We start from the raw sequence: 57,671 nt of genomic DNA, 5'->3' as shown, positions 1-57,671 counted from the left end.
ACGGTAGTTAATGTAGAAAGGGCGCGAACGGGCCGCGAAATCGGCCGGTTCGCGCAGGGTTGGCCGTTGTGCGGCCAACCGGCTTTGTGTAGACTCGAACGATGGCGCTGATTTCCCTGATCTCCCCGGTCCTGAAACTCCACGGCAACATTGCCCGTGCGGGTACGCGCGCCATCGTCATCACGAAAACCATTACCACGAAAACGATCATTAAACGCTGATCGTCCGTCGTGCCCGCCTGTTTCCCCGCGCGGTCACGCCGGGGGCGGAAATGGCGGGGAAGCTCCATTCAAAGGGTTAGTCATGAACGTAGGTCTCGTAGGTTGGCGCGGCATGGTCGGCAGCGTGCTGATGCAACGCATGCAGGAAGAAGGTGATTTCGACCTGATCGAACCGGTGTTTTTCAGCACCAGCAACACGGGCGGCAAGGCGCCGTCGTTCGCGAAAAACGAGACTACGCTCAAGGACGCGACCAACGTCGACGAGCTGAAGAAGTGCGACGTGATCATCACGTGCCAGGGCGGCGACTACACGAACGACGTGTTCCCGAAGCTGCGCGCGGCCGGCTGGAACGGCTACTGGATCGACGCGGCTTCGTCGCTGCGGATGAAGGACGACGCGGTCATCATTCTCGATCCGGTCAACCTCGACGTGATCAAGGACGCGCTCGTCAAGGGCACGAAGAACTTCGTCGGCGGCAACTGCACGGTCAGCCTGATGCTGATGGCGCTCGGCGGCCTGTTCCGCGAGAACCTGGTCGACTGGATGACGGCGATGACCTACCAGGCCGCATCGGGCGCGGGCGCGCAGAACATGCGCGAACTGCTGTCGCAGATGGGCGCGCTGCACGGCGCGGTGCAGGAACAGCTCGCCGATCCGGCTTCCGCGATTCTCGACATCGATCGCCGCGTGCTCGCGACGATGAACAGCGATGCGATGCCGACGAGCCACTTCGGCGTGCCGCTCGCCGGTTCGCTGATTCCGTGGATCGACAAGGATCTCGGCAACGGGATGTCGAAGGAAGAGTGGAAGGGCGGCGCGGAAACCAACAAGATCCTCGGCAAGCCGGCCATGGGCGAGCCGGGCTCGATTCCGGTCGACGGGCTGTGCGTGCGGATCGGCGCGATGCGCTGCCACTCGCAGGCGCTGACGATCAAGCTGAAGAAGGATGTCCCGCTCGACGAAATCAACGGCATCCTCGCGTCGGCGAACGACTGGGTGAAGGTCGTGCCGAACGAGCGTGAAGCGTCGATGCGCGACCTGTCGCCGGCGAAGATCACCGGCACGCTGACGGTGCCGGTCGGCCGCCTGCGCAAGCTGGCGATGGGCGGCGAGTATCTGTCGGCGTTCACGGTCGGCGATCAATTGCTGTGGGGCGCGGCCGAGCCGCTGCGCCGCATGCTGCGTATCCTGCTCGACAAGTAAGGATCGGCGCGTGAAGCGAGACGCCTGCCAGCCCCTTGCGGGGCGGCAGGCGTTTTTCATTGGTCGGCGCCGGGCATGGGCGGCCGCATCCGTCGGCGACGAATTCGGCCGGAACCCGATCGTGTGAAGTAAACTATGCGGTTACGACGCGCAGAGCCGCCGAAAGCGTCGCGTTCTGCGCGACGCTTTTGCATTTCTGCGGCGACTTTATTGACGCTTCCCTACGCGAATCCGAGCCGCGCCCGTGCGCGGCGATTGAGCCTACGATGTCCCGAATTTCCTTGTTTCCGCGTCAGTCCCGTCTGTCGCGCGCCGTGCGTGGCGCGCTGGCGATCCTGGCGCTCGGCACGGCCGTGTCGGCCTGGGCGGCCGACACCGGCGAGCTGGCGGCGTCCGCCGCCGGCGGCCCTGCGCCGCTCAATGTGACGGTCCAGCCGGGCCAGTCGTTGAACGACCTCGCGAAAGCGGCCACGCAGTCGCACGACCCGGCCGTGCTCGCGCGCGCCGGCCGTGCGCTGTTCGACGCCAATCCGCAGGCATTCATGAAGCGCGATCCGAGCCGCCTGAAAGTCGGCGCGACGCTGACGGTGCCGGCGCTCGACGCGACGGGCGCGGCGCTCGCGCCGGCCGGTGCGTCGAGTGCGTCCGGTGCTTCGGCGGCGTCAGCGGCAGCGTCGGCGGCGGTAGCTGCGTCCGGCACGGCCGCAGTCGCGCAGCATGGCGCGTCCGCGCCGCACCCGGGGGCGGCCGTGCAAGGCGCACCGGCCGCATCGGCCGCGCATGCGGCGCCGGTCAGCGGAGCAAGCGTCGCGGCGGCGGCAGGGGCGTCGGCGCCGATCGGCGCATCCGGCGCGCATGGTGCGTCGACGGTCGAGCCCGTTCAACCGGCAGCGCCTGCGGCGGGCGCAAGCGGGCCGCACGTGTGGAGCGGCGCGATCCAGTCCGCACCGTCGTCCGCGAGCGACGCCGCTGCGCAGGTCGCACCGGGCGGCGCGGCCCAAGGCATGCACGAACCGTCCGCGGCGGCACCCGTCGCGGGCGCGTCGCAGCCACGGCCATCGAGCCTTCAGCAACTGCTCGCGCTGAAGAACCGCGTGCTCATGGAGCTGCAGAAGCACGGGATCGGCAAGCCGGCCGACACGAACAACGTTGCACCGGCGCGCGCGCCGGCTCCGGCGCCCGCTGCGCCGCACCCCGCCGCGAATGACGCAGGTGCATCGGCCGCGAGCGAAGCCGCGTCCGATGTGGTCGCCAGCGCGGTGCAGCCGGCATCGGCGCCCGTCCAGCCGGCCGTGCCGGTCATGCCCGCCGCGCCCGCGCGCGATGCGGCACAGATCGACTGGCGTCCCGCAGCAATGGCCGGCGCGGCCGTGCTCGTTCTCGCGGCCTGGTTCGCGTGGCGCAAGCGCCGGAAAGCGCGGCCGGCCGACACGATCACCCCGGAATCCGGCGGAGCAGCTGCCGGCGATACAGGCGCATCGTCGTCGCCCGTCGAACCCTTGTCGCCGATCCTTCCCGAGACGCCGCTTGCACGCGACGCGGCGGCCGATGTGAATCTGATCGCGGCTACCGCGGCAGCGGCGGGGGGCGCCGACACGCATGAAGCCGAGGTCGCGTCTCCGCCGGAAACCGCGCAGCCGCACGACGATCAACCGGAAGCCCCGTCCGCGCATGCCGAGCTCGAGCTCGAGCTCGAGCGCGACGCCGCGCCAGCCTCGCACGACGTGAAGCCCGTCGCGGAAACGGCCGCGGACGAGCCGCTGCAAACGCCTGCGGCGCCGTCGACGAACGACGCCCAGCACGCTGCGCTGATGCAGAACGCGATCAGCGCACTCAACAGCCTCGACATGCCGTTGCCGCCGCGTCAGGCGGACGAGCCGGCCGCACGGGAAGGGCAAGCCGAAAGCGAGCAAATCGCAACTAACGGTCAATCCACGTCGCACCCACCCGTTGGTGCGACCCATCTGTCACCGGAACACCCGGCCGGCCAGGACGACGAGTTCGATTGGGATCCGGATGCGGCGCCGCCCGCGCCTCACGCGAGCGGCGCATCCGCGCCGTCGTCGCTGCCGCCGCTCGCCGGCGCGCAGTTCGGCGCGTTGAAACTGGATTTCGATCTCGACCTGCCGTCTGCGCCGGGCGCCGCGTTGCCCGCGTTGACGCCGGAAGAGCTCGCGCGCATCGCGCGCAACAAGCTGGATCTCGCGTCGGAGTACGTCGAACTGGGCGACCTGTCGGGCGCGCGCACGCTGCTGCAGGAGGTGATCGACGCAAACGATGCCGCCACCCGCGACGATGCGCGTGCGCTGCTCGCGAAACTGGCGGACGAGGCGTGATGCGGATCGCGCTTGGGATTCAGTACGACGGCGCGGCGTTCTGCGGCTGGCAGGCGCAGCCGCACGGCAAGACCGTGCAGGACGCGCTCGAGCGCGCGCTCGGCGAATTCGCGTGCGTGCCGTTGCACACGACGGTCGCGGGGCGGACCGATACGGGCGTGCACGGGCTCGGGCAAGTCGTGCACTTCGACACGGACCTCGACCGCACGGATTTCTCGTGGGTGCGCGGCACCAACGCGTTCCTGCCGTCCACCGTTTCCGTGCAGTGGGCGAAGCCGATGCCGGACACGTTCCATGCGCGTTTCGCGGCGTTCGAACGCACCTATTACTACGTGCTGTACGTGCATCCCGTGCGCTCGCCGATGCTGGCCGGCCGTGCGGGATGGATCCACACGCCGCTCGACGACGACGCGATGCGCGCCGCCGCCGCGCACCTGATCGGCGAGCATGACTTCTCGTCGTTCCGATCGTCGGAATGCCAGTCGAAGACGCCGGTCAAACACCTGTATCAGATCGACGTGCGGCGCGCCGGCCACTTCATTCATTTCCGGTTCCGCGCGAACGCGTTCCTGCACCACATGGTGCGCAACCTGATGGGCTGCCTCGTCGCGGTCGGGCGGGGCCGCTATCCGGCGGACTGGCTCGCCGACGTGCTGGCCGGGCGCGACCGCACGCTCGCCGCGCCCACGTTCATGGCCGACGGGCTGTATCTTGCCCATGTCGGCTACCCGGCGGAATTCGCCGTCCCGCCCGCGCAACTCGGCAGCGTGCCGTGGAGCAGCGTCTGGGCCGATCTGGACCTATCATCATGACGGATCACGCCGTGCCTTCTTCGATCTCCGCCGCGACCGGCCTCACGCCGCGCACGCGCATCAAGCTGTGCGGCCTGTCGCGCCCCGAGGACGTGCTGCACGCCGCGGCACTCGGCGCCGACGCGATCGGCCTCGTGTTCTACCCGAAGAGCCCGCGCGCGGTGTCGATCGCGCAGGCGGCCGAACTGGCGCGCCTCGCGCCGCCGTTCGTGTCGGTGGTCGGGCTGTTCGTGAACGCGACCGAAGCCGAGATCGACGCAGTCGTGCGCGAGGTGCCGCTCACGGTGCTGCAGTTCCACGGCGACGAGACGCCCGAGCAGTGCGACGCGCTCGGCCGCGCGGCCCGCCTGCCGTGGTTGCGGGCGGTGCGCGTCGGCCCCTCGACTCAGCCGTCCGATTTGGTAGAATCGGCACTTCATTATTCGAAAGCGCGCGGCCTCCTGTTCGACACCCTGGTGCCGGACTACGGCGGTAGCGGCAAGGTCTTCGATTGGTCTCTTATTCCCGCAGAGCTCGCGCATCGGGCCGTTTTGAGTGGTGGCTTGAGCGCGCAAAACGTCGGTGATGCGATCCGCCAGTTGCGCCCGTTTGCTGTCGATGTCTCGAGTGGCATCGAAGTGGAGGGCGCGAAGGGCGTGAAGGATCACGCCCGGATGGCGGCGTTCGTACGCGCGGTGCGCGAAGCGGACGCCCGGTGATGCAAGAAGGTGCGCCCCCCGAACGCGGGGCGCGCCGACCAATCGAGAGTGACACCATGTACAACCTTCCTGATGATCACGGCCATTTCGGCCCGTATGGCGGCGTGTTCGTCGCCGAGACGCTGATTCACGCGCTGGACGAACTGCGCACCGCGTATGAAAAATTCCGGAACGACCCCGATTTCGTCGCCGAATACGAGCGCGAACTGAAGCACTTCGTCGGCCGTCCGTCGCCGATCTATCACGCGCAGCGCTGGAGCGAGACGCTCGGCGGCGCGCAGATCTACCTGAAGCGCGAAGATCTGAACCACACCGGCGCGCACAAGATCAACAACGTGATCGGGCAGGCGCTGCTTGCCAAGCGCATGGGCAAGAAGCGCGTGATCGCCGAGACGGGCGCCGGCCAGCACGGCGTCGCGACGGCGACCATCTGCGCGCGCTTCGGGATGGAGTGCATCGTCTACATGGGCGCCGAGGACGTGCGCCGCCAGGCCGCGAACGTCTACCGGATGAAGCTGCTTGGAGCTACGGTCGTGCCGGTCGAATCGGGTTCGCGCACGCTGAAGGACGCGCTGAACGAAGCGATGCGCGACTGGGTCACGAACATCGAAAGCACGTTCTACATCATCGGCACGGTCGCGGGCCCGCACCCGTATCCGGCGATGGTGCGCGACTTCCAGCGCGTGATCGGCGACGAGTGCAAGGTGCAGATGCCGGAACTCGCCGGCCGGCAGCCGGACGCGGTGATTGCATGCGTCGGCGGCGGCTCGAACGCGATGGGCATCTTCTATCCGTATATCGACGACACGTCGGTGCAGCTGATCGGCGTCGAAGCGGCCGGCGACGGCCTCGACACTGGGCGTCACGCGGCGTCGCTGATCGCCGGCAGCCCCGGCGTGCTGCACGGCAACCGCACGTACCTGCTGCAGGACGACAACGGCCAGATCATCGAGACGCATTCGGTGTCGGCCGGCCTCGACTATCCGGGTGTCGGCCCCGAGCACGCATGGCTGAAGGACAGCGGTCGCGCGCAATACGTGCCGATCACCGACGAAGAGGCGCTGAAGGCGTTCCACGACTGCTGCCGGATCGAGGGGATCATCCCCGCGCTCGAGTCGAGCCACGCGATCGCGTATGGCGTGAAGCTCGCGCCGACATTGCCGAAGGACAAGATCCTGCTCGTCAACCTGTCGGGCCGCGGCGACAAGGACATGCACACGGTCGCCGAGCGATCGGGCATCGCGCTCTGACCCGACCGATGCGTGACCTGATCGAAGAACCGGGCGGCGGCGCCGCGAGCGAAGCGGAGGCGGGGCAGCCCGCCGTCGCCGTGCCGTGCGCACTGCCGTCCGGGATCGAACTGCACAACCGCGATTTCATGACCGAAGCCGCGCGCCTGCCGGATGCGTCGATCGACCTGATCGTCGCCGATCCGCCGTACGGGCTCGGCAAGGACTACGGCAACGACTCGGACAAGCGTTCGGGAGACGACTTTCTCGCGTGGACGCGCGAGTGGCTCGAGCTCGCGATTCCGAAGCTCAAGCCGAGCGGCTCGATGTACATCTTCTGCACGTGGCAGTACGCGCCGGAAATCTTCAGCTTCCTGAAGACGCAACTCACGATGGTCAACGAGATCATCTGGGATCGGCGCGTGCCGAGCATGGGCGGCACGACGCGCCGTTTCACGTCGGTGCACGACAACATCGGCTTTTTCGCGGTTTCCAAAGCGTATTACTTCGATCTCGATCCGGTCCGCATCCCGTACGACGCCGATACGAAGAAGGCCCGCTCGCGCAAGCTGTTCGAAGGCAGCAAGTGGCTGGAGATGGGCTACAACCCGAAGGACGTCTGGTCGGTCTCGCGCCTGCATCGGCAGCACGCGGAGCGCGTCGATCATCCGACCCAGAAGCCGCTGGAAATCATCGAGCGGATGGTGCTCGCAAGCTGCCCGCCGGGCGGCCGCGTGCTCGATCCGTTCATGGGCAGCGGCACGACCGCGGTGGCCTGCGCACGGCAGGGGCGCGACTTCGTCGGCTACGAGATCAACGAAAGTTATTGCGCGATCGCGCACGAGCGCGTGAATGCGCTCGCCGTGCAGGCGTGCGCGTGAGTCGCGCCGCCGCAATGCCGATCGCTGCTTGCATGGGACCTGAGTAAGCGCCAAAGCGCTAACTCCGGTCGACAAAGGAAAATTGCCATGAATCGTATCCAGCAGACCTTCGCCGCACTCGCCGAACAAGGCCGCAAGGGCCTGATCCCGTTCATCACGGCCGGTGACCCCGATCCCGCAAAGACGGTCGAGTTCATGCACGCGCTCGCCGAAGGCGGCGCCGACGTGATCGAGCTCGGCGTGCCGTTCTCGGACCCGATGGCCGACGGCCCGGTGATCCAGCGCTCGTCGGAGCGCGCGCTCGCGCGCGGCGTCACGCTCAAGAGCGTGCTCGCCGACGTGAAGCGCTTCCGCGACACCAACCAGACGACCCCCGTCGTGCTGATGGGCTATGCGAACCCGATCGAGCGGATGGGCGTCGACGCGTTCGCGGCCCAGGCGCAGGCCGCCGGCGTCGACGGCGTGCTCGTCGTCGACTATCCGCCCGAGGAAGCCGGCGTGTTCGCCGAGAAAATGCGTGCCGCGCAGATCGATCCGATCTTCCTGCTCGCCCCGACGTCGACCGACGAGCGCATCGCCGACGTGGGCAAGATCGCGAGCGGCTACGTGTACTACGTGTCGCTCAAGGGCGTGACCGGCGCCGGAAATCTGGATGTTTCGAGCATTGCGGGTAAAATCCCGGCCATCAAGTCGCGCGTGCCGGTTCCGGTGGGCGTCGGCTTCGGCATCCGCGACGCCGAAACGGCGCGCGCGGTGGCCGAAGTGTCGGACGCCGTCGTGATCGGCAGCCGCCTGGTGCAACTGCTCGAGAGCGCCGCGCCGGAAGGCGCCGCCGCCGCGCTGAAGACATTCATCGCCGAGCTGCGCGCCGCCCTGGACGGCGCCGGCAAGACGGCGCGATAAACACAACACAGGAGGCGGGAACGGGCCGGTCGGCCCGCCCCGCCACGGAACAGGAAACCATACACGATGAGCTGGCTCGACAAACTGTTGCCGCCGAAGATCAAGCAGACCGACCCGAAAAGCCGCAAGGGCATTCCGGAAGGCCTGTGGGTCAAATGTCCGTCCTGCGAGGCCGTGCTGTACCGCAACGACGTGGACGCGAACCTGCATGTGTGCCCGAAGTGCGATCACCACATGCGCATCGGCGCGCGCGAGCGCCTCGACGGGCTGCTCGATCCGGAAGGCCGCTATGAAATCGGCCAGGAAATCGTGCCGGTCGACTCGCTGAAGTTCAAGGACAGCCGCAAGTACCCCGATCGTCTGAAGGAAGCGATGGACGAGACGGGCGAGACCGACGCGATGGTCGTGATGGGCGGTGCGATCCACACGCTGCCCGTGGTCGCGGCCTGTTTCGAGTTCTCGTTCATGGGCGGCTCGATGGGTTCGGTCGTCGGCGAGCGTTTCGCGCGCGGCGCGCAGAACGCGCTGGAACAGCACGTGCCGTTCATCTGCTTCACGGCGTCGGGCGGCGCACGGATGCAGGAAAGCCTGCTGTCGCTGATGCAGATGGCGAAGACCACCGCGATGCTGACCAAGCTGGCCGAAGCCAAGCTGCCGTTCATCTCGGTGCTGACCGATCCGACGATGGGCGGCGTGTCGGCGAGCTTCGCGTTCCTCGGCGACGTCGTGATTGCGGAACCGAAGGCGCTGATCGGCTTCGCCGGCCCGCGCGTGATCGAGCAGACGGTTCGCGAGAAGCTGCCGGAAGGCTTCCAGCGCGCGGAATTCCTGCTGACGACGGGCGCGATCGACATGATCGTCGACCGCCGCAAGATGCGCGACGAGATCGCGCAGCTGCTCGCGCTGCTGCAGCGACAGCCGGCCGACGCGCTGGCCTGATCGGCGCGGCGTTGTGACCTGCGCGCGTCGCCCGGCTGAACCGCCGGGCGGCGCGTTTCGTTTTCTGGCGTAGTGGTGGTACCGATTCAGATTTGATCCGATGAGCACTTTTCCCACTCTCGACGCGTGGCTTTCGCATCTCGAACGCGCGCACCCGGTCGGCATCGACATGGGCCTCACCCGCATCGGGCAGGTCAAGGCGGCGCTGCAGCTCGAATTCGCGTGCCCCGTGATCACGGTCGGCGGCACGAACGGCAAGGGCTCGACCTGCGCGTTCCTCGAGGCGATCCTCGTTCACGCGGGATACAAGGTCGGTTGCCACACGTCGCCGCACCTGCTCGAATTCGCCGAGCGCGCGCGCGTGAACGGGCAGCAGGTCAGCGATGCCGACCTGCTGCCGCACTTCGAAGCCGTCGAAGCGGCGCGCACGTCGCTGCTCGAGCCGGTGTCGCTGACGTACTTCGAATTCACGACGCTCGCGATCCTGCACCTGTTCGCGTCGCGCGGGCTCGACGTCGTGATCCTCGAAGTCGGCCTCGGCGGCCGGCTCGACGCGGTCAACATCATCGATACCGACTGCGCGATCGTCACGAGCATCGACATCGACCACACCGAATACCTCGGCGACACGCGCGAGAAGATCGCGTTCGAGAAGGCGGGCATCTTCCGCGCGGGCAAGCCGGCGATCTGCGGCGATCCCGCCGTGCCGAACACGCTGATCGACCATGCCGCCGCAATCGGCGCGGACCTGTGGCTGGTCGGTCGCGATTTTCGCTATGAGGCGCAGCCGGGCGCGGAGCGCCAGCAATGGAGCTACCTCGGCCGTGACAAGCGCTATCCGGCGCTCGCGTACCCGGCGCTGCGCGGCGCGAACCAGCTGATCAATGCGTCGGCCGCGCTGGCGGCGCTCGAGGCGCTGCGCCCGGTGCTGCCGGTGTCCGCGCAGGACATCCGGCTCGGGCTCGCGAACGTCGAGCTGCCGGGGCGCTTCCAGGTGCTGCCGGGCAAGCCGGCGATCGTGCTCGACGTCGCGCACAACCCGCATGCGGCGGCCGTGCTCGAACAGAATCTCGGCAACATGGGCTTCTTCCCGTACACGTACGCGGTGTTCGGCGCGATGCACGACAAGGACATCGACGGCGTGCTGCGGCACCTGGCGGGGGAGGTCGATCACTGGTGCGTGACCGACCTGCCGCTGCCGCGCGCGGCGAGCGCGGAGCAACTCGAAGCCGCGCTGCGCAAGGCCGGCGTGGAAGACGGGCCCGATTCGAGCGTCACGCGGTTCGCGTCGCCGGCGGAAGCATTTCGAGATGCACTAAAAAGAGCATCCGAGAATGATAGAATCGTGGTTTTCGGCAGTTTCCATACGGTGGCCGGTGTGATGGCCTACCGGAAATCGCAGCAACACTGACTGTCGGGCAGTTTCGGACTCAGCCATTCATGGGAATTTTCTCGTTCGGCAAGAAAGACGACGACGCGCCCACCCGGCGCGGCGGTCGTACCGGGGCCTCCCGGAACGTGCGCACGGAGCGCACTGAACGCGTCGAGCGACGCACGCGCCGCACCGAGCGTCCGGAATCGGACGCACTGCTTCTCGATCCGACCCTTCCTGAAAAGCAACGCGCCCGCCGGCGTCTCGTCGGCGCGATCGCGCTCGTCGTCGGCGCGGTGATCGTGCTGCCGATGGTGCTCGATTCGCACCCGAAGCCGGTGACGGACGACATCGCGATCGATATTCCGAACCGGCCGGCGCATCAGGCGGTCGCGCCGCGTGACGACGATGCGGCCGACGTGCAGGCGGGCGTCGCGCACGACGAGCCGCCGGCCTCCGATGTCGCGGTGGCGGCCGCGCCCGCCCCGGCGCCGAAGGAAGCGGCCAAGCCGGCCGCGAAACCCGATGCCACGACCTCGACGACCACCGCAAGCGTGACGCCGCCGAAGCCCGCTGCGAAGCCGGCCGCCCCCGCGGCGAAGCCGGTCGCGCCGAAGCCGGCGCCGGCGCCCGCGACGGTCGCGAACGCCGACGCCGCGGCCGACAGCGGCGACGCGTCGTCGCCGGCATCGCCGGCCGGTGCGCGCTTCGCGGTGCAGCTCGGTTCGTTCAAGGACGACACGACGGCCCGTTCGTGGGCCACCAAGTTGAAATCGGCGGGTGTGCCCGCATATGTCGAGCATCGCAAGCAGGCGGACGGCAGCACGGCTACACTGCTGCGTGCCGGCCCGTTTGCGGATCGCGCGGCGGCGTCAGCCGCGATCGCGAAGGTGCGCGAAGCCGGACTGACGCAGTAGCGTGCGATGCTGACGGCTTTCGACTACGCTGTATTGGCGGTAATCGCGTTGTCTGCGCTGCGTGGCGCATGGCGCGGTTTCGTCTCGGAGATTTTCGGGTTGATCGGCTGGATCGTGGCGGTCGTGATCGCGGCACGCTACGTTGGGCTGGTGGTGCCGTATATTCCGGCGAACTGGCCGGGCGGCGCGCTCACCCAGTGGGTGCTCGCGTTCGCGCTGATCGTGATCGGCGTCGTGTTCGTCGCGGGTGTCGCGAACGCGCTGTTGTCGCGGATCGCGCAGGCGACGGGCCTCGGTGGAGTCGATCGCTCGCTGGGCATGATGTTCGGGCTCGTCCGCGGCTGCGTGCTGGTGGTGCTGCTGGTCGCGGCGGCCGGGCTGACCGAATTGCCCAAACAGGATTTCTGGCGCAATGCGCTCTTGCGTCCTTTCGCCGAACAGGGCGTGCACGAGCTGAAGCAGCTCCTGCCCGACGGCATGGCCCAGTACGTGCGCGTGTGACGCCGCGGCCGGGCAGGACGGAACCGATTTTGTCATCTTGAAGGACATGCCATGTGCGGCATCGTAGGCGTTATCTCCCAATCCCCTGTCAATCAGCTGATCTATGACAGCCTGCTGCTGCTGCAGCATCGCGGTCAGGACGCAGCGGGCATCGCGACGGCGGACGGCAGCAATTTCCACATGTACAAGGCGAACGGCATGGTGCGCGACGTGTTCCGCACGCGCAACATGCGCAGCCTGCCCGGCACCTTCGGCATTGGCCAGGTCCGCTATCCGACGGCCGGCTCGGCGTCGAGCGAAGCCGAGGCGCAGCCGTTCTACGTGAACGCGCCGTTCGGGATCATCCTCGCGCACAACGGCAACCTGACGAACTGGGAACAACTGAAGGACGAAATGTTCCGGATCGATCGCCGGCACATCAACACCAATTCCGACAGCGAAGTGCTGCTCAACGTGTTCGCACACGAGCTGCAACTGTCGACGACCGGCCTCGAGCTCGATCCGGCCGCCGTATTCAAGGCGGTCGCGGGCGTGCATCGCCGCCTGGAGGGTTCGTACGCGATCGTGTCGCTGATCGCCGGCTACGGCCTGCTCGCGTTCCGCGATCCGTTCGGCATCCGCCCGCTGTGCCTCGGCAAGCTCGAAACCGAACACGGCACGGAATGGATGGTCGCGTCGGAGTCGGTGGCGGTCGAAGGCATCGGTTTCGAATTCGTGCGCGACGTGCAGCCGGGCGAAGCGATCTTCATCGACAAGGCCGGCAACTTCCACAGCCAGCAATGCGCGGAGCAGCCGACGCTGAATCCGTGCATGTTCGAGTACGTGTATCTCGCCCGTCCGGATTCGTGCCTCGACGGCGTGCCCGTCTACAACGTGCGCCTGCGCATGGGCGACTACCTCGCCGAGAAGATCAAGCGCGAGCTGCCGAACGTGCCGATCGACGTCGTGATGCCGATTCCCGATTCGTCGCGCCCGGCTGCGATGCAGGTCGCCGCGAAGCTCGGCGTCGAGTATCGCGAAGGCTTCTTCAAGAACCGCTACGTCGGCCGCACCTTCATCATGCCGGGCCAGGCCGTGCGCAAGAAGTCGGTGCGCCAGAAGCTCAATGCGATGAGCATCGAGTTCAAGGACAAGAACGTGCTGATCGTCGATGATTCGATCGTGCGCGGCACGACCTCGCACGAGATCGTGCAGATGGCGCGCGATGCGGGCGCGAAGTCGGTGATCTTCGCGTCGGCGGCGCCGCCGGTGAAGTTCCCGAACGTGTACGGCATCGACATGCCGACGCGCGGCGAGCTGGTCGCACACGGCCGCACCGACGACGAAGTCGCGAAGATCATCGGCGCCGACCACCTGATCTACCAGGACGTCGACGACCTGCGCCGCGCGGTGCGCGACATCAACCCGAAGCTCGAACGCTTCGAGGCGTCGTGCTTCGACGGCAACTACATCACCGGCGCCGTGACGCCCGAGTACCTCGATGCGATCGAGCGCGCACGTCTCGCACCGGCGTCGCAGGCCGATCGCGACACGGCCGGCGACACCGCGCGTTCGCAGATGAACCTGCAGCTGTCGGTCGAGTGATGCCGGCGCACGCTTCCGAGGAAGCGTGCTAGGATGTGGCCTTGCGTCGATTTGATTCAGCTTGCGGACGCGGGGCGACTTCCCAAAACAGCTAAAGCGAAGGCCGGCGAGAGCCGGCCCGAGTCGATCGCTGTCGTACCGCACCGAAGCCCGCTGATGCCGACGCATAGCGGGCTTTTTGTTTTGGCCTGGTTTTTGGCTGGGTTCGCGCCCGATGCATGACCGGCGGCGCGACCCTCGAATACGGAAAACGGAACATGGACGACTCCCTCAACTTCGACACGCTCGCCGTGCGCGCGGGCACGCTGCGTAGCAGCGACTTCAACGAGCACTCGGAAGCGCTGTTCCTCACGTCGAGCTTCTGCTTCAAGAGCGCGGCCGAGGCCGCCGAGCGCTTCGCGAATTCGGAAGACTATTTCACCTATTCGCGCTTCACGAACCCGACCGTCACCATGTTCCAGGATCGTCTCGCCGCGCTCGAAGGCGGCGAGGCCTGCATCGCGACGGCGTCGGGCATGGCCGCGATCATGTCGGTCGTGATGTCCGCGCTGCAGGCGGGCGATCACCTCGTCAGCTCGCGCAGCCTGTTCGGCTCGACGCTCGGGATGTTCTCGCAGATCTTCAGCAAGTTCGGCATCACGACGACCTTCGTCGACCCGACCGACCTGAACGCCTGGCAGGAAGCGGTGCGGCCCGAAACGAAGATGTTCTTCCTCGAAACGCCGTCGAACCCGCTGACCGAACTCGCCGACATCGAGGCGATCGGCAAGATCGCGAAGGCGGCGAACGCGCTGTTCGTCGTCGACAACTGTTTCTGCAGCCCGGTGCTGCAGCAGCCGCTGAAGCTCGGCGCGGACGTCGTGATGCACTCGGCGACGAAGTTCCTCGACGGGCAGGGCCGCGTGCTCGGCGGCGCGCTGGTCGGCTCGAAGGCATTCATCATGGGCAAGGTGTTCCCGTTCGTGCGCAGCGCGGGCCCGACGTTGTCGGCGTTCAACGCATGGGTGCTGCTGAAGGGGATGGAAACGCTGTCGCTGCGCGTCGAGAAGCAGTCGGCGAATGCGCTGGAAATCGCACGCTGGCTCGATTCGCATCCGGCCGTCGCGCGCGTGTTCTATCCGGGGCTCGAATCGCACCCGCAGCATGAGCTCGCGAAGCGTCAGCAGAAGGCGGGCGGCGCGATCGTCTCGTTCGAGCTGAAGGGCGACACGCCGGAGCAGCAGCGCGCGAACGCGTGGCGCGTGATCGACAGCACGAAGCTGATTTCGATCACCGGCAACCTCGGCGACACGCGCACGACGATCACGCATCCGGCGACGACGACGCACGCACGCATCACGCCGGAAGCGCGTGCGGCCGCGGGCATCACCGAAGGGTTGATCCGCCTCGCGGTCGGCCTGGAGGATGCGGGCGACCTGCGCCGCGATCTTACGCGCGGCCTCGAGGGCTGAGCGCGGCGGCAGGTTTTTCACGGCCGACATGACAACGGGCCGCTCGACAGAGCGGCCCGTTGTCTTTTGACCGGCGACGCGCGCGTTGCCGGAATCAGCCGGCCTGCGCGGGCTGCCGCGGCACGTCGCGCATCGCTTCCATCATCCAGCGCAGCGTGTCGTCGAGCGGCGTCACGGGCAATTCGCCCACCGCGCGCCGCAGCTTGTCGCGCGATCCGCTGAGGCTCTTTACTTCGTTGTGCCGCACGAAACGCGGATCGATCGTCACGTCGATCACGTAGCCGGCGATCCGCGCCAGCATCGCCAGCACTTCCTTCAGCGAATACGCGCGTTCCGAGCAGACGTTGAACGTCTCGCCGGCCGGGGCCGCCTCGAGCAGCTTCAGGTAGGCGGCCGTCACGTCGCGCACGTCGGAGAAATCGCGGCTCACGTCGAGATTGCCGAGCGAGATGCGCGGGGCGTTGCGCGCATAGTGCGACACGAGCTTCGGCAGCAGATACGCATCGTCCTGGCCGACGCCCGTGTAATTGAACGGGCGCGCGATCACGATCGGCAGCTGGTCGGCCCACAGCTTCGCCGCGTATTCCATCGCGAGCTTGCTGACCGCGTAGTCGTTCGCGGGCGCGGGCGGAACCGCTTCGTCGAGCACGCCGGCCGTCGAATTGCCGTAGATGTTCGCGCTGCTGGCGAGCAGGACCGCCGACGGACGGTGGTCGAGGCCCGCGAGCGCGGCCAGCAGGTTGCGCGTGCCGACGATGTTGACCGCGTAGGTTTGCGACGGCTCGTCTTGCGCGACATGCGCGCGCGCGGCGAGATGCACGACCGCATCGGGCCGCGCGTCGGCCGCCGCCGCGCGCATCGCGTTCGCGTCGAGCAGGTCGACCGGCAGCAGCGTGCAGTTCGCGAACGCCGGATCGTCCGGCCGCGCCGCGCCGGGCGCCACGGTGCCCCACACGTCGTAGCCGGCGGCTTCGAGGCGCTGGGCCATGTAGCGGCCGGTGAAGCCTGTGAGGCCCGTGACGAACGCGCGGCGCGACGGGCGTCCGGCTTCAGTACGTGTCATGGTGACGATTCCGCGTCAGATCGGCTTCGACCATCATCTGGCAGAGCTGCTCGAGCGTCGTCTCCGGCGCCCAGCCCAGCTTGCTTTTTGCTTTGTCCGCGCAGCCGATCAGCAGGTCGACTTCGGCGGGGCGGTAGAACTTCGGGTTCACTTCGACGAGCACGTTGCTGTTAGACGCGTCGATGCCGCGCTCCTGCTCGCCCTTGCCGGTCCATTCGAGCTGGTAACCAGCGGCCGCGAACGCCATCCGCACGAAGTCGCGCACGGTCTCGGTGCGGTTGGTCGCGAGCACGTAGGTGTCGGGCTCGTCGACCTGCAGCATCCGCCACATTCCTTCGACGTACTCGAGCGCGAAGCCCCAGTCGCGCTTCGCGTCGAGGTTGCCGAGCTCGAGCTTGGTCGCCTTGCCGAGCCGGATCTTCGCGACGGTGTCGGTGATCTTGCGCGTGACGAACTCGCGGCCGCGCAGCGGCGATTCGTGGTTGAACAGGATGCCGCTGCAGCCGAACAGATCGTAGGACTCACGGTAATTCACGGTCATCCAGTGCGCGTACAGCTTCGCGACGCCGTACGGGCTGCGCGGGTAGAACGCGGTCGTTTCCGTCTGCGGGATCGCCTGCACCTTGCCGAACATCTCGGACGTCGACGCCTGGTAGAAGCGCGTCTTGGGGCTCACCACGCGAATCGCCTCGAGCAGGTTCAGCGGGCCGATGCCCGTGACTTCGGCGGTCGTCGCCGGCTGGTCGAACGACACGCCGACGAAGCTCTGCGCGGCCAGGTTGTACAGCTCGTCGGGTTGCGTGCGTTCGAGCAATCGCAGGCTCGAGCCGGCATCCGTCAGGTCGTGCTCGACGAGCGACAGGTTCGGGTGCGTGTCGACGCCGAGTTCGGCGATGCGCCAGAAGTTCACCGAGCTGGTGCGGCGGTAGGTGCCCGTGACCTCGTAGCCCTTGTCGAGCAGCAGCTTGGTCAGATAGGCGCCGTCCTGCCCCGTGATCCCCGTGATGATGGCCTTCTTGCGGTTTTGGCTCATGGCAATGTCCTGGTCGAAACGATGGATTGAGAAAGTCAGGCGGTCGTGCGCGCGGCGGCGGGCAGGGTGTTGCGCGCCGGGCCGCGTGTCAGGCGTCGCTCGAAGCCGTACCAGCTGAGCGTGGCGTAGGCGAGCGTGATCGCGAGGGCAAGCGCGGCCGTGACGAAGCGGTTCAGGTGCAGCGGCCAGAGCGCATACAGCACGCTCAGGTGAATCAGGTAGACGGTGTAGCTGACGGCGCCGACGTACACGAGCAGCGGGTTCGTCAGCACGCGCTGCACGAGGCCGCGTCCGCGCAGCGCGATCACGACGATCGACGTGCACAGCAGCAGCGAGATGCTGTAGAGCGCGGCATTCGAGATCGGCGTGTTCGCCGCGCGAAAACGCGGGAACGACAGGTGCAGCCAGCCGAGGATCGCGAGCGACACGAGCGCGCCGACGATCGCGAGCGGATAGAACGGGTCCAGCGCGCGCCGGTCGCGGCGCAGCACGATCGCGAGCAGCGCGCCCGCCGCGAGCAGGTCCATTCGGAACGGCGTCAGGTAGTAGATCGGCCAGAACGAATCGAACCACGGCGTCGCGATCGCGCGCAGCACGGGCGCCGCGACGATCAGCGCGGCGGCGATCCACAGCAGCGCGCGCTCCGAACACCACAGCACGACGAACGGCCAGAAGATGTAGAACTGCTCCTCGACGGCGAGCGACCACAGCACGTTCAGGCTGTCGTGCCCGATGCTGCCGAGCGACAGCCCGATGTTGGTCGAGAAGAACGCGAACCACGGCCAGTGCGGCAGCCAGCTCGCGCCGAACAGCAGCGTCGACACGACGAGCAGCAGCACGTACGGCGGCAGGATCCGGCGCACGCGGCGCGCGTAGAAGTGGCTGAAGTACGACTGCCCGCGCGCCTTGCGATCGAGCAGGATGCCCGTGATCAGCAGGCCGCTCAGCACGAAGAACAGGTCGACGCCCATCCACAGCGGCGCCTTCAGCGCGTGCTGCAGGAACACGGCGCCGACGGCGATCGCGCGCAGCCCGTCGAGCTGCACGATGCGGCCGTGTTGCGGCGGGGCGAGGTCGGCGGTGCGCGAGATGCCCGTCATCGCGCCGCTCCTTCGCGACGCGCGGCCGGTGCCGTGGCGCGCCGTGCATCCGATGCGTGAACGTAATCCATGCGTTTGAATGAAATATTGAATCGAAATCGATTCTAGGGAAAAGAAATCGGCAAAAAAACGCATGTCATTTATCCGGCCGATAACCTTCAAATACCGGTCGTTTCAATCGCGACATGAAAGGTTTGCACGCGGGCGCTCCGTCGGGCGTGCCGGAGCGGCATTTTCTACGGATCGGCTCGTGAAAGGCGGTCGTTATTTCCGCTTCGCGGCGGCTATTTCGCGCTGTTCCGGCGCGATATTTCACGCGGAAACATCCCCAAATATTTCCAAATTTCTTGTGATTATTTTTGCTTGTAACCTGCATCGCGACGTTTGAAACCCATTTAGTGACAGGGCATCCGGGCACGCAGTCCGCCATGGTGCCCCGTTGCTGTTTGCATCGAGTCTGGAGAGCGCATTGCGACGTCTGATTCTGGTTGGCATGACGGTATGCGCGGCGCTGCTGTCCGTGAGCGCCGCCCCGGCTGAAACCGTGTTGCCCGCGACCACGTCGTGGATCGGCAACACGTTCGGCTATGGCGACGGCAGCTGGACGCAGATCGACATTCGCGCGATCGCGGTGACGCCCGACGGCAAGGTGTATACGAACGCGCCGTGGGACGAGAGCGGCGCCGAGGCGAGCGTCTACCAGGACGGCAAGATGCTCGGCTTCGCCGGCGGCACGCACGGCTGGGGCAACCTCGGCGGCAACGCGGTCGCGGTGAACGGTAAGTACGCGTACGTCGCGATCGGCGTCGGCAACGAGCGCGGCCATCTGCAGTCGCCCGGCATCTGGCCGGACAAGGGCAAGCAGTGGTTCGGCATTTCGCGGCGCACGATCGGCGACATGAAGCAGCCGGCGCCGTTTCGCGCGGCGCCGCAGGTCGCGCCGGGCGGGCGCGCCGATGCCGGCCGCGCGCGGATGGCCGCGAGCTTCATGGTGATGAACGAGGTGGCGGCCCCCGCGCGCTCGGAGGTGGGCGAGGCGAAGGCCGAAGTGGGCGGCCTCGCGGCGGACGACAAGACGCTGTTCGCGACGAACCCGTCGCATGATGAAGTCGACGTGTACGACGCCGAGACGATGCAGAAGAAGGGCACGTGGAGTGCGCACGAGCCGGGCCGCATCGCGCTGGCCGGCGACGGCACGCTGTGGCTGCTCACCGACACGATAGGCGGGCCCGCGCATCTCGTGCACGTGCGCGCGGACGGCCGCAAGCTCGACGACGCGCCCGCGCTGCCCGAAGGCACCGAAGCGGTGGACGTGGCGGTCGATGCGAAAGGACGCGTGCTGGTGGCGGACAACGGTGCGCGCCAGCAAGTGCTGATCTTCTCGAAAGGCGGCAAGGGCTATGCGCCGTCCGGCACGCTCGGCGAGCGCGGCGGGATCTTCGCGGGCCCGGTGCCGGGACGCCCGGGGCCGCAGCGCTTCAACGGGCTGACGGGCGTGGGCGTGGATCGCGCGGGCAACGTGTACGTGTCGATGAACGGCATCGGGCCGCGTCACGACACGATCGGCGCGGGGCTCGGCGCGGTGCTCGAGAGCTATACGCCGGACGGCAAGCTGCGCTGGCAGGTGCAGGGGCTGCTGTTCGTCGACGGCGCGTGGATCGATCCCGCCCGGCCGAACAGCGTGTATACGGGCAACAAGCGCTTCGAGCTCGACCTGTCGAAGCCGCCGGGCCAGGACTGGAAATACGCCGGATTCCTGTCGAACCGCTTCAAGTATCCGGACGATCCCGTGTTCCACACGGACCAGTATCCCGGCATGCCGTTCGCGCGGCGCGTCGACGGCCGCACGTTCCTGTACCTGACCGACATGTACGCCGACCATCTGAAGATCTACCGCTTCGAGAAGCGCGACGGCGAGGTCGCGATTCCGTCGGGCCTGATCGCGGGCCGCGCGCGGCCGGTGGACAAGGTGCCGAACAAGCCGCCGGGCGGCGACTGGCTGTGGCGCGACGCGAACGGCAACGGCCGGCTCGACGCCGACGAATTCACGATCAACACGACCGGCAAGGCGAAGGCGGGCGGCTGGGGCTGGTGGGTCGACACGAAGGGCGACATCTGGCGCACGAGCGACGTGCGCGGGATCCATCGCTTCGGCTACGGCGGCGTCGACAAGGCCGGCAACCCGATCTACTCGTACGACAAGGTCACGACCTACCCGATGCCGCAGCCGTTCACGCAGCTGCGCCGTTCGATCTACGACGCGCAGACGGACACGCTGTACGTGACGGGCTACACGGCCGACGCGCCGCCGCAGCCGGGCATCAACAAGGAAGTCGGCCGCGTGCTGGTGCGTTTCGACAAGTGGTCGACCGGCTCGCCGGTTGTGCGCTACACGGTCGCGCTGCCGTGGCAGCTCGATGCGAAGCCGATCCTCGACCTGATCGGGATCACCGTCGAGGGCCGCTACATCTTCACGGTGGAGCCGGTCGGCAAGATCCACGTGTATGACAAGGAAACCGGCAAGGAAGTCGGCGTGATGAGCCCGGGCGCCGAGGTCGGCAAGGCGTCGGGCTGGGTCGACGTGCCGTTCGGCATCAGCGCGTTCCGGCGCGAGAACGGCGAATACCTGGTGTTCGTCGAGGAAGACGCGCGCGGCAAGGTGCTGATGTATCGCTGGAAACCGTGACGCGACGCACCGTCGTCGTCGCCGTCACACAAGGCAGAAGCATGGACAAAGGCATACTCAAGAACGTTTCGATCAACTTCATCGGGCTGATCCTGCCGACCTTCGTGTCGCTGGTGACGGTGCCCGCCTATATCCACGCGCTGGGTGTCGAACGCTATGGCGTCGTCAGCCTCGTGTGGACGCTGATCGGCTATTTCGGAATCCTCGATCTCGGGATGAGCATGGCCGCGCAGAACCACATCTCGAAGGCGCTCGCGAGCGGCAACGCGGACGAAAGCGCGCGGGTCTTCTGGAGCGCGTTCTGGCTGAACCTCGGCACCGGCATCGTGGGCGGCCTGCTGATCTATTTCGGCGCGTTCGTCTACACCGCGTATTTCACGAAGGTGTCGGCAGCGATGCAGCACGAGGTGTATCTCGCGCTGCCGTGGCTCGCGCTCGCGATTCCGCTCGCGAACGTGTCGTGGGTGTTCGCCGGCGCGATCAACGGCGCCGAACGGTTCGGCGTGTTCAACACGAACCAGACGATCGGCACGTTCCTGTTCCAGCTGCTGCCGCTCGCCGCCGCGTGGTGGATCGCGCCGAACCTGCAGACGGTGCTGGCGGCCGCGGTCGTCGCGCGGCTCGTCGCGGCGGTGATGCTCGGTCACGCGAGCATCAAGGTGCTCGGGATCCGGCGCATCGACCCGCCGCAGTGGGGCACCGCGAAAGGGCTGTTCAACTTCGGCGGCTGGATGCTGATCGCGAGCACGACCAGCATGATCGCCGACACGCTCGATCGCGTGATGCTCGGCGCCGGCATGGGCGCGAAGTTCGTCACCTACTACACGGTGCCGCAGAACCTCGTCACGCGCCTGAACATGCTGCCGAACGCGCTGGTGCGCACGCTGTTCCCGCGCCTGTCGGCGGTCGGCCGCGATCACGCCGACACGCTCGCGCGCCAGTCGCTCGAATTCCTGAACGGCGTGTTCACGCCGGTCGGCATCGTCGCGATCTTCGCGCTCGCGCCGTTCCTCACGCTGTGGGTCGGCGCCGATCTCGCCGCGCATTCCGCGCCGGTCGGCCGCGTGCTGGTGATCAGCGTATGGCTGGTCGGCCAGGCGAGCGTCACGCGCATCCTGATCCAGTCGCAGGTCAACCCGGCCCGCGCGGCGTTCGCCGGGCTCGTCGAGATGCCGTTCTTCGTCGGCGGCCTGTGGTTCGGCATTCATCACTTCGGGCTGATCGGCGCGGCGGTGGTCGTCGCCGCCCGCGCGCTGGTCGACTACGGCGTGCTGCTTTACCTGTCCGCAATCCGGATGCGCGCGATCGTGCTCGACATGCTCGCGCATCTCGCCTTCCTGCTCGCGAGCCTGTTTCTCGCGCAAGCGTGGTCGGGGCTCGGCGAGTCGATCGGCCTGTGCGCGGTCGTGCTGCTGCTGAACCTTGCGTGGTCGCTCACGATGACGCCGGGGCTGCGCGCGCTCGTGCGCGACCTGTTCGTCCGTCTCAATGCGAGGAAAACCGTATGAATCGCGATCTGGCGGAACACGCCATCCTGAACGTGGCCGCGGCGGACGCTGCCGTGGCCGAAGCCGGCGCCACCGCGTTGCGCCGGACCGAAGCGGCCGCGCCGGCGGGCGCACGCGATGCGTCGCGTCCGCTGCGCGTGGCGATCGTCCACGACTGGCTCGTCACGTACGCGGGCGCCGAGCGCGTGCTCGAACAGATCGTCGCGTGCTTTCCCGACGCGGACCTGTTCAGCCTCGTCGATTTTCTCGACGATCGCGCGTTCGTGCGCGGCAAGCCGGTGACGACCTCGTTCATCCAGAAACTGCCGTTCGCGCGCACCAAGTACCGCAGCTACCTGCCGCTGATGCCGCTCGCGATCGAGCAGCTCGACGTGTCGGACTACGACCTCGTGATCTCCAGCAGCCATGCGGTCGCGAAGGGCGTGCTGACCGGGCCGGACCAGATGCACATCAGCTACGTGCATTCGCCGATCCGCTATGCGTGGGATCTGCAGCACCAGTATCTGGAACAGTCGAACCTCACGCACGGGCCGAAATCGCTGCTCGCGCGGATGATCCTGCATTACATCCGCAACTGGGACACGCGCACCGCGAACGCGGTGGACGGGTTCGTCGCGAACTCCGCGTTCATCGCGCGACGCATCCGCAAGGTGTATCACCGCGACGCGGCGGTGATCTTCCCGCCGGTCGACGTCGACGGCTTTTCGCTGAACGCGGTGAAGGACGATTTCTACCTGACCGCGTCGCGGATGGTGCCGTACAAGAAGATCGACCTGATCGTCGAGGCCTTCTCGCGCACGCCGGAGCGCAAGCTCGTCGTGATCGGCGACGGCCCGGAGATGCAGAAGATCCGCGCGAAGGCCGGCCCGAACGTCGAGATCATGGGCTACCAGCCGTTCGCGGTGCTGCACGACCGGATGCGCCGCGCGAAGGCGTTCGTGTTCGCGGCCGAGGAGGATTTCGGGATTTCGGTGGTCGAGGCGCAGGCGTGCGGCACGCCCGTGATCGCGTACGGCAAGGGCGGTGCGCTCGAAACCGTGCTCGAGCCGCGCTCGCACGCGAACCCCACCGGCCTGTTCTTCGACGAGCAGACGCCGCACGCGATCGTCGCGGCGGTCGACGATTTCGAGCGCGCGCCGCAGCGTTTCACGCCGCACGCGTGCCGTGCGAATGCTGAGCGCTTCTCCGCCGACACGTTCCGCCGGCGTTTTCTCGATTATGTGGAGGCCGCGCTGCCCGGCGCGACCGCGCAGCGCGGCAGCGCCGCGCCGATGCCGGCCGCGCACGGCCCGGCGACGCTGGTGCTGGACCAGAGCGGCGTGCTCGGCGGGGCGGAGCTGTCGCTGCTGGAGATCATGAAGCACATGCGCGCGAACGCCGACGTACTGCTGTTCGACGACGGCCCGTTCCGCGCGGCGCTCGACGAGATCGGCGCACGCGTCGACGTGCTCGATCAGGGCGCGCTCGCCGGCGTGCGCAAGCAGGGTGGCGTGTCGGTGGGCGCGTTGAAGCGGCTCGCCGGGCTGGTGCGCGACGTCGCACGGCGCGCCCGCCGCGCCGAGGTGATCTACGCGAACACGCAGCGCGCGATGGTGGTCGCGGCGCTGGCCGGGCGGCTCGCGCGCAAGCCGGTGGTGTGGCACCTGCGCGACATCGTCAGCGGCGACCATTTCGGCAGCAAGCAACTGATGGCGATCAAGTACTGCGCGCGGTTCGGCGTCACGCGCGTGATCGCGAACTCGGACGCGTCCGCGCAGGCGTTCCGCGCGCTGACGGGCTTCACGCCGCAGCACGTCGACGTCGTGTTCAACGGCATTTCGGCTGAACCGTTCGATGCGCTGGACCAGGCCAGCCAGGCCGCGCTGCGCGCGCGCTTCGGGCTGCCCGAGCACGCATGGCTGGTCGGCTCGTTCAGCCGCCTCGCGCACTGGAAGGGGCAGCACCTGCTGCTGGAGGCGGCGGCACGCCATCCCGACATGCACGTGGTGCTGGTCGGCGCCCCGCTGTTCGGCGAGGACGAATATGCGGCGCAACTGCATGAGATCGTCGCGCGTCACGGGATGGACGGCCGCGTCCATTTCCTCGGGTTCCAGCGCGATGTCGCCGCGTGCATGAAGGCGGTCGACGTGGTCGCGCATACGTCGATCACGCCGGAGCCGTTCGGGCGGGTGATCGTCGAGGGGATGCTCGCGCGGCGGCCGGTGGTCGCGGCCCGCGCGGGCGGGGTCGTGGAGATCATCGAGGATGGTGAAAACGGGCTGCTCTGCGAGCCGGGCAACGCGGCCGCACTGGCCGATGCGCTGGGCCGGCTGAAGCACGACGCCGCGCTGCGCGAGCGGCTCGTCGCGAGCGGGCGGGCGACCGCGGTGCGCCGGTTCGGCACCGAAACCTATGTGGAGCGGGTCGAGAAGATTCTCGCGGATACGGCGAAGGCCGCGAAGGCGAAGAAGCGGTAGGCGCGGCGCGTTGCGACGCGCGATGCGTCGGGAAACGAGCCCTCATGCGGTGTCGTGCTGCATGGGGGCTTTGCTTTTGGGGGGCGTGCGCTTGTCGCGCGGTCGGGCGACGCGTGTCGGGATGGGGCCGTGATGCGGCGCTCGCGCAGGGATCATCGAGCGCGGCTGTCGCCCGCGCCATGATCGCTTGACGGAACGCCATGAGCGGCGCCGTGTGGTCATGGCGCGTAGCTGGCGAGGGGTTGGCGACGCGACGGTAGTGCAGCCGCCCTGACGGCCATCTGGCTCGATTGGGATGCTTGCTACCGGGTACCCTTGCCGCGACCCCGCGCGTGAATGGATCCCTGCGCCCGTCCCGCCCCTGAAAAAGCCCCGCGCAGCCTGAGGCCGGGCGGGGGCGATGAGGGTGCGAGTGGCGCCGCTCAGGCAGCCTGTTCAGGAGCCGGCGCGACGACGCGAGCGGTGCGCGTCGGCTTCAGGCTCGCCGACCACATCATCGCCGGGCGTTCGAACAGCCGGTAGAACACGTAGGCGACCGGAATCGCGGCGGCCATGAACGCGAACGACGGCCAGATCGACAGTTGCAGTTCGGAATGGAACAGCACCGAACCGAGGCAGACGAACAGCGGCAGGTGGACGAGGTACAGCGAATAGCTGAAGTCGCCGAACCAGCCGAGCACGCGCAGCAGCGGCGTCGGGCGCGGCGGGCACGCGAGCGCGCGGTACAGGAAGCACGCGAAGCCGCCCGCCCACAGCTGGAACGCGCCGTACTGGCCGATATGGAACGCGCCGCAGCCCGCGGCCAGCAGCACGGCGGCCGCGAGGTACCACGCGCGCGACGGCACCGCGGCCGGGCCGTGTGCCGGCTGCGCGCGCACGTCGGCGATCCACGCGCCGATCGTCCAGGACAGCCAGTACGACGTGAAGAACTGCAGGTCGTGCCGTTCGAGCAGCCATGCCGACGCGACGTTGACGAGCGCGACGGTCGCCACGATGGCTGGCATCCCGATGCGCCGGCGCAGCGCGAACAGCAGCGGGTAGATCGCATAGAACTGCACTTCGAGCGACAGCGTCCACAGTGCCCCGTTCGACCCGTACGTGTAGCCGGCGACGCCCTGCAGCGAGAACAGGTTCACGAGGAACGCGGTGAGGCCGACGTCGCGGATCTTGTGGCTCACGGGCGCGATCTGCAGGCTGACCGCATCCATCGCGAGCGTGAACAGCAGCGCGGCGAGCAGCACCGGGTAGATCCGGGCGAAGCGACGCGCCCAGAAGTTCGTGGCGTCGAGCCGGTACGCGGGGTTGGCCGCGAGCTTGAGCGCCGCGTTGCGGTGGATGCAATAGCCGCTGATCACGAAGAAGATCGGCACGCCGGCGGATCCCCACGCGAACGGGAAGGTCAGGTAGCCGACGATCACGCTCGGGTCGAGCGCATGACCGTAAGCGCGATGGAAGCTCTGCATGCCGACCCAGACGACCTGGCGGCAATGGAAATAGGCGACGAGCAACGCCGCGAACCCGCGCATCGCGTCGATCACGTGTTCCTTGTGGTCGGCGACGGGCGGCGCGGTCAAAGGCGATCCGCTGGAAGCTTGCATGCGATTCGAGTCCTTGCGACGGATGAAGGGGATGGTCCAATCGTAATGCGCAAGAATTCGATCGAATCAATAAAAAAATCCGACCGCGAAATAATGGTATTTCAGATGGTGGTTTTAGCCGGCTCTGAAAGCGGTTTGGCAGCCGCTACAATTATTTGCGGATTTTTTTCTGATAGTTTGAAGCTCCAGTTGATTGAAGCAAGGAGCGGCAAGATGGACATGCATTGGATCGCTAGCGCGGCTGTACTGCTGGTCATGGCCGTGCTGTCGGCGTACCGCGAGGCGCTGCAGAACGAGCCGATTCGCCCCGGTCTCGAGCGGGGCGGCGTCCCGTTTATCGAGGAATTCGATTCGTAAGAATTTGTATCCGGAAAATCGGTAATTTGTTTCTGCTTCGGTAATCGGGTCGGCAATATCGACCGAATCAGCGGATTATCTATTATTCCGGAAACATGGGCAATCGTTCCATATCGAAAATGAGCGGAGTGGAATTGGCCGTGCCGTCGATTCTCGATATGCCGTTCGGAAAACAATCGCGCCGGGTCGCAGGGCGACGCGGCGCAGTCAACGCAATCAGGATGCGAACATGTTGAAAGTCACCAGGGCCGTGTTTCCCGTTGCCGGTCTCGGCACGCGGTTCCTCCCGGCAACGAAGGCGAGCCCGAAGGAAATGCTGCCCGTCGTCGACAAGCCGCTGATCCAGTACGCGGTCGAGGAAGCGATCAACGCCGGTATTACCGAGATGATCTTCGTGACGGGGCGCAGCAAGCGCGCGATCGAGGATCACTTCGACAAGTCCTACGAGATCGAGGCCGAACTCGAGGCGCGCGGCAAGGAAAAGCTGCTCGAGCTCGTGCGCGGCATCAAGCCGAGCCACGTGAACTGCTTCTACGTGCGCCAGCCGGAAGCGCTCGGCCTCGGCCATGCGGTGTTGTGCGCGGAAAAGCTCGTGCACGGCGAGCCGTTCGCGGTGATCCTCGCCGACGACCTGCTGCACGGCGAACAGCCGGTGCTCAAGCAGCTCGTCGACGTGTTCGACCACTATCACAGCTCGGTGATCGGGGTCGAGACGATCCCGCGCGAGGACAGCCGCTCGTACGGCGTCGTCGAAGGTCGCGAGTGGGAAGAGGACATCATCAAGCTGTCGGGCATCATCGAGAAGCCGGCGCCGGAAGACGCGCCGTCGAACCTCGGCGTGGTCGGCCGCTACGTATTCATGCCGACGATCTTCGATCATCTGCGCAAGCTCAAGCCGGGCGCCGGCGGCGAACTGCAGCTGACCGACGCCGTCCAGTCGCTGCTCGCGAACGAACAGGTGCTCGCGTATCGCTACTTCGGCACGCGTTTCGATTGCGGCAGCAAGATCGGTTATCTCAAGGCGACCGTCGAGCTCGCGCTCCAGCATCCGGAAGTGAGCCGCGAATTCGAGGCGTACCTGCGTACCTGCCTGCCCGCGCTGGCTGCTGTCGCATAAGCAGCCACGCTGCTCCGCTGTTTCAGGTGGTGGTTGTTCCGTTGGCCCCGGCTGCCTTGTGCGCCGGGGCTTTTTTGCGTGTGGGCGAAGCGCGACGGACGCGCGGTGCGGGGTAGTCGTCGCGGTCGAATTCGGCGGGATCGAACCGGGGCGTTGGTGGCGATTCCGGTGGGCCGTAACGCGCGAGCCGGTTTTCGCGTGGATGGTGCGCATTGCGTTGGCTGCCGGACGCCGCGGCGATGAAACCGGCGCTGACGTGCCGCTTGCGCGCGGATTCAGGGGCGAAGGTTGCGAGGGGCGATTGTCGTCGTTGATGCTGGGCCGGTGTGTCGCTTCGCGGTGGATGTCGACGAAGCGCCACGTTGGCGCAGCGGCACTTTCATTCGCCGACGTGATGCGAGTTCCCCGACGGACGAACGGGGCTGGCGGCCGCACCGTTTCGGTGCCCGGCGTCGCAGGCCCAACGCATGTTTTCCGCTTGCGTCGCCCGGATGACTGATCCCTTCAGCGCGGCGACGTGCTCGGCCGCGTGACGAAGTAGCGGGCCAGCATCGCGGCGACCGGCTTCTTGAAGTCGAGCAGGCGCCGTTCCAGATAGCGCCACGACAGATGGGCAAGCAGCACGGCGAGCGCGAACTGCAGCAGTTCGGGCAGCGCTTCCCGGACGATGCCGGGCATCGGCACGTGTGCGAACAGCGCGGGCATCTCGCCGAAACGTGTCGGAATCAGGTTGTGGAACAGGTAGAAGCCGTAGCTGATCGTGCCGAGATAGACGAGCGGCGCCCGGTCGAGCAGCGCCACGGCCGGATGGTCGGGCTCGGTGACGATCCACAGCATCAGCGCGCCGAGCGACACGGACAGCCCGAGATCCACGAGCCCCGAGGCGATGTCCGGTAGCGCCGTGAACGCGGGCAGCGTGAGGAAGAACACGACGCCGACGGCCGCGAGCCAGCCGGGCGGAATGCGGCGGACGACGGTCGGGCCGCGATCGGCGAGCGCAATCGCACCGACGCCGCCGAGCGCGATCAGCGCGAAATTCCACGGGGAAAACGCGTAGATCAGCACCGGCGACGCGTCGAACGCGTACAGCGCGAGATGCGCGAGCGCGCACAGGGCGACGGCCGCGACGCCGAGCGCGACGTGGCGCGCGGCCGGTACCGCGAGCAGCGTGAGCGGCGCGATCAGATAGAACTGCTGTTCGACGGCGAGGCTCCAGAAGTGCGACGTGGAGCCCGGCCAGCCGTCCTTGACGACGCCGATCCAGTAGTTCGACAGGAACGCGGCGTGCCACGGGAGCCCGAGATTGACGCCGCGCTGGTAGAACAGCGCGTGCGCGATCGCGAGCGCGGCGAGCAGCAGGTAGTAGACGGGAAAGATTCGCAGCGCGCGCTTCGCGAGGAACAGCGCGAGCGCGTGGCGGCGGCCCATCGTGCCGCATTCGATCGCCTGACGGTTGCGATGCAGTTCGCCGACGATCAGGAACCCGCTGATGAAGAAAAACGTCCACACACCGAGCTTGCCCACGTCGACAGCGAGGACGTGGCCCTTGTGGGACAGGAAAACGAGGATGACGGCGATGGCTCGCAGGCCGTCGAGTCCTTTGACGTATCTGACTTCGCGCATGAAGACATCCGGGGCACTGAGCGAGGTCAGTATAGGTGTGCAAATATCGAACGTAATTCGCGTTCGGACGTATACGTGAAGGTGTTTTTTGACGTTCGACCGCGGATGAAGTCGGTCGCGCGCAACAAAACCTGCGGGAAACCCCGCGAAAACGCATAAAAGTACTGCACGAAGCGTCGAGGCGCTTGTAGAATCCGGCGTTGAAGCGCGCGCGTTGCACGCTTCGTGTATCCAACGACCACACCTGGTAGGAGAAACATGGCGACTTCCGCAAAAAAGGTGGCCAAGAAGGCTGCCGCACCGGCCACCAAGAAAGTGGCTGCAAAAAAGGCTGCGCCCGCGAAGAAAGTAGTGGCCAAGAAGGCTGTCGCGAAGGCAGCACCGGCTGCTCCGACGCCGCTGAAGGACAAGTTCACGAAGGCATCGCTCGCAACGCACATCGCTGAGCGTGCAGCTGTCGAAGTGAAGGCGGTCAAGGCAGTGCTCACCGCACTCGAGAACGTCGTGCTGGGCTCGGTTCACAAGAAGGGCGCAGGCGAGTTCACGCTGCCGGGTCTGCTGAAGATCACGGCGCAAGTCGTGCCGGCGAAGAAGAAGCGCTTCGGCAAGGATCCGTTCACGGGCGAAGAGCGCTGGTTCCCGGCAAAGCCGGCCAGCGTGCGCGTGAAGGCACGTGCGCTGAAGAAGCTGAAGGACGCGGCTGCGTAATGCCGCGTAACGGCCGCCGAATGCAAGTCGGCGACCGTTGCGATGTCCGACGGTCCCCGTACGCGAAAGCGTGCGGGGATTTTTATTGCGCTGCGCAAAGCGGGCGGGGCGAGGTTGGGGTGCGAGGATGCGGCATGACGTTGGTGCGCATCCTGTGCCTTGGGCTGTTCGTGCAGATGGCTGGATCGCTACGTGCGAGCGGCGCGCGCAGTTTTCCAGCGCTGTGCGTTGCGCGGGTCTCGCGTCATGAACGCGGCGATCGTTCCCGTCGAGTTGCCGGCCAGCAGGCTGCCGCGTGCGCCGCGTGCGCTGCGATCGAACGGCATCTCGGCACGACGCTGCTGCCGATGCATCTGTTCGGCTAAGCGCTCGACGGCGGGTGAAACCGCGCAGCGACATCGACCTGCTGATGACCGGCTGCGGCATCGCCGGACGAAGCGGCGCGGTGTGGTGCGCGCTGATGGTCGACGTGCTCGATGTGTCGGCGTTGCCGGGGAGCACTGCGCACATGCGCGCGCTGGAAGCGACGATCGTCATGCGCGGCGACATGGCGACGTAGTGCCGTGGTGTCATCCGGCGCGACGCGCGCTCCAGTTCGGCGCGTGGCTGCGCCGCGAGCTATGCGCGGGCCTCGTTGACCCGCCGTGCGTCGCCCACGATCGGGCGATCCTGTTGACGAAGAGCCGGCGGCACGACGTTGCGCTGCTCGGGCCGCGCGCGGCCGCGTGGTTCGAGCCGGTGCCCGCGCGCGACTTCGTCGTCGCGCTGCTGGCCACTGTCGCGCAGTGGCATGCCGAGCGGGACTGGCGCGGCGACGAATACGCGGGCGTGCTTGCGCACACACGCATCCAGTAAAGCGCCGCAACCGGCAGGATCGCGCCGAAGGAATTCGCGGCGGCGCAGGTACTGGCGCGCTTGCCCGACGCGTGCCGCCCCGTTCCGTCGCCGCGCGCACCGTCTATCAGCACGGTGACGGCGCCGATGAACTGCCGTCACCCGAACCGGTCGCCGCATTCGTGTGCGGGGCGTGACGGATCGTCGAAGCGATGCTGTCGACGTAGCGGTGTACGAACGGCCGCGACCTTGCGATTGCGTCGCGGCGCGATGCAATCCGTCGAAGCGTGTGGTCATTGCGCGGCCCACGCGCACGCCACGAACGCACGCCGCGACCGCACACCCCGAAGCACACCCCGAAGCACACCCCGAAGCACACCCCGAAGCACACCCCGAAGCACACCCCGAAGCACACCCCGAACGCACCAGCGCCCCGCGAATGCGGCGCGACGCCCGTTGCCTTCGTCAGCCCGCCGTGCCCGCGTACGCAGCCTTCAGCGCGGCGACGTCGAACTTCGTCATCTGCATCATGGCCGCGGCCACACGTGCCGCCTTGACCTCGTCGCGGTCGGTCATCATCGGGATCAGCGCGTCGGGCACGATCTGCCACGACACGCCGAAGCGGTCCCGCAGCCAGCCGCAGCCGTCGGCCGTGCCGCCGTTCTCGAGCAGCGCGCTCCAGTAACGGTCGAGTTCGGCCTGGTCGGCGCAACTGACCATCAGCGAGATCGCGTGATTGAACGTCTCGGTGCGCGGGTGGCTCATCGCGGTGAACGGCTGCCCGAACAGTTCGAACTCGACCATCCGGGTGCCGCTGGTGCCGGGCACCGCCGTGACGCGCACGACGCGCGAGTTCGGGAAAATGTCCGTGTAGAAGGCCGCGGCTTCTTCGGCTTCCGTCGCGTACCAGAGGAACGGCGTGATCTTCTGAATCGTCATGGAGCGTCTCCTGTCTGCTGTCGGTGAGGGGCGGGGCAAGCTGCATGCCGCCATCGATACGACGAATGAAGCGCGTCGAAATCGACATGTCGAAGCATACGTGCTTCACATCGGAGGATCAGGGGATCTCGGGAGATCGGGAGATCGGGAGATCGGGAGATCGGGAAACCGGCGCATCCGGGTCGGCAGCGCGACGTGTCCGGCATGCATCCGAAGGGGCTTCCCGCGCGCGCTACGGGCCCCAGGCGCCGCTCGCGACCGGTTGCCGTGCCCAAGGCCCCGGCTGCGGTCATAGCCCGTCACGACGCCGCCTGCAATGGACGAAAAAAAACCAGCCAGGGCCGAAGCCGATGACTGGTTTTGCAGTTCGGCGGCATGGCGTCGAAGACGCCATGCACACCGGAAACGTACTTCTTAGAACTTGTGACGGATGCCGAGTGCGACGAGTTCGGCCGAGCTCTTGCCGGCGAAGCCGTACGAAGCGATCGACGCTTGCGCGCTTTGCTGCACGCCGTCGACGAGCTGCGTACCGCTCGCGTGCTGGTATGCGCCAACCAGGTAGATGTCCGTGCGCTTCGACAGCGAGTAGTCCGCGCCGACACCGACTTGATGGTACTTCGCGCTCGTGTCGCCGCTCGCCTTCGTGTACGAGTAGCCGAGGCCCAGCAGCAGCGGCGGCGTGACCTGGTACGTCGCGAAGCCGCGGATCGTGTTGTACTTCTCGGTCGAGCCGAAGCCCGAGAATGCGTCCGGCTTGTACTGTGCGTTGCTATAGCCAACGCCGAACGTCACCGGGCCCAGTGCGTACTGACCTGCGACTTGCGCGATGGCGATCGACTTCGCCGTTGCGTAACCCGAGTTGATCGGGCCGTCGAAGATCGCGTCGGACGTCGTCGAGCCCCAGCCTGCGCGGCCGACAGCCGTCGTCGGCGACGGGTTGGCTGCGTAGAAGTAGCCTGCTGCAACGCCGACCGGGCCGTTGTTGTAGGCAGCCGCGACCGACCACGTCTGGCCCGAACCCGTCTTGCCTGCAACGCCGCCGAGGGCGTACATGCCTTCGACCTGGAAGCCTGCCCAGACCGGCGACGTGTACTTGATTGCGTTGCTGACGCGCAGCGAGTTGTCGTTGTTGTCGACGTCGCCCGGCGTTGCCATCACGCTGCCGAAGTAGTTGTCAGCCGTCACTGCCTGGACCAGGTCGACCAGCGGGTCGTACTGGCGGCCGAGCGTCAGCGTACCGTACTGGTCGCTCTGGAGGCCGACGAATGCCTGGCGACCGAACATGCGACCGCCCTGGTTCAGGTGGCCCGTGCCCGGATCAAAACCATTTTCCAACTGGAAGATCGCCTTCAGGCCGCCGCCGAGGTCTTCAGCGCCTTTCAGGCCCCAACGGCTGCCTTGCAGGTTGCCCGACAGCATTTGCCACGAGTTGTTGGCTTGACCGTCGTTACCGTGAACCCATGCGATCGACGTGTCGATCACGCCGTACAGCGTCACGCTCGACTGAGCGTGAGCAGCGCCAGCGGCGCCCAGCAGGGCGAGCGAGAGGGTCGAGAGAGCGAGTTTCTTCATCGTTGAGTATCTCCACGCAAGTGATTCGTCATTCGTTATTTGTTGCGGATTGGAGAATAGCTCAGTGCCATCCAGGCAAGAAAGCTTAAAAAATAAAGTGTCTCGAAAAGGTAACAGCGTGAAAAAGTCTATATATATCAAGCACATCAACGACCGTTCCTCTTTTTGAAACAGTTGACATTTGTTGCGGCGCGATTGTTGCAGTGGGCGATGCGCTCGGCAGCGGAAGGGCGAATTTCGTGGGGTGGCACGCAGAAATCGAGGCGAGCAAACGTTTGCCATTGCAGCGGCCAAACCGGGCCGATGCAAAAATCGCATCAACACGCGTGAACGCGCGGCAGGGCCGGGTGATTGCGAAAAGGAACGCGGTCGCGTAGGGAGTCGATGGGACACCCGGCAGCGCGCGATGCGCGCGGCCGCATGCGAGGCAAGGCGTGGAGAGTCAGTCTTCGCGTGTGCGATCCGCGGTGGGATCCATCGGCGCGGGCACGGCGGCAGCATTGCGTGCGCCGCGATGCGCATCGCCGCGCGCGGCCGCGAATTCCGCGCCGAGCAGCAGCACGGCCGCCGAGAAGTACAGCCACATCAGCAGGACCGCGAACGATCCGGCCGCACCGAACGCACTGGCCGTCCCGGCACGCGCGAGATACAGCGCGAACAGCTTCTTGCCGCCGGAGAACAGGATCGCGGAGACGATCCCGCCGATCACCGCGTCGTGCCATGCGACGTGCGCGTCGGGCAGGAACTTCATCAGCACGGCGAACGCGCCCGCGAGCACCGCGACGCCGACGACGAGCTGCAGCACGTTGGTGATCGCGACGTATGGAGAATCGCCGAGCAGCCATGTGCCGATGAACGTGATCACGGTATCGAGCACGAGCGACACGATCAGCAGGAACGCGACGCCGAGCACGAGCCCGAACGAGATGAGCCGCACCCGCACGAGCCCGAGCATGCTCGACCAGCGGTTTTCCGTGCTCGGCCAGATCACGCTCAGCGCAGTATTCAGCGATGCGAAGGTCGCCGATGCGCCGATCGCGAGCGCCGCGAACGAGATCAGCGTCGCGATGCCGCCGCGCTCGCCCGCGCGATGCGCGTTCTGCACGATCGTCTGGATGCTGGCCGCCGCATCGTCGCCGATCAGCTGGTGGGCCTGCTCGAATACCTGGCCGCGCGCGGCTTCGTCGCCGTAGAACCAGCCGGCCACGGCGATCACCATCACGAGCGTCGGCGCGAGCGAGAACGCCGAAAAGAACGCGATGCTGGCAGCCATCGCCGAGCAGCGGTGGGAAGAGAAACGCTTGAATGCGTTGAGCGCCCAGTTGGCCTGCTGTTGCGCGAGGCGGGTCGCTTCGGATGTGATCTGTCGTTTCATGACGGTTCCGTTGCGCGCTGATCGCCGGACATCGGTGGATCAGACAAATCGGTATTGATCCGAGGATTGCATCATAGTTGCGCTGAATGTCTATAATCCTTTCAGTTTCTCCTTACCCCACAAAGACGCCGAGACCATCATGCTACAAATGTCACGGCGCCAGTTCCTGAAGGTGACGGCCACGTCGCTTGCCGGTTCGAGTCTTGCCCTGCTGGGCTTTTCTCCGACCGAGGCGCTTGCCGAAGTCCGACAGTACAAGCTGGCGCGCACCGTCGAAACCCGCAACACCTGTCCTTATTGTTCAGTGGGTTGCGGCATCCTGATGTACAGCCTCGGTGACGGCGCGAAGAACGCGCAGCCGAGCATCATCCATATCGAAGGCGATCCCGACCATCCCGTCAATCGCGGCACGCTATGCCCGAAGGGTGCGAGCCTGATCGATTTTATCCACAGCCCGAGCCGCCTGACGCATCCCGAATACCGGGCGCCGGGCTCGGACAAGTGGGAGCGCATTTCGTGGGGCGATGCGCTCGACCGGATCGCGAAGCTGATGAAGGCCGATCGCGACGCGAACTTCGTCGAGACGGCGGAAGACGGCGCAAAGGTCAACCGCTGGCTGACCACCGGCATGCTGGCCGCGTCGGCGGGCAGCAACGAAGTCGGTTACCTGACGCACAAGGCTGTCCGCAGCCTCGGGATGCTCGTATTCGACAATCAGGCGCGTGTCTGACATGGCCCGACGGTGGCAGGTCTTGCCCCGACGTTTGGCCGTGGAGCGATGACGAACCATTGGGTCGACATCAAGAACGCGGACGTGATTCTCGTGATGGGCGGCAATGCAGCCGAGGCCCATCCGTGCGGTTTCAAGTGGGTAACGGAGGCGAAGGCGCACCGCAAGGCGCGGCTGATCGTCGTCGACCCGCGCTTTACGCGTACGGCGTCGGTGGCCGACTACTACGCGCCGATTCGCACCGGCACCGACATCGTCTTCCTGGGCGGCGTCATCAACTATCTGCTGACGAACGACAAGATCCAGCATGAGTACGTGAAGAACTACACGGACTTCTCGTTCATCGTGCGCGAGGATTTCGCGTTCAACGACGGCATCTATTCCGGCTACGACGCCGAGAAGCACGCGTATCCGGACAAATCGAGCTGGGACTACGAGCGCGGCGACGACGGCTTCGTGAAGGTCGACCCGACGCTGCAGCATCCGCGCTGCGTGTACAACCTGATGAAGCAGCATTACGCGCGCTATACGCCGGACATGGTCCAGCAGACGTGCGGCACGCCGAAGGAGAAATTCCTGAAGGTGTGCGAGATGCTCGCGACGACGGCCGTTCCCGGCCGCGCCGGCACGGTGCTGTACGCGCTCGGCTGGACCCACCACTCGATCGGCTCGCAGATGATCCGCACCGGCGCGATGGTGCAGCTGCTGCTCGGCAACATCGGCATCGCCGGCGGCGGGATGAACGCGCTGCGCGGCCACTCGAACATCCAGGGCTTGACCGACCTCGGGCTGATGTCGAACCTGCTGCCGGGCTACATGACGCTGCCGATGCAGGCCGAACAGGATTTCGACGGCTACCTCAAGAAGCGCACGCAGCAGCCGCTGCGGCCCAACCAGCTGAGCTACTGGAAGAACTACAAGGCCTTCCACGTCAGCTTCATGAAGTCGTGGTGGGGCGATGCGGCGACCGCCGAGAACAACTGGGGCTACGACTACCTGCCGAAGCTCGACAAGCAGTACGACCTGCTGCAGGCGATCGAGCTGATGAATGAAGGCAAGATGAACGGCTACATCTGCCAGGGCTTCAACCCGCTCGCGGCGGCGCCGTCGAAGGTGAAGACGGCCGCCGGGCTCGCGAAGCTGAAGTGGCTCGTCATCATGGATCCGCTGGCGACCGAGACGTCCGAGTTCTGGAAGCATCACGGCGACTACAACGACGTCGACTCGTCGAAGATCCAGACCGAGGTGTTTCGTCTGCCGACCACGTGCTTCGCGGAGGAAGACGGCTCGCTCGTGAGTTCGAGCCGCGTGCTGCAATGGCACTGGAAGGGCGCGGAGCCGCCTGGCGAGGCGAAGAGCGATCTCGAGATCATGTCGGGGCTGTTCCTGCGCATGCGCAAGATGTACCAGAAGGACGGCGGCAAGTATCCGGACCCGATCGTCAACCTGACCTGGCCGTATGCGAACCCGGAAAGCCCGACGCCTGCGGAGCTCGCGATGGAGTTCAACGGGCGCGCGCTCGCCGATCTCCCCGATCCGAAGGATCCGACGAAGACGCTCGTGAAGAAGGGCGAGCAGCTCGCCGCGTTCGCGCAACTGAAGGACGACGGCACGACCGCGAGCGGCTGCTGGATCTTCTGCGGCGCATGGACGCAGGCCGGCAACCAGATGGGTCGGCGCGACAACTCCGACCCGACCGGCATCGGCCAGACGCTGAACTGGGCGTGGGCATGGCCCGCGAACCGGCGGATCCTGTACAACCGCGCATCGTGCGACGTGAGCGGCAAGCCGTTCGATCCGACCCGCACGCTGATCGGCTGGAACGGCAGCGCATGGAAGGGCCCCGACGTACCGGACTTCAAGGCGGATGAACCACCTGAAAACGGGATGGGGCCGTTCATCATGAACCCGGAAGGCGTCGCGCGCTTCTTCGCCCGCGCGGGGATGAACGAAGGTCCGTTCCCCGAGCACTACGAGCCGTTCGAGACGCCGCTCGCCGCGAACCCGCTGCACCCGAACAACCCGCAGGCGCTGAACAATCCGGCCGCCCGCGTGTTCCCGGGCGACCGCGCGTCGTTCGGGAAGGTGTCGGAGTTCCCGCACGTCGCGACGACGTACCGGCTGACCGAGCATTTCCACTACTGGACCAAGCATGCGCGGCTGAACTCGATCATCCAGCCCGAGCAATTCGTCGAGATCGGCGAGGACCTCGCGAAGGAAGTCGGCGTCGCGCACGGCGATCGCGTGAAGGTGTCGTCCAAGCGCGGCTACATCGTCGCGGTCGCGCTCGTCACGAAGCGGATCAAGCCGCTGACGATCGAGGGCAAGAAGGTCCAGACGGTCGGCGTCCCGTTGCACTGGGGCTTCAAGGGTCTGACGAAGCCCGGCTATCTCGCCAATACCCTGACTCCGTCCGTAGGCGACGGCAACTCGTACACACCGGAATTCAAGTCGTTCCTGGTGAAGGTCGAAAAGGCGTAAGGGGAAAGAGATGGCATTGCAATCGCTGGATATCAAGCGCGTCTCGGCCACCACGACGCCGCCGCCCACGGCACGCGAACCGGTGACCGGGAGCGTCGCGAAGCTGATCGACGTATCGAAGTGCATCGGCTGCAAGGCGTGCCAGACGGCATGCATGGAGTGGAACGACCTGCGCGACGAGGTCGGCACCAACGTCGGCGTGTACGACAACCCGGCCGACCTGACGGAGCACTCGTGGACGGTGATGCGGTTCTCCGAATACGAGAACCCGGCCGGCGACCTCGAATGGCTGATCCGCAAGGACGGCTGCATGCACTGCGAGGATCCGGGCTGCCTGAAAGCATGTCCGTCGCCGGGCGCGATCGTGCAGTACAACAACGGGATCGTCGATTTCCACGAGGAGAACTGCATCGGTTGCGGCTATTGCGTGACCGGCTGCCCGTTCAATGTTCCGAGGATTTCGAAGAAGGATCATCGCGCGTACAAGTGCACGCTCTGTTCCGACCGCGTCGCGGTCGGCCAGGAACCGGCCTGCGTGAAGACCTGCCCGACCGGCGCGATCGTGTTCGGCACCAAGGAGGACATGAAGCAGCACGCGGCCGAGCGGATCGAGGACCTGAAGGAGCGCGGCTTCGAGCATGCGGGGCTGTACGACCCGCAGGGCGTCGGCGGCACGCACGTGATGTACGTGCTGCACCACGCGGATAAACCGTCGCTGTACCACGGGCTGCCCGACGATCCGTCGATCAGCCCGATGGTGAGGCTGTGGAAGGGGATCGCGAAGCCGCTCGCGGTCGCCGGCATCGCGCTGACCGCGCTCGCCGGATTCTTCCACTACATCCGGGTCGGTCCGAACGAGGTCACCGCGGAAGACGAGGCCGCCGCCCGCGACGAGGCGCGACGCATCGAGGAGGACGCAAAATGAAGCACGACGACCCCAATCTGATCGTCCGCTACACGGCGAACGAGCGCACGAACCACTGGATCACCGCGATCACCTTCGTGCTGCTCGCGTTGTCCGGGCTCGCGCTGTTCCATCCGTCGATGTTCTGGCTCACCGCGCTGTTCGGCGGCGGCCAGTGGACGCGGATCCTGCATCCATTCATCGGCCTCGTGATGTTCGTGTCGTTCGCGATTCTCGTGGTGCGCTTCTGGCACCACAACGTGCTCGACGCGGACGATCGGCAGTGGCTGAGGCAGATCGACGACGTGGTGACCAACCGGGAAGACAGGCTGCCGCCCGTCGGGCGCTATAACGCCGGACAGAAGCTGCTATTCTTCACGTTGGTGGCGTGCCTGCTGCTGCTCCTGCTGTCGGGGATCGTGATCTGGCGGCGCTACTTCTCGTTCTACTTCCCGATCGGGGTGATCCGCGCGGCCGCTGTCGTGCATGCCGTGGCGGCCTTCGTGCTGATCGTGAGCATCATCGTGCACATTTACGCGGCGTTGTGGGTGAAGGGTTCGATCGGCGCGATGGTGCGCGGCACCGTCACGCTGGGCTGGGCCCGCAAGCATCACCCGAAGTGGTTCCGTGAAAGCGTGAAATAACGCATCGGAGCGGAACGGTTCGCCGATTGCGGCGTACCGTTTCGCCAACCGCCGGAATCGCCAGAAGCGCCGATTCGTCGGCGCTTACTTATTTGGAAGACATATTTGTGACACAACGCATTCTCGAACCGACCGACATCTCGGCGCTCGATCATTCGGCCATTCCGCGCTTTCGCCTGCCGGAGCGCGCCACCGTGTTTTCGGCGCGCGCCGCGCGGCTGCGCAAGCTGGCCGACCTGAACCCGATCAGCGGCTACCTGCGGCTGATGGCCACGGTCGCCGATGCCCAGCATGCGACGCTGCAGACGCTCGAGCTGCCGCTGCCGTCGAAGGAAGCGATCGCGCGTGCACAGCAGCATTCGATGCCGCTCGTGCCGGCGCTCGGCGGCGAGCGCGATCCGCGGTGGCGCGCGGTGCTGTATGAACTGCTCGACCGCGTCGAAGGCGCCGGGCTCGTCAACCCGCAGCTCGCGAAGCTGCTCGACCGGCTGCGCCTGATGGCGCCCGCCGAACTCGATGCGCAGGCCGAGGCGATCCTCGCGCTGCGCTTCGCCGAGGTCGACCCGGCCACCGCGCCGTTCCTGATGGCCGCGCTGCAGGTCGTCTGGACCGATCTCGCGAGCCGCATCGCGCCGGCCGAGATCCCGTATCTCGACCAGCCGGGGCTGTGCCCCGTGTGCGGCACGCATCCGGTCGCGAGCGTCGTGCGCGTCGGCGGCCAGTTCCAGGGCTACCGTTTCCTGCAGTGCGGGCTGTGCACGACCGAGTGGCACATGGTGCGCACGAAATGTTCGCACTGCGATTCGACCAAGGGCATCGCTTACCACGGGATCGAGGGCGGCAGCGAAGCCATCAAGGCCGAATCGTGCGACGAATGCAAGACTTATCGCAAGATCGGCTACCAGGAGAAGGACTACGAGTTCGAGCCTCTCGCCGACGATCTCGCGAGCCTCACGCTCGACCTGTTGATGAATGAAGCCGGCTACCAGCGCAGTTCGCCGAACCCGCTGCTGTGGCCGGACATGTCGCGCGAAACGGATTGACGGCAGGCGCGGGTGCGTGAGCACCGGCGCCTGCCGCCAGCCCCGCATGGAAATGGAGCCACCCTTACGTGAGCGAACCGGGTTTGAATGAACTGAATGCCGTCCTCGCGCGCGTACCGTCGGTCGAGCGCGTGCTGTCGTCGGCGCCGCTGCAGCCGCTGCTCGCCGACTATGGCCGCACGCGCGTGCTGAACGCGGTGCGCGCCGAACTCGAACGCTGGCGTACCGCCGCGCAGCAGGATCCGGCTGCGGCCGAGCCGCTCGACGAGCCGCGCATTGCGGCTGCCGTCGGCCGCACGCTGGCCGCGCGGAGCGCGGGCGCCGTGCGCGCGGTGTACAACCTGACGGGCACCGTGCTGCATACGAATCTCGGGCGCGCGCTGTTGCCCGACGACGCGGTGCGCGCGGTGGTCGACGCGCTCACGCAGCCCGTGAACCTCGAATTCGATCTCGCCACCGGCCGCCGCGGCGACCGCGACGATCTGATCGACGATCTGCTGTGCGAACTGACCGGCGCGCAAGCCGCGACCGTCGTCAACAACAATGCCGCGGCCGTGCTGCTGACGCTGTCGGCGCTGGCAGCGAAGAAGGAAGTCGTCGTGTCGCGCGGCGAACTGGTCGAGATCGGCGGCGCATTCCGCATCCCCGACATCATGAGCCGTGCGGGCGCGAAGCTGCATGAAGTCGGCACGACCAACCGCACCCATCTGCGCGACTATGCGGAGGCCATCGGCCCGCGCACGGCGATGCTGATGAAGGTGCACTGCAGCAATTACGCGATCAGCGGCTTCACGAAGGAAGTGACGCTGGCCGAACTCGCGCCACTTGCGCGCGAGCATGGGCTGCCGGTGGCGGTCGATCTCGGCAGCGGCACGCTCGCCGATCTGTCGCAATGGGGCCTGCCGCACGAGACGACCGTGCAGGAAACCATCGCGGCCGGCGCGGACCTCGTCACGTTCAGCGGCGACAAGCTGCTCGGCGGGCCGCAGGCCGGCCTGATCGTCGGCGATCGCGCGCTCGTCGCGAAGATCAAGAAACACCCGCTCAAGCGTGCGCTACGCGTCGGCAAGCTGACGCTCGCCGCGCTCGAACCCGTGCTGCGGCTCTACCAGGCGCCGGAATTCCTGTGCGAGCGGCTCACGACGCTGCGGCTGCTGACGCGGCCGCAACGTGACATCACCGAGGCCGCCGAGCGCGTGCGGCCGGCGTTGCAGGCCGCGCTCGGCAGCGGCTTCGACGTGCGCGTCGAGCCGATGTTCAGCCAGATCGGCAGCGGTGCGCTACCGCTCGATCAATTGCCGAGCGCCGGGCTCGTCGTGCGCACGCCGGACGGCAAGCGCGGCGGCCGTGCGCTCGCGCAGCTCGAGAAGCGTTTGCGCGAATGGCCGCGTCCGGTGATCGGCCGCGTGGCCGACAATGCGCTGCGGCTCGATCTGCGTTGCCTCGAAGCGGCCGACGAAGTGACATTCGTCGCGCAATGCGTGCGGCTTGCAGGGCCCGCTGAATGATCGTCGGTACTGCGGGACATATCGATCACGGCAAGACGACGCTCGTGCGGGCGCTGACGGGCGTCGACACCGACCGCTTGAAGGAAGAGAAGGCGCGCGGCATCTCGATCGAACTCGGCTATGCGTATACGCCGCTCGAGAACGGCGACGTGCTCGGCCTGATCGACGTGCCGGGCCACGAGAAGCTGGTTCATACGATGGCGGCCGGCGCGTGCGGAATCGACTTCGCGCTGCTCGTGATCGCCGCCGACGACGGCGTGATGCCGCAGACCCGCGAGCATCTCGCGATCCTGCAACTGCTCGGCGTGACGCATGGCGCGGTCGCGCTGACGAAGTGCGATCGCGTCGACGCCGCACGCGTGGCGGCGGTGCGCGACGAGATCGCCGCGTGGCTGCACGGCTCCACGCTCGACGGTGCGCCGATTTTTGAAACCTGCGCGACGCGCGACGACGATCCGGGCGTCGCCGCATTGAAGCGTTTCCTCGCCGATGCGGCGCTCGCGTGGCGCGCGCATCGCGACGACGGCCTGTTCCGGCTCGCGGTCGATCGCGTGTTTACGCTCGCCGGGCAGGGCACCGTCGTGACGGGCACCGCGTTCGCGGGGCGCGTAGCGACCGGCGACACGCTCGCGGTCGTGCGCACCGGCGGCGCGGCGCGCGTGCGCAGCATCCATGCTCAGAACCGACCGGTCGACGCGGGCCGCGCGGGCGAGCGCTGCGCGCTGAACCTGGCCGGCGTCGACAAGGCGGACGTCGAACGTGGCGATACCGTCGCGGATGCGCGGCTCGTCGCGACGTCGCCGCGGCTTGACGTTGAACTGACGCTGCTGGCCGACGCGGGGCTCACGCTGACGCACTGGGCGCCGCTGCACGTGCATCTCGGCACGCTGCATCGCGTCGCGCACGTCGCGCTCCTCGACGGCGATACGCTCGCGGCCGGCCAGAAGATGCGCGTGCAACTGGTGTTCGACGAACCCGTGTTCGCGCTGCCGGGCGATCGCTTCATCGTTCGCAATCCGCAAGCGACGCGCACGGTCGGCGGCGGCCGTGTGCTCGACCCGTTCGGTCCCGCGCGCAAGCGCCGCACGCCCGCGCGCCGCGCATGGCTCGATGCACTGGAGGCGTGGCTCGACGAAGGACGGCTCGATGCGCTGCTCGCGCAGGCGCCGCTCGGTATCGCCCGAGCGATGCTCACGCACCTCACCGGGTTGGCGCCCGACGTGCTCGCGTTGCCGGACGACGCGCTGGCGATTGGCCAGCGCGACGCTGCGTCGAACGATGGCACCGTGATGGCGCGGGCGCATTGGCTGGCGCTGCAGGCGCGCACGATCGACACGCTGCGCGCGTATCACGAGCGCGTACCGGACGAGCAGGGGCTCGACGCGGCACGCCTGCGGCGGATGGTGGCGCCGCTCGTCGGCGATGCGCTGTGGCGTGCGTTGGTCGATGCACTGGTGGACGGCGGGGAGGTCGCGCGTAGCGGGCCCTGGCTGCACCTGCCGTCGCATTCGGTGAGTTTCGATGCACGCGAGGAAGCGCTGGCGCGGCAACTGCTGCCGCTGATTCACGCCGGGCGCTTCGATCCGCCGTGGGTCCGCGATCTGGCGCGCGACACCGGCACGGCGGAGGAGGCCGTGCGGGCGCTGCTGCGCAAGCTCGCGCGGCGCGGCGACGTGCAGCAGGTCGTGCGTGACCTGTTCTATCACGCGGATATCGTGCGCGAGCTGGCCGGGCTCGTTGCGGATCTCGCGCCGACGCGCGGCGGCGGGCTCGATGCGGCGACGTTTCGCGACGCGACGGGGCTCGGCCGCAAGCGCGCGATCCAGATTCTCGAGTTCTTCGATCGGGTTGGGTATACTCGCTTCCACCGGGATCTCCACTTCCTGCGGCCTGACAGCGGTTGGGCGAGTATTCAGGCGTAACGCGCTCGGCGTTCTTCTCGTTCTTTTGGTTCTTCTCTCGTCGGAAGGCATTCGTATCCGGTGGTACGGCTGGACTTCAAATCCAGTTGGGGGTGTCAGACACTCCCGGGTCGGTTCGACTCCGGCTGCCTTCCGCCATTTGGCTTCGAGCGATTCTTTCACTCTCCGGGCAGAGCGCTCCTAGAGGTCGGGCCTTTCGTGCTGAACGAGCGGCAATGGCTCGGTATGCAGGCGTCTGCCCACTGCGGCCTGCAATTACTGCGGTCATCGACATGCTGTCGCACCTCTATGCCGCTGTCTTGAGCGTCGGCACCGAAGCCGAATCGGTCACGTCGTGCCCGGCAATTGCCAATGCCAGAACGGGGTTCAGGCTGTCCACCATCGAACTCGGAATCAGAATCGTGGCGCCGCGCTCCTTCGTCGTTTCATAGATGATGTTCATCGCTCGCAATTGAAGTGCGGACGGATGATTCTCATAGACTTTCGATGCCTCGACGAATTTCGCCGCCACTTCTGCCTCCGCGGAACCGAGTATCACACGCGCCTGCTTCTCGCGCTCGGCTTGCGCCTGCCGCGACATCGAATCCTGCAGCGCGACGGGGATTGCGACGTCTCGCGTTTCCACGGACCTCACCGTGATACCCCAATCCGCGGTTTTTCTGCCGATTTCCTCTGCCAGGTGTTCATCGGCCGCCTTTCGATCGGAGAGCAGCGTGGCCAGCATCGACGAACCAATCATCTCTCGCAGCGAGGTTTGCGCGACACGATCGATGGCCTGCCGGTAGTCAGTGATGGCCAGTGCCGCTTTTTGGGCGTCGTGTACGTGCCAGAAAATGATGGCGTCGACGTTGACCGGCACGGTATCCCTGGTAAGCGCCTCTTGAGCATTGAATGCCGTCGTTTGAATGCGCTCGTCGATCACTGCGACGACGTTGTCCAGTATCGGAACAATCAAAAAGAATCCGGCGCCCTTGACGCTCTGCAGTTTCCCGACGCGCAGGATCACGAACTTTTCCCACACGTTCGCCACTTTCACGGAGAGCGCGATCAGGATGGCGACGATGAAGACGGGTAATGCGAGATACGGATTGACCAGGGCGCCGACGGCAAACGCCGCAAGCATTACGACGGCGGACAGAAATAGCGTGACGGGGTTCATGGTGGCGCTCCATTCGATGATGCCGACCTGCGGCAAGCGCCACGAAGCACGACGACTGTCCGCGCGATTGTCCTTGCGCCCGGGCACCGGAGATTTGGGCGCTCATTCGAAAGATGCGCCGGATCGCGATGCGAATCTGTACGATGACGTACCGGGACGCGGCGACGGAGCCGCGACTCGTCGCGAGCAATGCGCAAGACCGGCAAGCGCCGCGCACGGTATCGCCCATGCTGTCGGCCCGCCAGCTGATAGGGCGGCATCACGTGCGCCGTTTATCCTGACGGGCGACGTGCCAAAGTAAAAAGCCGGCGTTTGGCCGGCTTCGCAATCCGCCTTGCTGGGGCGGCTCCTCGTTCTGCTTGAGCGCGAGGAGATGGACTACGGGATACGTTACCGGGTCAATAGAAAACCCATGCCGAGACGTTTCCTTGCATCGGAAATATATCGTCTGCGCGTGACGGCTTTCCACGAAAGGGGATGCCGGTTTTTTCGCTGCGGACCCACGACCGGCATGCCGTCGTCGGTCGCACGCGCCTCCGCCTGTTCTTGTTGGTTGTCCTGGAAATTATTTTCTCGCTTCGGGTGATCGTTCATCAAACGGCTCCGTCAGGAAATCGCGTTGCGTCATGGTTCAGGCTTGTACTGCTTGAATCGAATCAAACCGCGCAGGCGATAGGGGGCGCAACGGCCTACGTTCGTCACGACGTACCCCTCGCCATGAAGTCTACGATCCATCGCCAATCTGCCCGTGAAGTACCACCATGCGTCTGCAGGCTTCGGCAGTCGGTACGCTGCCGTACATGACCGATTGAGAATACAGGCTCCCTGCGCTTCAAGCGCGATTGAGCATGCCGCGCAGACTGTTCTTCAGCGTACAGATTCGTCGAGCCCCGCAATGCATGATGACTTTCGTTGCATTTTCCGTCAGGAGCGAGTCATGAAATATCCGGTCTATATCACGCGGCACGGGAATCCCCGCTATCGCGGCGCGCTTCCGGATTTTCCGGAAATCGATGTGGCGGGTGACTCGTATGGCGAGTTGCTGGTGGCTGCGGCGCAACAGGTCATGGCCTGCTACGACGGCTCCGCGCGTCTTGTACCGCCGCCGACCACGGATATGTCGATATTGCAGGCGTCGGATGTCGACGTGGGTAACGGAATCTGGCGGTTCTTCGATATCGACCTGACCGGGATGACCTCGAGTTCCGTGAGGATCGAGCTGTGCCTACCGAAATGCATTGTGCGCGACATCGACCTGAAGGCGAGCGCGCTGCACACGACGCGCGATGCATTCGTGTCGATGGCGTGTGCGAACGCCGACCAATCAGCGCAGCACGTCGCGGTGCGTTCCGAACCCACCGTGAAATCTCTGTCGGAAGCGGCTTGACGGTGAGACGCTTTGGACGGGAAGCCTGGGCGGATGGAGTGGTCATTCGGGAGAAAGTGCGTTGAAGATTCACGTTGCGCGTGTTTCGCGACGCCGGACATCGCCATGGAGCAATGCACGCCCGATTCGCGAGGAGTTCTTCGGCGAGGAGCGGCTGGCGCAGCTTGCGGGCAGCCTGGCTCGCGGGCAGAAGGTGCTGCCCGCCGGGGCCTCTGGCCCGTCGCTCGCCACACGGCTGAAGGACAACGCCGATCATCTGCTGACGGCGTACCGGAACACGGTAGCGGCGGACGCCCGCGGCGAGGAAATCACCCCGGCGGCGGAGTGGCTGCTCGACAACTACTATCTCGTCGGGGAGCAGGTGCGGCAGATCCGTGACGATCTTTCCCCGCGCTATTACCGGCAACTGCCCAAGCTCGGCAACGGCCCGTTTGCGGGATATCCGCGCGTGTTCGAGATTAACTGGTCATTCGTCGCGCATACCGACAGCCGTTTCGATCCCGACGCGCTATGCCGTTTCATGCTTGCGTATCAGGCCGTGGAACCGCTGACGATCGGCGAACTGTGGGCGGTGGCGATCACGTTGCGGATCGTGCTGATCGAAAACCTGCGGCGGCTCGCGGATCAGATCATCGACGACCGGCGCGCGCGGCTCGACGCCGACGCGCTCGCGGATCGCCTGCTCGGCGAACGCGGGCAGGCACGGGAGGAGACGGAGCCGCTCGTCGCCCGTTATGAGCAGGCCGTATTGCACGATGCATTCGCCGTACAGTTGATTCAGCGGCTGCACGATCACGATCCGGCCATGGCACCGGTATTGGCATGGCTACATCGGCACCTCGCGGCGCGCGGCGCGACGCCGGATCAGATCGTCGCGTCCGTCAACCACCAGCAGGGCGCAGCCAGCCTGACGGTACGCAACGTGATCACCAGCATGCGGCTGATTTCGGAGGTGGACTGGACCGATTTGTTCGAGCGCATCAGCCTCGTCGATCAGGTGCTGCGCAGCCACCCGGGCTTCGCGGAAATGGATTTCCCCACGCGCAACCTGTATCGCGATGCGGTTGAAACGCTTGCGCGCGGCGCGCCCGTCAGCGAACGGGAGATCGCGCGCCGCGTCGTCGCCGCTGCGGCGGCGCAGGGCGCGAACCGCGCGTCGGCCGCCGGCGCGGCGCCGGGTCGCGAGACTGACCCCGGTTACTACCTGCTGGCGGAAGGGCGCGCCGCACTTGAAGCGGAGATCGGCTATCGGCCGCCCGTTGCGCTATGGTTGCGGCGCCTGACACGTCACGCAGGTCTCGGCGGTTATCTCGGCCGTATCGGGCTGATTGTCGCGCTGCTGCTGGCGGGCATGTTGGTGTGGCTCGCGCGCGTCGAACCGCCCGGCCACTGGCTGATCTGGCTCGGCCTCGCCGGCCTGCTGCCCGTGCTCGATGCTGCCGTCGCGCTCGTCAATCGCAGCGTGATGCGCGATGTCGGCGCGAAGATCCTGCCCGGGCTCGCCTTGCTCGACGGTATTCCGCCGGGCCTGCGCACGATGGTCGCCGTGCCGGTGCTGCTGACGACGGAAGCGGCGCTCGGCGAGCAGATCGAGCAACTGGAAATTCATCACCTGGCGAGCCCCGATGGTGCGCTTTACTTCGCATTGCTCTCCGACTGGATGGACGCGCCCACGCCGCACGCCGACAGCGACGACGAGCTGCTGGCATCCGCGGCGGCGGGTATCGACCGCTTGAATCACCGTTATCCGGCGGCGCTGGGCGAAGGCGAGCGCTTCCTGCTGCTGCACCGCAAGCGCGTGTGGAACGACGGCGAACGATGCTGGATGGGCTGGGAGCGCAAGCGCGGCAAACTGCACGAGCTGAACCGATTGTTGCGCGGTGCATCGGACACGACGTTCATCTCGCATGCAGGCGGGCCGCCGCGCGTGCCGTCTGACGTGCGCTACGTGATCACGCTCGATGCCGATACGCGGCTGCTGCGCGATACCGTGCGCCGCCTGATCGGCAAGATGGCGCACCCGCTCAACCGGCCGATATTCGATTCGGCGAGCCGGCGCATAGTCGAAGGCTACGGCGTCCTTCAGCCGCGTGTCACGTCGTCCCTCGCGAGCGGCGACGAGGGGTCGCTGTTCCAGCGTGTGTCGTCGAGCGCGCACGGCATCGATCCTTACGTATCGGCCGTATCGGATGTCTATCAGGATCTGTTCGACGAAGGCTCCTATGCGGGTAAGGGCATCTACGACGTCGATGCGTTCGAGGCGGTGCTCGCCGGCCGCGTGCCGGAGAACACGGTGCTCAGTCACGATCTGTTCGAAGGTATTTTCGCGCGGGCCGGGCTGGCGTCGGATGTCGAGGTCGTCGAGGCGTCGCCGTCCCGCTACGACGTCGCGGCGGGACGCCTGCACCGATGGGCACGCGGGGACTGGCAGCTTCTGCCGTGGTTGATTTTTGGCCACGAACCGCTGACGGCGGTTGGCCGCTGGAAGATGCTGGACAACCTGCGCCGTACACTCACTGCGCCCGCCATGCTGGTCGCGCTGCTGGCCGGATGGATGCTGCCGCTGCGCGTGTCGTTTGCCTGGAGCGCGTTCGTGCTGGTGACGATCGCGCTGCCGTTCCTGTTGCCCGTCTTGAGCGGGCTGGTGCCGCGCTGGCGGCGCACGCACGTCAAGATGACCACGCGCAGCGTGCTCCATGCGTGGTCGGAGGAGCTGCAGTTCGCGTTGACGCGGTTCGGCCTGTCGGTCGTCATGCTGCCGCAGCAGGCATGGTCGATGGGCGACGCGATCGCGCGCACGCTGTTTCGCGTGGGGATCAGCCGTCGCCACCTGCTCGAATGGACCACGGCGGCCGAAGCCGGCGCGCGCGACCGGCGGACTCTGACGCTCACCTATCTGCAAATGCGCGGCGGCGTGACGCTCGCGCTGCTTGCCGCGGTCACCAGCATGCTGGTGGGCTGGCGCTTCGATCGTCATGCGGGCTGGCTGGCCGCTCCGTTCGCGCTGGTCTGGCTCGCGGCGCCCGCGATCGCCTACTGGCTGAGTCGCGCGCCGCGGCCGGCGGGCGAGCTGGCGGTGGCTCCGCACGGTGCGCGCCAGCTACGGCGCGACGCGCGCCGGACCTGGCGCTATTTCGAGACTTTCGTGACGGCCGACGATCAGATGCTGCCGCTGGACAATTTCCAGGAGGACCCGAAGCCCGTCGACGCGCACCGGACTTCGCCCACCAATATCGGGCTGTACCTGTTGTCCGCCGTCAGCGCCCGCGAGTTCGGCTGGCTTGGCACGCTGGACGCGGTGTCGCGGCTGGAGGCGACTCTCGCGACGATGCGGCTGATGTCGCGCTATCGTGGCCATTTCTACAACTGGTACGCCACGCGCGACCTGCGGCCTCTCGAGCCGCGGTATGTGTCGTCGGTCGACAGCGGCAATCTCGCCGGGCACCTGATCGCGCTCGGCAATGGTTGCCGAGCGTGGGCGAAGCAGCCCGCTGGCGTGGGACGACAGGCCGCGCATGAAGGGATCGGCGATACCCTGGCGCTGTTGTGCAAGGCCGTGTGCCGAGATGGCGACGCCCGGACGGCCTTGCACGGCGAGTTCGAGCGGGCCGCGACCGAGCTGGAGGAGACGCTCGCCGCGCCGGCCGGGGAGGGCGCTGCACCGGAATGGCCCGCGATCACGATCCTCGCCGCGACGGTCGCCGATGTCGCGCGGGCGCTGATGGACGAGATCGGCCGGGTGCGGGGCGACGACGTCGACGACGTGCTGTTCTGGGCGCAGGCGCTGGAGCACGTGGTGCAAGGGCATTGCCGTGACGCGACGCGCACGCCGGACGAAGCGGACGTGCTGAACAAGCGTCTTCAGGTGTTGGCCGATTCCGCGTTGCAGATGGCCTATGCGATGGAGTTCGGCTTTCTGCTCGACCCGGTGCGGAACCTGCTCTCGATCGGCTACGCCGTGGCCGACGGGCAGCTCGATCCGGGCAACTACGACCTGCTGGCGTCGGAGGCTCGCCTGGCGAGTTTCGTCGCGATCGCGAAAGGGGATGTCCCGGCGCGCCACTGGTTCCGGCTAGGCCGCCTGGCGACGCCGATCGGGCATGGCGCGGCGCTGATCTCGTGGTCGGGATCGATGTTCGAATACCTGATGCCGTCGCTCGTGATGCGCGCGCCGGACAGCAGCCTGCTCGCGCGTACCAATCACCTGGTGGTGCGACGGCAGATCGCCTATGGCGACGGGCTGCGGCTGCCGTGGGGCATGTCCGAGTCGGCGTACAACACGCGCGACATCGAGCTGACCTATCAGTATTCGAGCTTCGGCGTGCCGGAGTTGGGGCTCAAGCGCGATCTCGACCAGAACCTGGTGGTCGCGCCCTATGCGACCGCGCTCGCGGCGATGGTCGCGCCGGACGCCGCCGCGCGCAACTTCGAGCGGTTGCGCGCGGCCGGCGCGTGCGGACGCTTCGGCTTCTACGAAGCGCTTGACTACACGCCCGCGCGCGTGCCGGAAGGCATGCCGGTTGCCATCGTGCGGGCGTTCATGGCGCATCACCAGGGCATGTCGATCGTGTCGATCGCCAATGCGTTGCTGGGCGGGCGCATTCGCACCTTCTTCCATGCGGAACCGGCCGTTCGCGCCACCGAGCTGCTGTTGCAGGAGCGGGTGCCGGGCCGGGTCGCGGCAGGGCGGCCGCGGGTCGACGCACGCCCCGCCGGCAGGATGCATGGGATCGATGCCGGCGTCGCGCGGCGCCTGCTGTCCGCGAACGATCCCGCTCCCGTCACGCATCTGCTGTCCAACGGCCGCTATGCGGTGATGCTCACGGCCGCGGGGTCCGGCTACAGCCGTCGCGACGATCTGGCCGTTACGCGCTGGCGGGAGGACGCGACGCGCGACGATTGGGGCAGCTATCTGTATCTGCGAGACGCGGAGAACGGCGACGTCTGGTCGGCCACGTGGCAGCCCACCGGCGTGGTACCGGACAGCTACGAGGTGACGTTCACCGAGGATCGCGCCGAGTTCGTGCGTCGCGACGGCACCTTGACGACGTCGGTCGAGGTGGTGGTGTCAGCCGAGGACGACGCAGAGGTGCGTCGGGTGTCGGTGGCCAATACGGGCACCCGGCCGCGCATGATCGAATTCACGTCGTACGCGGAAATCGTGCTCGCGCCCGCCACCGCCGATCACGCGCATCCCGCATTCTCGAAACTGTTCATCGAGACCGAGTACATGCCGGCGTCCGGCGCAATTCTGGCGACGCGCCGCAAGCGCGCGCCGAGCGAGGCGGAAGTTTGGGCCGCTCATCTGGCGGTGACTGCCGGCGAAATCGTCGGCGCGGAAGAATTCGATACCGATCGCCTGCGTGTCATCGGACGCGGACGCAGCGTTCGCCTGCCGCTTGCGCTGACCGAACGGCGTGCGCTGAGTACTTCCGAAGGCGCGGTGCTGGACGCGGTGTTCACGTTGCGGCATCGGCTGCGCATCGAGCCGGGCGCGAAGGCGAGCATCGTCTACTGGACCATCGTCGCGGATTCGCGCGCGCAGCTGCTCGATCTGGTCGACAAGCATCGCGACGGCGAATCGTTCGCGCGTGCGGCGATGCTCGCGTGGACCCAGGCGCAGGTGCAACTGCGGCACAGCGCGGTGAGCCTCGACGAGGCCGCGTTGTTCCAGCAGCTGGCCGGATACATGCTCTACAGCGATGCGTCGATGCGGCCGGGCTCCGCCGCACTGCTGCGCCATGCGGCGGCGGTATCAGCGGCGGGCGGAATGGGCGCGTCGCCGTTATGGACGCATGGCGTATCGGGGGATCTGCCGATACTGCTTGTCCGGATCGACGACATCGAGCACATCGCCATGGTACGGCAGTTGATTCGCGCGCACGAGTACTGGCGGATGAAGCGGCTCGAGGTCGATCTGGTCATTATCAACGAGCGCGCGGCGTCGTATGTGCAGGATTTGCAGGTGGCGCTCGAGGGGCTGGTGCGGCCCCGGCAGCCGCCTGGCGAAGCCGGACGCGGCAGTATTTTCGTCCTGCGCGAGGACCTGATGGCGGTGGCGGCGCGCGCATTGTTTCCGGCCGTTGCGCGGGCCGTGCTCGCCGCGCGCAACGGCCGGCTGGTGGACCAGTTGCGGCGCCTCGCGGGTTCGCCGCTGCCCGCGCGCCCGGATGCCGCGCGCGCGCCGCTGCCGCCCCCCGTGATCCCGCCGCCGAAAGGCGCACCGGCCGGCGAGCGTCTCGAATACTTCAACGGCATCGGCGGTTTCGCGCACGGCGGGCGCGAATACGTCGTGATCCTGCAGCCCGGCCAATGCACGCCGATGCCGTGGGTCAACGTCGTCGCGAATCCGTCGTGCGGCTTCCTGACGTCGGCGGAGGGGGGCGGCTATACCTGGGTGACGAACAGCCGCGAGCATCCGCTGACGCCGTGGTCAAACGACCCGGTTACCGATCCGCCGAGCGAAGTGTTCTACATCCGCGACGACGAGACTGGCGTGCGCTGGGGGCCGCAGGCGGGTTCGATCGGCGACGACGCGCCGAGCGCGACCGCTTTCGTGGCGAGTCATGGCCAGGGCTACAGCCGGTTTGCGCATTCCGCGGCCGATGTCGCCGTCGAGTTGCTGCAGTTCGTGCCGCTGGCCGATCCTGTCAAGATTTCCCGCCTGAGTCTGCGCAACCTGTCGGACCGGCCCCGCCGGCTGTCCGTCGCAATCTATGCGGAGTGGGCGCTGGGTGCGCCGCGCAGCGCCTCGGCGCCGCACACCGCGAGCGAGATCGATCCGCCCACCGGCGCGCTGTTTGCCCGCAACGACTGGAGTCAGGTGTATCGCGGCAGAGTGGCGTTCGCCGATCTATGCGGCCTGCAAACCTCGTGGAGCGCGGACCGGCGCGAGTTCATCGGCCGCAATGGAGTCCTGAGCGATCCCGCCGGTTTTCCGGGCAAGACCGGCGCGTCGCCGTTGTCGGGCCGCGTCGGCGCCGGGCTCGACCCGTGTGCCGCGTTGCAGACCACGGTCGATCTCGAACCCGGCGGCAGCGTCGAAATCGTCTTGCTGCTCGGCGAAGGCGCCGATGCGCCGGCGGCACGGCAGTTGATCGTGCATTACCGTCAGGCCGATCTCGACGCGATATTCGCCGCCGTGACGGCGTTCTGGGACGAGACGCTCGGCGCCGTTCAGGTCGAAACGCCTGATCGTGCGATGGATCTGATGTTGAACCGCTGGCTGCTGTACCAGACGCTGTCGTGCCGGATCTGGGCGCGTGCGGGCTTTTATCAGGCGAGCGGCGCGTACGGTTTTCGCGACCAGCTGCAGGACGGCATGGCGCTCGCGGTCGCCCGCCCGGCCCTGACGCGCGAGCATCTGCTGCGGGCGGCGGCGCGCCAGTTTCCCGAGGGTGACATGCAGCACTGGTGGTTGCCCGAAAGCGGCAGCGGCGTACGCACGCGAATCTCCGACGACCGCGTCTGGCTCGCCCATGCGGTTGCGCACTACGTCGACGTCAGCGGCGACCGGACGATTCTCGATGTGTCGATTCCGTTCGTCGACGGGCGACCGCTGGCCGCCGACGAGCAGGATGCGTTCTTCATCCCGCGCATCTCGGAAACGAGCGCGTCGCTGTTCGAGCATTGCGTGCGTGGGCTGGAGTCCAGTCTCGCGCAGTTCGGCGAGCATGGCCTGCCGCTGATCGGCACGGGCGACTGGAACGACGGCATGAACCGGGTCGGCGAGGCCGGGCGGGGCGAAAGCGTCTGGCTCGGGTGGTTCCTGCATGCGACGCTCACGGCGTTCGCGCCGCTCGCCACGGCGCGGGGCTCGGGCGAACTGGCGGCGCGCTGGCTGACGCGCGCCGGCGCGTTGCGCGCTGCGCTCGCCGATGCGGGATGGGACGGCGAGTGGTATCGGCGCGGCTACTTCGACGACGGCACCCCGCTCGGCTCGGCGAGCAATGCCGAATGTTCGATCGACGCGATCGCGCAGTCGTGGAGCGTGCTGTCGCGCGCGGCGGACCCGATGCGCGCCGCACGGGCGATGGACGCACTGGAAGCGCAGTTGATCCGCCGCGACGATGGCCTGGCCTTGCTGTTTGCGCCTCCGTTCGATCATTCGCCGGTCGATCCCGGTTATATCAAGGGCTACCCGCCGGGCATCCGGGAAAACGGCGGCCAGTACACGCACGCGGCCACGTGGTCAGTGCTCGCGTTCGCGCAAATGGGCGACGGCGATCGCGCTGCGAATCTGTTCGCACTACTCAATCCGGTCAATCGGAGCCGCACGCGCAGCGGCGCGAATCGCTATCGGGTGGAGCCCTACGTGGTCGCCGCCGACGTTTATTCGGTGACGCCGCATGTCGGTCGGGGCGGCTGGACCTGGTACACCGGCTCGGCGGGTTGGCTGTATCGCGCGGGCGTCGAAGGCCTGCTCGGCCTGCGCAGGCAGGGCGACCTGCTGTCGATTCAACCGTGCATACCGCGATCCTGGCCGGGCTTCAGGGCAACGCTGCGTCACGGGGCGTCGCACTACGACATCGTCGTCGAGAATCCGGACGACGTCTGCGGCGGCGTGTCCCGCGTCGTCGTGGATGGCGTGCGGCTTGCCGCCGGCGAAGCAGCGGTACGGCTCGTGGACGACGGTCGGCGTCATGGCGTGGTCGTGACGCTGGGGGCCGCGCAGGCGGTGCTCCTGTGAAACGGCAGGCGGACGTGGAAGTCGGCAGGTTGGCATTCGGGCCGGTACGTTAGCGGACGGACTGTGCGCGATTTACCTCCCATCATGAACCGATGTTTCGAATTCCATCGAGACGTCAGCGCATGGACTTCCGTGCGTCGAGCCGGATCGGACGACGCAGCGGCAACCCGAGGAGATGATCATGAGAAAGCTACATTCCGTGGCGGTCGAGATGGCGATAGTCACCATGACGATGGTCGTGCTGACCGGTTGCGGCGGTATGTCTCGCCGCGGAACGGATACCGTGATCGGGGCAGGTGTCGGCGGCGTCGCCGGTGCGGTCCTGACGGGCGGCAGCGCATTGGGTACGGTTGGCGGCGCGGCCGTCGGCGGGGTTGTCGGCAATCAGGTCGGGAAATAGATCAGAAAACAGGCCGGCCGGATGAAGGGAAGGGAATCGGCAGGCGCACTCGCCGTCACGGCGAAGCGTGCACTATACGAGAATGGCTCGGAGTGTGACCGATATGTCGGCATTTCTTCTGAACGGTGAGCTGAGGCTGTCCTGGTGGCAGCTAGCGTGGGTCGTGCTCGCGCTCACGCATGTCACCATCATCGGCGTGACGGTGTACCTGCACCGCTGTCAGGCGCACCGCGCGTTGGATCTGCACCCGTGCGTCAGCCACTTCTTCCGGTTCTGGCTGTGGTTGACGACCGGTATGTTGACGCCGCAGTGGGTCGCGGTGCATCGCAAGCATCACGCGAAGAGCGAGACGCAGGAAGACCCGCATAGCCCGCGAATCCGCGGCCTCGCGACCGTGCTGCTTCGCGGCGCGGAACTGTACCGGGAGGAGGTGCGGAACGAGGAAACGCTGCGCCGGTATGGATTGGGTACGCCGGACGACTGGCTCGAACGCCACGTTTATGCCCGCTATCCGAACCTCGGCGTCGGGCTGCTGGCCGTGATTGACGTCGGGCTGTTCGGGCTGCCCGGCGTGGCGGCGTGGGCGATCCAGATGATGTGGATTCCGTTCTGGGCCGGCGGCGTGGTCAACGGTTGCGGCCACTTCAGCGGTTATCGGAATTTCGCGACGCTTGATGCGAGTACCAACCTTTTCCCGCTGGGCATCCTGATCGGCGGGGAAGAACTGCATAACAATCACCACGCATACGTGACGTCCGCCAGGCTGTCGAACCGCTGGTTCGAGTTCGACATCGGCTGGCTGTACATCCGCCTGCTGGCAGCATTGAGACTGGCGACCGTTCGGCGAGTCGCAACGAAGCCGCGCCCGCTGCCGAACAAGGCAGTGGTCGACGACGCAACGCTGCAAGCGATCATCCGCAATCGGCATGCGGTGATGGCCGCCTATGCGCGCATGCTCGAACCCGCCTGCCGGCGGGAACTGCGCCGCATCAAGGACATGAGCCGCGACGACAAGCGCGCGTTCGCGCTCGGCATGAAACGCTGGCTGCGCCAGGCGTGGGGCCATCGGGACAAGCCCGATCTGCGTGCGTTGACGAGCCCCAATGCGAACCGGCGAATACGCGTGTACGTGGATATGTACGAGGCGTTGCTCGAGCTATGGACGCGGTCACACGCATCGCACGAGCAATTGCTGGTTCAGTTGCAGGATTGGTGCCGTTGCGCGGAGCAGAGCGGCATCAAGGCGATCGCCGATTTCTCGATGCGTCTGCGCCTGTATGCGTGATCGTGACACGCCGGTGCTCTGCCATGCGGGACCGGCGTGCAACGGTTCGCGGAGCAAGCCCCGCTCATCTCGCCCGACTGTCGGGACGCAAATAACGCCACTTGCTCGCATTGGAATTGATGCCGGCATCTTGACGGATGCGCTTTTCGGACCGCTCGATGTCGGCGCGGACCAGATCGTTCCGCTGCTTTTGCCGGGTCGCGTCATCGCGCCGATCAATTGCGGGGCCTGAGTAGTATTTCATGAATCGCTCCTGAGTGAGGTGTGCCCGCCTCGCGAGGCGCCGGGATGCGGCGGACGGATCAGATCGCTGGGGGGGCGATCTTGCCGTCCACGATGTCCTTGCCGAATTGCATCGCCAGGTCGAGTGCGAGCGCCGCCGTTTGCGGAGCGCCATGTTCGAAAATGGTCGAGTAACGCGGTGCCGTTGCCGAGGTGGCCGGAATCGTATCGATGCGCACGATTGAAGCGAAACGCTTCGGGCCGGGGGCGTGGGGATCGC

Annotated in this window: 42 protein-coding genes, 1 tRNA gene and 1 pseudogene (1 of these 44 running past the window's edge); 32 read left to right on the top strand and 12 right to left on the bottom strand. The window is 66.7% G+C overall.

Features of this window, described 5'->3' with window-relative positions; genetic code table 11:
- The first annotated feature begins 101 nt into the window (after window positions 1-101).
- The 14 genes from FFI87_RS35000 to FFI87_RS25540 all read left to right on the top strand — a co-directional run bounded on the left by FFI87_RS35000 (window position 102) and on the right by FFI87_RS25540 (window position 15,048).
- Window positions 102-221 carry a hypothetical protein gene (locus FFI87_RS35000; RefSeq protein WP_006754086.1) on the top strand — a complete coding sequence of 40 codons (120 nt, stop codon included), beginning with the start codon at window positions 102-104 and terminating at the stop codon, window positions 219-221.
- A gap of 82 nt (window positions 222-303) precedes the next feature.
- The gene (asd, locus tag FFI87_RS25605; RefSeq protein ID WP_006756674.1) at window positions 304-1,425 is read left to right on the top strand and encodes an aspartate-semialdehyde dehydrogenase; all 1,122 of its coding nucleotides are present in this window, start codon (window positions 304-306) and stop codon (window positions 1,423-1,425) included.
- A gap of 266 nt (window positions 1,426-1,691) precedes the next feature.
- A complete protein-coding gene (locus tag FFI87_RS25600) occupies window positions 1,692-3,761 on the top strand; it encodes a FimV/HubP family polar landmark protein (protein WP_138848581.1) in 2,070 nt (689 codons plus the stop codon).
- On the top strand, window positions 3,761-4,573 hold the full coding sequence (gene truA / locus FFI87_RS25595; protein ID WP_175736732.1) for a tRNA pseudouridine(38-40) synthase TruA: 813 nt from the start codon (window positions 3,761-3,763) through the stop codon (window positions 4,571-4,573). The genes FFI87_RS25600 and truA overlap by 1 nt, the downstream gene beginning before the upstream one ends.
- On the top strand, window positions 4,570-5,271 hold the full coding sequence (locus tag FFI87_RS25590) for a phosphoribosylanthranilate isomerase (RefSeq protein WP_138848583.1): 702 nt from the start codon (window positions 4,570-4,572) through the stop codon (window positions 5,269-5,271). Before truA ends, FFI87_RS25590 begins: the two co-directional genes overlap by 4 nt.
- A 56-nt stretch (window positions 5,272-5,327) precedes the next feature.
- Window positions 5,328-6,521, top strand: coding sequence for a tryptophan synthase subunit beta (trpB, locus tag FFI87_RS25585; protein WP_138848584.1), 1,194 nt, complete (start codon window positions 5,328-5,330; stop codon window positions 6,519-6,521).
- Between the two features lie 8 nt (window positions 6,522-6,529).
- Window positions 6,530-7,381, top strand: coding sequence for a DNA-methyltransferase (locus FFI87_RS25580; RefSeq protein ID WP_012365696.1), 852 nt, complete (start codon window positions 6,530-6,532; stop codon window positions 7,379-7,381).
- Between the two features lie 87 nt (window positions 7,382-7,468).
- Window positions 7,469-8,284, top strand: a complete 816-nt coding sequence (trpA, locus tag FFI87_RS25575) for a tryptophan synthase subunit alpha (RefSeq protein ID WP_138848585.1) — start codon at window positions 7,469-7,471, stop codon at window positions 8,282-8,284.
- Between the two features lie 66 nt (window positions 8,285-8,350).
- A complete protein-coding gene (gene accD, locus FFI87_RS25570) occupies window positions 8,351-9,223 on the top strand; it encodes an acetyl-CoA carboxylase, carboxyltransferase subunit beta (RefSeq protein WP_006755101.1) in 873 nt (290 codons plus the stop codon).
- A 100-nt stretch (window positions 9,224-9,323) separates the two neighbouring features.
- On the top strand, window positions 9,324-10,634 hold the full coding sequence (gene folC, locus FFI87_RS25565; RefSeq protein ID WP_138848586.1) for a bifunctional tetrahydrofolate synthase/dihydrofolate synthase: 1,311 nt from the start codon (window positions 9,324-9,326) through the stop codon (window positions 10,632-10,634).
- A 29-nt stretch (window positions 10,635-10,663) separates the two neighbouring features.
- Window positions 10,664-11,512, top strand: a complete 849-nt coding sequence (locus FFI87_RS25560) for an SPOR domain-containing protein (protein ID WP_138848587.1) — start codon at window positions 10,664-10,666, stop codon at window positions 11,510-11,512.
- Window positions 11,513-11,518: 6 nt separating this feature from the next.
- The gene (locus FFI87_RS25555; RefSeq protein WP_006755189.1) at window positions 11,519-12,013 is read left to right on the top strand and encodes a CvpA family protein; all 495 of its coding nucleotides are present in this window, start codon (window positions 11,519-11,521) and stop codon (window positions 12,011-12,013) included.
- A 51-nt stretch (window positions 12,014-12,064) separates the two neighbouring features.
- Entirely contained in the window at window positions 12,065-13,597 is a 1,533-nt protein-coding gene (gene purF, locus FFI87_RS25550; RefSeq protein WP_006755188.1) for an amidophosphoribosyltransferase, read from the top strand.
- Window positions 13,598-13,854: 257 nt separating this feature from the next.
- Window positions 13,855-15,048 carry an O-succinylhomoserine sulfhydrylase gene (locus FFI87_RS25540; protein ID WP_041490157.1) on the top strand — a complete coding sequence of 398 codons (1,194 nt, stop codon included), beginning with the start codon at window positions 13,855-13,857 and terminating at the stop codon, window positions 15,046-15,048.
- A gap of 94 nt (window positions 15,049-15,142) precedes the next feature.
- Here the strand turns inward: FFI87_RS25540 and FFI87_RS25535 are convergent, their stop codons facing one another.
- The 3 genes from FFI87_RS25535 to FFI87_RS25525 are packed head-to-tail and all read right to left on the bottom strand — an operon-like array spanning window position 15,143 to window position 18,244.
- On the bottom strand, window positions 15,143-16,111 hold the full coding sequence (locus FFI87_RS25535) for an NAD-dependent epimerase/dehydratase family protein (protein ID WP_138848589.1): 969 nt from the start codon (window positions 16,109-16,111) through the stop codon (window positions 15,143-15,145).
- A complete protein-coding gene (gene gmd, locus FFI87_RS25530; protein WP_138848590.1) occupies window positions 16,098-17,144 on the bottom strand; it encodes a GDP-mannose 4,6-dehydratase in 1,047 nt (348 codons plus the stop codon). The genes FFI87_RS25535 and gmd overlap by 14 nt, the downstream gene beginning before the upstream one ends.
- Before the next feature lie 35 nt (window positions 17,145-17,179).
- Complete coding sequence (locus FFI87_RS25525) at window positions 17,180-18,244, bottom strand: acyltransferase family protein (protein WP_138848591.1); 1,065 nt, start codon at window positions 18,242-18,244, stop codon at window positions 17,180-17,182.
- Window positions 18,245-18,737: 493 nt separating this feature from the next.
- Between FFI87_RS25525 and FFI87_RS25515 the strand changes: the two genes are divergently transcribed.
- The 3 genes from FFI87_RS25515 to FFI87_RS25505 are packed head-to-tail and all read left to right on the top strand — an operon-like array spanning window position 18,738 to window position 24,894.
- Window positions 18,738-20,930, top strand: a complete 2,193-nt coding sequence (locus tag FFI87_RS25515) for a hypothetical protein (RefSeq protein WP_186381763.1) — start codon at window positions 18,738-18,740, stop codon at window positions 20,928-20,930.
- Window positions 20,931-20,971: 41 nt separating this feature from the next.
- Window positions 20,972-22,438: an oligosaccharide flippase family protein gene (locus FFI87_RS25510; protein WP_138848594.1), complete on the top strand. Its 1,467-nt coding sequence runs from the start codon at window positions 20,972-20,974 to the stop codon at window positions 22,436-22,438.
- Entirely contained in the window at window positions 22,435-24,894 is a 2,460-nt protein-coding gene (locus tag FFI87_RS25505; RefSeq protein WP_186381734.1) for a glycosyltransferase family 4 protein, read from the top strand. Before FFI87_RS25510 ends, FFI87_RS25505 begins: the two co-directional genes overlap by 4 nt.
- Window positions 24,895-25,316: 422 nt before the next feature.
- On the opposite strand, the gene FFI87_RS25500 is transcribed toward FFI87_RS25505, so the two are convergent.
- Window positions 25,317-26,492 (bottom strand): acyltransferase family protein, encoded by a 1,176-nt coding sequence (locus FFI87_RS25500; RefSeq protein WP_012365705.1) that lies wholly within the window; start codon window positions 26,490-26,492, stop codon window positions 25,317-25,319.
- Window positions 26,493-26,537: 45 nt separating this feature from the next.
- On the opposite strand from FFI87_RS25500, the gene FFI87_RS25495 reads away from it, so the two are divergent.
- Together FFI87_RS25495 and galU are read left to right on the top strand one after the other, a co-directional pair.
- On the top strand, window positions 26,538-26,849 hold the full coding sequence (locus tag FFI87_RS25495; protein WP_138848596.1) for a hypothetical protein: 312 nt from the start codon (window positions 26,538-26,540) through the stop codon (window positions 26,847-26,849).
- Window positions 26,850-27,078: 229 nt separating this feature from the next.
- Window positions 27,079-27,966 carry a UTP--glucose-1-phosphate uridylyltransferase GalU gene (galU, locus tag FFI87_RS25490; RefSeq protein ID WP_006754479.1) on the top strand — a complete coding sequence of 296 codons (888 nt, stop codon included), beginning with the start codon at window positions 27,079-27,081 and terminating at the stop codon, window positions 27,964-27,966.
- A gap of 504 nt (window positions 27,967-28,470) precedes the next feature.
- Here galU and FFI87_RS25485 read toward each other — a convergent pair.
- Window positions 28,471-29,589, bottom strand: coding sequence for an acyltransferase family protein (locus FFI87_RS25485; RefSeq protein WP_138848597.1), 1,119 nt, complete (start codon window positions 29,587-29,589; stop codon window positions 28,471-28,473).
- A 258-nt stretch (window positions 29,590-29,847) separates the two neighbouring features.
- Here FFI87_RS25485 and FFI87_RS25475 point away from each other — a divergent pair, with 258 nt between their 5' ends.
- Together FFI87_RS25475 and FFI87_RS35385 are read left to right on the top strand one after the other, a co-directional pair.
- Window positions 29,848-30,297, top strand: coding sequence for an HU family DNA-binding protein (locus FFI87_RS25475; RefSeq protein ID WP_006754477.1), 450 nt, complete (start codon window positions 29,848-29,850; stop codon window positions 30,295-30,297).
- A gap of 314 nt (window positions 30,298-30,611) precedes the next feature.
- Window positions 30,612-31,328: pseudogene (locus FFI87_RS35385) on the top strand (aminoglycoside adenylyltransferase family protein).
- 268 nt (window positions 31,329-31,596) lie between these two features.
- Here the strand turns inward: FFI87_RS35385 and FFI87_RS25460 are convergent.
- The 3 genes from FFI87_RS25460 to FFI87_RS25450 form a co-directional block, all read right to left on the bottom strand.
- Window positions 31,597-32,070 (bottom strand): VOC family protein, encoded by a 474-nt coding sequence (locus tag FFI87_RS25460; protein WP_006754865.1) that lies wholly within the window; start codon window positions 32,068-32,070, stop codon window positions 31,597-31,599.
- A gap of 414 nt (window positions 32,071-32,484) precedes the next feature.
- Window positions 32,485-33,642, bottom strand: a complete 1,158-nt coding sequence (locus FFI87_RS25455) for a porin (protein WP_138848598.1) — start codon at window positions 33,640-33,642, stop codon at window positions 32,485-32,487.
- A 442-nt stretch (window positions 33,643-34,084) separates the two neighbouring features.
- On the bottom strand, window positions 34,085-35,017 hold the full coding sequence (locus tag FFI87_RS25450) for a YihY/virulence factor BrkB family protein (RefSeq protein WP_138848599.1): 933 nt from the start codon (window positions 35,015-35,017) through the stop codon (window positions 34,085-34,087).
- Window positions 35,018-35,156: 139 nt separating this feature from the next.
- On the opposite strand from FFI87_RS25450, the gene fdnG reads away from it, so the two are divergent.
- The 7 genes from fdnG to FFI87_RS25415 all read left to right on the top strand — a co-directional run bounded on the left by fdnG (window position 35,157) and on the right by FFI87_RS25415 (window position 44,387).
- Window positions 35,157-38,228, top strand: coding sequence for a formate dehydrogenase-N subunit alpha (gene fdnG, locus FFI87_RS25445; RefSeq protein ID WP_138848600.1), 3,072 nt, complete (start codon window positions 35,157-35,159; stop codon window positions 38,226-38,228).
- Window positions 38,229-38,238: 10 nt separating this feature from the next.
- On the top strand, window positions 38,239-39,153 hold the full coding sequence (gene fdxH / locus FFI87_RS25440) for a formate dehydrogenase subunit beta (RefSeq protein WP_011658409.1): 915 nt from the start codon (window positions 38,239-38,241) through the stop codon (window positions 39,151-39,153).
- Entirely contained in the window at window positions 39,150-39,776 is a 627-nt protein-coding gene (locus FFI87_RS25435; RefSeq protein WP_006754871.1) for a formate dehydrogenase subunit gamma, read from the top strand. Before fdxH ends, FFI87_RS25435 begins: the two co-directional genes overlap by 4 nt.
- Before the next feature lie 107 nt (window positions 39,777-39,883).
- Window positions 39,884-40,819 carry a formate dehydrogenase accessory protein FdhE gene (fdhE, locus tag FFI87_RS25430; protein ID WP_186381733.1) on the top strand — a complete coding sequence of 312 codons (936 nt, stop codon included), beginning with the start codon at window positions 39,884-39,886 and terminating at the stop codon, window positions 40,817-40,819.
- A 68-nt stretch (window positions 40,820-40,887) separates the two neighbouring features.
- Complete coding sequence (selA, locus tag FFI87_RS25425; RefSeq protein WP_138848602.1) at window positions 40,888-42,327, top strand: L-seryl-tRNA(Sec) selenium transferase; 1,440 nt, start codon at window positions 40,888-40,890, stop codon at window positions 42,325-42,327.
- Entirely contained in the window at window positions 42,324-44,249 is a 1,926-nt protein-coding gene (selB, locus tag FFI87_RS25420; RefSeq protein ID WP_138848603.1) for a selenocysteine-specific translation elongation factor, read from the top strand. The genes selA and selB overlap by 4 nt, the downstream gene beginning before the upstream one ends.
- 42 nt (window positions 44,250-44,291) lie before the next feature.
- Window positions 44,292-44,387, top strand: a tRNA-Sec gene (locus FFI87_RS25415).
- Between the two features lie 148 nt (window positions 44,388-44,535).
- Here the strand turns inward: FFI87_RS25415 and FFI87_RS25410 are convergent.
- Window positions 44,536-45,408 (bottom strand): slipin family protein, encoded by an 873-nt coding sequence (locus tag FFI87_RS25410; RefSeq protein ID WP_012365716.1) that lies wholly within the window; start codon window positions 45,406-45,408, stop codon window positions 44,536-44,538.
- Window positions 45,409-45,798: 390 nt separating this feature from the next.
- A complete protein-coding gene (locus FFI87_RS25405) occupies window positions 45,799-46,002 on the bottom strand; it encodes a hypothetical protein (protein ID WP_012365717.1) in 204 nt (67 codons plus the stop codon).
- 343 nt (window positions 46,003-46,345) lie between these two features.
- Here FFI87_RS25405 and FFI87_RS25400 point away from each other — a divergent pair, with 343 nt between their 5' ends.
- From FFI87_RS25400 to FFI87_RS25385, 4 genes are all read left to right on the top strand, one after another.
- The gene (locus FFI87_RS25400; protein WP_138848604.1) at window positions 46,346-46,795 is read left to right on the top strand and encodes a type II toxin-antitoxin system HicB family antitoxin; all 450 of its coding nucleotides are present in this window, start codon (window positions 46,346-46,348) and stop codon (window positions 46,793-46,795) included.
- A gap of 61 nt (window positions 46,796-46,856) precedes the next feature.
- Window positions 46,857-55,484, top strand: a complete 8,628-nt coding sequence (locus tag FFI87_RS25395; protein ID WP_138848605.1) for a GH36-type glycosyl hydrolase domain-containing protein — start codon at window positions 46,857-46,859, stop codon at window positions 55,482-55,484.
- A 181-nt stretch (window positions 55,485-55,665) separates the two neighbouring features.
- Window positions 55,666-55,884 (top strand): glycine zipper 2TM domain-containing protein, encoded by a 219-nt coding sequence (locus FFI87_RS25390; RefSeq protein WP_012365720.1) that lies wholly within the window; start codon window positions 55,666-55,668, stop codon window positions 55,882-55,884.
- Between the two features lie 103 nt (window positions 55,885-55,987).
- Window positions 55,988-57,169 carry a fatty acid desaturase gene (locus FFI87_RS25385; protein WP_012365721.1) on the top strand — a complete coding sequence of 394 codons (1,182 nt, stop codon included), beginning with the start codon at window positions 55,988-55,990 and terminating at the stop codon, window positions 57,167-57,169.
- Window positions 57,170-57,233: 64 nt separating this feature from the next.
- Here FFI87_RS25385 and FFI87_RS25380 read toward each other — a convergent pair whose 3' ends face one another.
- Window positions 57,234-57,413, bottom strand: coding sequence for a hypothetical protein (locus tag FFI87_RS25380; protein ID WP_138848606.1), 180 nt, complete (start codon window positions 57,411-57,413; stop codon window positions 57,234-57,236).
- Window positions 57,414-57,471: 58 nt separating this feature from the next.
- Window positions 57,472-57,671: the 3' portion of a hypothetical protein gene (locus FFI87_RS25375; RefSeq protein WP_012365723.1), read on the bottom strand. Its footprint extends 73 nt past the window's final position; 200 of the gene's 273 nt are visible here — the last part of the coding sequence; its start codon lies beyond the right edge, outside the window; its stop codon occupies window positions 57,472-57,474.

The sequence above is a fragment of the Burkholderia sp. KBS0801 genome, assembly GCF_005937855.2.
Classification (GTDB): Bacteria; Pseudomonadota; Gammaproteobacteria; order Burkholderiales; family Burkholderiaceae; genus Burkholderia; species Burkholderia ambifaria.
This window is presented reverse-complemented; position numbering and strand designations above follow the sequence as displayed.

What these genes read in the sequence shown, in the direction of transcription:
- FFI87_RS35000 (WP_006754086.1), top strand. Translation starts at nt 102, where the DNA reads ATGGCGCTGATTTCCCTGATCTCCCCGGTCCTGAAACTCCACGGCAAC.
- asd (WP_006756674.1), top strand. Translation starts at nt 304, where the DNA reads ATGAACGTAGGTCTCGTAGGTTGGCGCGGCATGGTCGGCAGCGTGCTG.
- FFI87_RS25600 (WP_138848581.1), top strand. Translation starts at nt 1,692, where the DNA reads ATGTCCCGAATTTCCTTGTTTCCGCGTCAGTCCCGTCTGTCGCGCGCC.
- truA (WP_175736732.1), top strand. Translation starts at nt 3,761, where the DNA reads ATGCGGATCGCGCTTGGGATTCAGTACGACGGCGCGGCGTTCTGCGGC.
- FFI87_RS25590 (WP_138848583.1), top strand. Translation starts at nt 4,570, where the DNA reads ATGACGGATCACGCCGTGCCTTCTTCGATCTCCGCCGCGACCGGCCTC.
- trpB (WP_138848584.1), top strand. Translation starts at nt 5,328, where the DNA reads ATGTACAACCTTCCTGATGATCACGGCCATTTCGGCCCGTATGGCGGC.
- FFI87_RS25580 (WP_012365696.1), top strand. Translation starts at nt 6,530, where the DNA reads ATGCGTGACCTGATCGAAGAACCGGGCGGCGGCGCCGCGAGCGAAGCG.
- trpA (WP_138848585.1), top strand. Translation starts at nt 7,469, where the DNA reads ATGAATCGTATCCAGCAGACCTTCGCCGCACTCGCCGAACAAGGCCGC.
- accD (WP_006755101.1), top strand. Translation starts at nt 8,351, where the DNA reads ATGAGCTGGCTCGACAAACTGTTGCCGCCGAAGATCAAGCAGACCGAC.
- folC (WP_138848586.1), top strand. Translation starts at nt 9,324, where the DNA reads ATGAGCACTTTTCCCACTCTCGACGCGTGGCTTTCGCATCTCGAACGC.
- FFI87_RS25560 (WP_138848587.1), top strand. Translation starts at nt 10,664, where the DNA reads ATGGGAATTTTCTCGTTCGGCAAGAAAGACGACGACGCGCCCACCCGG.
- FFI87_RS25555 (WP_006755189.1), top strand. Translation starts at nt 11,519, where the DNA reads ATGCTGACGGCTTTCGACTACGCTGTATTGGCGGTAATCGCGTTGTCT.
- purF (WP_006755188.1), top strand. Translation starts at nt 12,065, where the DNA reads ATGTGCGGCATCGTAGGCGTTATCTCCCAATCCCCTGTCAATCAGCTG.
- FFI87_RS25540 (WP_041490157.1), top strand. Translation starts at nt 13,855, where the DNA reads ATGGACGACTCCCTCAACTTCGACACGCTCGCCGTGCGCGCGGGCACG.
- FFI87_RS25535 (WP_138848589.1), bottom strand. Translation starts at nt 16,111, where the DNA reads ATGACACGTACTGAAGCCGGACGCCCGTCGCGCCGCGCGTTCGTCACG.
- gmd (WP_138848590.1), bottom strand. Translation starts at nt 17,144, where the DNA reads ATGAGCCAAAACCGCAAGAAGGCCATCATCACGGGGATCACGGGGCAG.
- FFI87_RS25525 (WP_138848591.1), bottom strand. Translation starts at nt 18,244, where the DNA reads ATGACGGGCATCTCGCGCACCGCCGACCTCGCCCCGCCGCAACACGGC.
- FFI87_RS25515 (WP_186381763.1), top strand. Translation starts at nt 18,738, where the DNA reads ATGACGGTATGCGCGGCGCTGCTGTCCGTGAGCGCCGCCCCGGCTGAA.
- FFI87_RS25510 (WP_138848594.1), top strand. Translation starts at nt 20,972, where the DNA reads ATGGACAAAGGCATACTCAAGAACGTTTCGATCAACTTCATCGGGCTG.
- FFI87_RS25505 (WP_186381734.1), top strand. Translation starts at nt 22,435, where the DNA reads ATGAATCGCGATCTGGCGGAACACGCCATCCTGAACGTGGCCGCGGCG.
- FFI87_RS25500 (WP_012365705.1), bottom strand. Translation starts at nt 26,492, where the DNA reads ATGCAAGCTTCCAGCGGATCGCCTTTGACCGCGCCGCCCGTCGCCGAC.
- FFI87_RS25495 (WP_138848596.1), top strand. Translation starts at nt 26,538, where the DNA reads ATGCGCAAGAATTCGATCGAATCAATAAAAAAATCCGACCGCGAAATA.
- galU (WP_006754479.1), top strand. Translation starts at nt 27,079, where the DNA reads ATGTTGAAAGTCACCAGGGCCGTGTTTCCCGTTGCCGGTCTCGGCACG.
- FFI87_RS25485 (WP_138848597.1), bottom strand. Translation starts at nt 29,589, where the DNA reads ATGCGCGAAGTCAGATACGTCAAAGGACTCGACGGCCTGCGAGCCATC.
- FFI87_RS25475 (WP_006754477.1), top strand. Translation starts at nt 29,848, where the DNA reads ATGGCGACTTCCGCAAAAAAGGTGGCCAAGAAGGCTGCCGCACCGGCC.
- FFI87_RS25460 (WP_006754865.1), bottom strand. Translation starts at nt 32,070, where the DNA reads ATGACGATTCAGAAGATCACGCCGTTCCTCTGGTACGCGACGGAAGCC.
- FFI87_RS25455 (WP_138848598.1), bottom strand. Translation starts at nt 33,642, where the DNA reads ATGAAGAAACTCGCTCTCTCGACCCTCTCGCTCGCCCTGCTGGGCGCC.
- FFI87_RS25450 (WP_138848599.1), bottom strand. Translation starts at nt 35,017, where the DNA reads ATGAAACGACAGATCACATCCGAAGCGACCCGCCTCGCGCAACAGCAG.
- fdxH (WP_011658409.1), top strand. Translation starts at nt 38,239, where the DNA reads ATGGCATTGCAATCGCTGGATATCAAGCGCGTCTCGGCCACCACGACG.
- FFI87_RS25435 (WP_006754871.1), top strand. Translation starts at nt 39,150, where the DNA reads ATGAAGCACGACGACCCCAATCTGATCGTCCGCTACACGGCGAACGAG.
- selB (WP_138848603.1), top strand. Translation starts at nt 42,324, where the DNA reads ATGATCGTCGGTACTGCGGGACATATCGATCACGGCAAGACGACGCTC.
- FFI87_RS25410 (WP_012365716.1), bottom strand. Translation starts at nt 45,408, where the DNA reads ATGAACCCCGTCACGCTATTTCTGTCCGCCGTCGTAATGCTTGCGGCG.
- FFI87_RS25405 (WP_012365717.1), bottom strand. Translation starts at nt 46,002, where the DNA reads ATGAACGATCACCCGAAGCGAGAAAATAATTTCCAGGACAACCAACAA.
- FFI87_RS25400 (WP_138848604.1), top strand. Translation starts at nt 46,346, where the DNA reads ATGAAATATCCGGTCTATATCACGCGGCACGGGAATCCCCGCTATCGC.
- FFI87_RS25390 (WP_012365720.1), top strand. Translation starts at nt 55,666, where the DNA reads ATGAGAAAGCTACATTCCGTGGCGGTCGAGATGGCGATAGTCACCATG.
- FFI87_RS25385 (WP_012365721.1), top strand. Translation starts at nt 55,988, where the DNA reads ATGTCGGCATTTCTTCTGAACGGTGAGCTGAGGCTGTCCTGGTGGCAG.
- FFI87_RS25380 (WP_138848606.1), bottom strand. Translation starts at nt 57,413, where the DNA reads ATGAAATACTACTCAGGCCCCGCAATTGATCGGCGCGATGACGCGACC.